Source organism: Paraburkholderia sp. SEWSISQ10-3 4 (assembly GCF_030464785.1).
GTDB lineage: Bacteria > Pseudomonadota > Gammaproteobacteria > Burkholderiales > Burkholderiaceae > Paraburkholderia > Paraburkholderia aspalathi.
The window spans coordinates 1-56,022 of the sequence record NZ_JALPRI010000011.1; the positions used below are offsets into that span (position 1 = coordinate 1).

Genomic DNA, 56,022 nt, shown 5'->3' on the forward strand with positions numbered 1-56,022 from the left:
GGGGCAACGCTAATAGACCACTAACAAATCAAGGAAAGGCACCAAAGCCAGAACAAGGAAAGACCAAAGCCCTAAGAACACGGCCAATGCCGCCGCAAAGGCAAAAACAAAATCACTTCCGTAAGGAATCCAGATCAACAACAAACCGATACTTAACATCACTCTTAAGCATCCGTTCAAAAGCGTCATTAATCCCCTGCATAGGAATCACCTCAATATCCGAAGTAATCCCATGCTCGCCGCAAAAATCCAGCATTTCCTGCGTCTCAGCAATCCCGCCAATCAACGACCCAGCCAGCCGGCGGCGCTTAAAGATCAGATTGAATACCTGCGGCGACGGATGGTCATGCTCCGGCGCTCCAACCAGCGTCATCGTCCCATCGCGCTTGAGCAGATTCAAAAACGGATTCAAATCATGCTGCGCAGCCACCGTATTCAGAATGAAATCGAAGCTATTGGCATGTGCGCCCATCTCCTCAGCATTCTTTGAAATGACAACCTCATGCGCACCAAGCCGCTTGGCATCTTCAATCTTCGACGGGGACGTCGTGAACAACACGACATGTGCGCCCATCGCACGGGCCAGCTTCACGCCCATGTGACCCAGGCCGCCAAGGCCGACAATCCCGACCTTCTTGCCAGGACCGGCGCCCCACGTGCGCAGCGGCGAATACGTCGTGATACCCGCGCATAGCAACGGCGCCACACCCGCCGGGTCGAGGTTCTCCGGCACGCGCAGCGTGAATGCTTCATCTACTACCAGTTGCGTCGAATAACCGCCGTAAGTGATTTGACCGTCAACCCGGTCCACGCCGTTGTACGTGCCGACAAAACCGTTTTCGCAATACTGCTCGAGACCTTCCTCGCAACTCGCACACGTGCGGCACGAATCGACCAGGCATCCCACGCCCACCAGATCGCCTGCCTTGTACTTCGTCACGTCCGGACCAACTGCCGTTACACGGCCGACAATTTCGTGGCCCGGCACCACCGGGAAAACCGTGTTCTTCCATTCGTTGCGTGCCTGATGCAAGTCGGAATGGCACACACCGCAAAACAGGACTTCCATCTGCACGTCATGGGCGCGCAGTTCGCGGCGCTGGATTTCGAACGGAGCGAGCGGCGCGGTCGCGTCGGTCGCTGCATAGGCGTAAGTCGTGCTCATGGGTAACTCCAGCAAAGAGGATGACGTCGCAAGGCGCCGGCGATGGGCGACGCGCGTCGCCGATGCGGCCAAACCTTGTCATGGACCGGGATCAGGGCGCAGGCGGTGGTCGACGCTTTCACCGAAACGGTGAATGGATAACCGAGCCCGGCGCAGCGTGGAAATAGATGATCCGGTAGGGTTCCCATAGTAGGGGCCGGGAGCAAACCGGGGAATACCTGAATATCTTGAAGATTTGCCTAAAACTCCTGGCGATGAGCGCAGTAGGTCGTTTGGTGCTAAATTTCAAGCATTATTCTCTTGCGCGTCACTATACCGTCATGTCAACCCGTTCCGTTGAACCCGCCTCGGTCACTCATGATCCGGCCGAGCGCGGCCAGTCCGCTGGCGGCCCGGCCGATTCCGCCCAGCAGCGTCTGGTCGACCTGTTCGATTTGCTCGCGCCCAAACCGGGCGTGACGCGTTCGAGCTTCGAAGGCGTCAACCTGTTGCGCGCCAATAGTCCGATGCCGCGTATGCCCGTGATGTACGAGCCGAGTATCGTGATCGTCTGTCAGGGCCGCAAGCGCGGTTTTCTCGGCGATCAGGTGTTCCAGTACGACGCACAGCAATACCTGGTGCTGTCGGTGCCGCTGCCGTTCGAATGCGAAACCGAGGCGAGTCCGGAAGAGCCGTTCCTCGCGATCTCGGTGCGCGTCGATCTGACCATGGTGGCTGAGTTGCTGATGGCGCTGAACGAAACGCAAGGCGCGACGCAGAACGAGCCGCTCGGCATTTATTCGACACCGCTCGACCCGGCCCTCTCCAATGCCGTGCAGCGTTTGATGGACGCGTTGGCCTCACCGCTCGATGCGCGGATTCTGGCGCCAGGCGTAGTCCGCGAAATCTGTTATCGCGTGTTGACGGGCGAGCAGGGCGATGCGATTCGCGCGGCGCTCACGCATCAGAATCATTTCGGCCGCATCGCCAAGGCGCTAAGGCGTATCCACGCCGACTATCAGGGGCAACTCGACGTCGATACGCTCGCCTCTGAAGCGGGCATGAGCCTCGCCGTCTTTCATGCGCAATTCAAGGCCGTGACGGCGACCTCGCCGATGCAATACGTGAAGACCACGCGTTTGCATCACGCGCGTTTGCTAATGGCGCATGATGGCCTGAATGCAGGTGCGGCCGCGGCACGCGTCGGTTACGAAAGTGCGTCGCAATTCAGCCGCGAGTTCAAGCGTCTGTTCGGCCTGAGCCCGGTTGATGAAGTCAAGCGTATGCGCACCGTGTACGACGCACCGCCGCCGCCGCGCGTAGTCAAGCCGGTCCCGCGTTATGTGACCGCCGTATAAGCGCGCGTCCTCACGAAGCGTTATAGCCCGCTGAACCAGTTGTACCCCTGGTCTTCCCAATAGCCGCCAGGGTTCGTGTTGGTCACGAAAATCGCCGCGATGTGCTTCGGATTTTTGAAGCCCAGTTTGGTCGGTACGCGCAGCTTCAGCGGGTAGCCGTATTTGGCCGGCAGCGGCGCGTCGCGGAAATCGAGCGTGAGCTGGGTTTGCGGATGCAAGGCCGTCGCCATGTCGAGACTCGAGTAATAGCGGTCCGCACATTTGAAGCCGACATAGCGAGCGCTCAGATCGGCGCCGATACGTTCGAGGAACGTGCGAAACGGCACACCACGCCATTGCCCGATCGCGCTCCATCCTTCGATGCAGATGTGCCGCGTAATCTGCGAAGCCTGGGGCAAGGCGCGCAGTTGATCGAGATTCCACGTGCGCTTGTCCGACACCAGACCCGACACTTCCAGTTGATACGTCGAACCGTCGATATCCGGCGCGTCGAACTCAGGATAGAACGCGTTGAACGGGAACGGGTCGGTGATCTCTTTCTCCGAGTAGGTCGGCGCGAGCTTGTTGCGATCGAACAGCCACCCCTGCACGCGATCGTTCCAGCGTGACATGGCCCACAGCACCTTGTCGACCGAATCGCCGTCCTGCATGTTGCAACCCGAGAGCATCGCCAGCGCACCGATCGAAAGCGACGAGCGCAGGAACAGGCGCCGTTGCAATCGTTCGATTTGTGGTTTGTGGTCGGCGAGGACAATGCGCGTGCCGCGCGAGTCTTTGCGTTCTGCGTCGCTCATGCTTCGCTCCTTTCGTGCGTGGACAGTCGGGCGCGGCCGGTCAACATCGGCAGCAACGTGCGCGGCACCAATAGCACCAGCGCCAGATGCACGACGACGAAACCCACCACGCCCGCCATCGCGACAAAATGCACGCGACGCGCGAAATCGAAACCACCGAATAGTGCGGTAAGCCACGAGAATTGCACCGGCTTCCAGATCGAAAGCCCCGACGCCACCAGCAGCACGCCAAGGAACAATACGAAGAGATAGAGCGCACGCTGCACCGCGTTATATTTGCCGGTATCGTGCGGCAGCTTGAACTGCATCGCCAATGCGGCATCGTGTACGACGTCGCGCGGATAAACAGGCAATAGCTTGCGACGAAAATGCCCGCGCCCGATGCCATACGCCAGATACAGCAGGCCGTTCGCGCACAGCAGCCACATGGCCGCGAAGTGCCATGCAATCGAGCCGCCCAGCCAGCCGCCTACGGTCGCCCACACCGGAAACTTGAACGGAAAGAAGGGCGACGCGTTATAGATCGCCCAGCCGCTCATCACCATGCAGACCATGGCAAACGCGTTGATCCAGTGCGTAATTCGTACGACGAGTGGGTGAACGATGAAGCGCGCTTGCGGTTCGGGCATGGTCAGAGATGATGAAACAGGGAAAAATATGAAAGCCGCGTCATTGAGGCACGCGGCTGTTCGAATGGCTAAAAAGCGAACGGTCGAAGAAACGCCGTATTACATCGGCGGCGTTACACCGTGCTCGCCCGCGGAGATGAAATTAGCCGCCATCGAGCCATCAGCTTCCTTGTGGGCGAACAGCACGACCTTCGCACCTGGCACCAGCAGCGCGCGATCACCCGGTTCGAGCGCGACGATAGGCACGTCTTGCGGAATCACGATTTTCTTTTCGCCGTCCTTGTACTTGACCGTGATCGTGCGGCCGTTGCTAACCACGAGCGAGCCCACCGTGCCGTTGGTCATCGTGCTGTTCGTGCCGAGGTCCCACGGGCGATGACCTTCGCCGGAGCCACGCATGCTGGCGGGGAATACGTGCACTTCGAGCGCCTTCAACGAGCCGTCGGGCTGCGGGATCGCGGCGGTGCCAACATAGCTGTCCGGCTTGATGTCGTTCACGTCGGCAATCGTCACGCCGCGAATCGGCGTGTCTTTGGCGAGCTTCACGTCGACGTCCTTGCCGTCGCGCGTGTGGACCTTGAGCACATCGCCCGAGAGCGATGTCACGGTGCCACGCACGCCGGTGGGCGCCGCGGTCTGAGCTTGTGCGGCGGATCCTGCTGCGAACAATGAGGCGGCGACGAGCGCGGGGGCAACGAAGGCGCGCATCGCATTAGCGGAGACAATCTTCATGAGTCTGCTCTGGGTGGGTGAAAGATAGCGTCAGGTTAGGCGTGCGATCGGCTCCGCCAAGTGACAGATGGATGACAAAAACGTCATGAACGGCGCGCCGCAGCCACGTAGAATGGCCGCCATATCCACGTCCACATTCATGACCCACGCCCACGGCGGCGCTCGGGGTCGGAAACCAGGCAATGAGCATCCTCGTCATCGAAGACGACCCGAAAACCGGCGACTACCTGAAGAAAGGCCTGCGCGAAAGCGGCTATGCGGTCGACCTTGCGCGCACCGGCACCGATGGGCTGCACATGGCGCTCGAGCACGCGTACGACCTCGTGGTGCTGGACGTGATGCTGCCCGGCATCGACGGTTGGGAAATCATGCGTGCGCTACGGGCGCGGCGCGATCTACCGGTCATTTTTCTGACCGCGCGCGATCATGTCAGCGACCGCATTCGCGGCCTCGAACTCGGCGCCGACGATTACCTCGTCAAGCCTTTCTCGTTCACCGAGCTGGTGTTGCGCATCCGCACGCTGTTGCGCCGCGGCGTGATCCGCGAGAGCGATGTGTTCGAGATCGCCGACCTCAAGCTCGACGTGCTGCGCCGCAAAGTGACGCGTGAAGGCGTCGAGATTCCGCTGACCAATAAGGAATTCATGCTGTTGCATCTGCTGGTGCGCCGGCAGGGCGAGGCGTTGTCGCGTACGCAGATCGCCTCGGAGGTGTGGGATATGAACTTCGACAGCGACACTAATGTGGTCGACGTGGCGATCAAACGGTTGCGCGCGAAGATCGATCATCCGTTTGAAAAGAAGCTGATTCATACGGTGCGCAGCATCGGCTACACCTTCGGCGACGGCGCATGAAACTGTGGACCGAACGTTCCTTGACGGCTCGCACCACGGTGCTGTTCGCCTCGATTGCGTGCGTGGTGATCGGCACGTTGGGCATGTATTTCTACCACTCAGCCGAGTTGTCACTGCAGCGCCGCGCGGACGTGGTGCTCACCGGCCGTGTCGAACATTTCAGCCGCATCGTGCACGACCTCTATTCCGTCAGCGAATTGAAGAACCGACCGTTGCTGTTCGAGAGCATGCTCGGTGCGGAGCAGGACGTGCTGCTGTTTCGCCGTCCGGGCGAAGCGCCGTTTATCGACGTGAACCCCGGCAATGTCGCGGTGCCTGCGCTGCAGGCCGGCACCGCGGACCACTTGCCGACGCTCTCGGACATTCGCCAGACCATGCTGCCGGACGGCGTGCCGGTTCATTGGGCGATCGCTACCGTCAAAGCGCGTGAGGATGGCAGCGAAGTCGAAGTGATCGCCGCGCATCCGATGACCCAGGAAATGCGGATGCTGGCCGCCTACCGCAACCGGATTGTGCTGGCCACGCTGACCGGCATGCTGGCTGCCACGCTGCTTGCCTATTACGTGCTGCGCCGCGCGTTGCGGCCGGTGCGCGAGATCGCCACGCGGGCGGCGCAGATCAGTCCGGCGAGTTTGTCGGTGCGGCTCGACAGCGAGGCCGCGCCAGTCGAATTACGCCAGCTCACGCATGCCTTCAACGCTATGCTCGACCGTCTTGCCGATGGCTACCAGCGCCTCTCGCAGTTCTCCGCCGATCTGGCGCATGAAATTCGTACACCAGTGGGCGCCTTGATCGGCCAGACCCAGGTCACGCTCGCCAAACCGCGCGACGTCGATGAATATCAGCAACTGCTCGAATCGAATCTCGAGGAGCTGAGCCGCCTGAGCCATATCGCGGAGAACATTCTGTTTCTCGCGCACGCGGACCATGCGGCGCTTTCCATCGACCGTGAGCCGGTCGATCTGCGCGATGAACTCGTCAGGATCGCAGACTATTTCGAAGGCCCCGCCGATGAACGCGGCATGCGCTTTACCGTCGAGGCCCAGGGCGTGGTGTCGGCCAATCCGATGCTATGCCGGCGAGCGATCAACAATCTTGTCGTGAATGCGGTGCGATACGGCGCGGACGATACGGTAGTGCGGTTGAGGGGCATACAGGACGAGCAGGGCGCGACCGTGGTGGTGGAAAACGACGGTGCGCCAATTCCCGGTGAGCAACTGGACCGCCTGTTTGACCGTTTCTACCGCGGAGATGCAGCACGCAGCGAGTTCACCGAATCGAGCGGGCTGGGGCTCGCGATCGTCAAGGCAATCATGCATCTGCACGGCGGCACGGCGCGCGTGGTGTGTCCGGTGCCGGGCGTGGTGCGCTTCGAATTGCGCTTTCCGGGCGCTTAGCTTAGCGGGTTGTTTGCGTGGCTGACGTTGGGTCCGGCTGCATGGCAGCACACGCAGAGCTTGTTGCCATCGGGATCGCGAAAGTAGGCGCCGTAATAGTCCGCGTGATACTGCGGTCGCAAACCCGGCGGACCTTCGCAGGCGCCGCCGTGAGCAAGCGCCGCAGCATGCGCGCGATCGACCGTGGCGCGGTCCGTGGCCAGCAGGGCCAACATCTGGCCGTTGCCGACGGTGGCAGGACGACCGTCATGGGGCCTGCTGATCACGAACAGCGGCCGCGGCGCGTCTGCTGGCATCCAGCCGGCCCAGCACGCATCCTCATCACGGAACTTGAGCCGCAGTCCTAGTGTTTCCATCAGCACGCCATAGAAGCCGAACGCGCGCTCGAAATCCGTAATGCCGACGAATACGTGGGAAAGCATCAGTGTCGCTCCTCGTTTGTTTTGCAGGCCGACCCAGGCCGGGCCGGATACCGTTACAGCGCAAACCGGTAATGCCGATACCGGGATGATCGCGCAACTGGTTGCGGCAGCGCGCGGCGGATACGATGAAACATCTCATCCTAATCGTCGGGAAAACCGCTATGAAACGCTTCCACATTGCTTTGGCCGTTACCAGCCTCGAGGCTTCCATCGACGATTACAGCGCCCGTCTTGGCCAGCCGCCCACGGCCGTGGTGCCGGGCCGTTACGCGATGTGGCGAACCGAACTGCTCAATTTTTCGATCAACGAGATGCCGGACAAAGGTGGGCAGCTTCGGCACGTCGGCTTCGAGGACGACTCTGTAGACGGTTACTCGAGCAGCAAGGACGTAAACGGCCTCGAATGGGAGCTGTTTTCTGCGGAAGAGCAGGATCGGCGAATCGTCAGCACTTACGGCGAGGCCGTGCGAACCGACAAAGGCTGACATGCTTTTCTGCGCGGATGCAACCTGAATGCCTGTGCCTGATGGTGCCTCGCGCGACCCGATGTGCCCCCATGCTCTTCGGCACAGCTTCACGACCGCCGCCCTATACTTGCTGAAGTGCTTGACGAGCCGATGCCTTTCACAGCGCTTTGCCGCCTGGCAAAGCGGATCCATTGTCCTCACTTCACCCAGGGAGTCGCGCCATGGTCAAACTCGCTCTGTACGTTCGTCTTGAAGCCAAACCCGGCAAGGAACAGGATGTCGAGGCCTTTCTGCTGAGCGGCTTGCCGCTCGTCGAGGAGGAGCCTGCTACCAGCGCCTGGTTCGGTCTCAAGCTTGGACCGACCACCTATGCCATTTTCGACGCTTTCCCCGACGAAGCTGGCCGCGAGGCGCATCTGAACGGCAAGGTGGCCGCTGCGCTAATGGCGAAGGCCGGCGAGCTATTCGCCACGCCGCCCAGCATCCACAAACTCGATGTGCTGGCATCCAAATTGCCAGGCTGATTGAGCTGCCAATCCGCTGACACGGCGTGGCCTTTTCAACAATCGAATTACACCGTACCAACGTGCGAGGCCGTCGGGCGTTAGTCGCTCGACGCGTCCGCAGACGGACGGTTCGCATAGTGCGCGTGCTTTTCCTCATACATCAGCAGATCGGCGCGTTGCACACCGGCTTCGAGACGGTCGCCGCGCTGGCATGTCGCCGCACCCATCGAAAGACTCAGCAGCGAGCCCGGATAAAACTGGTTGTTCAGATCGACCAACTGGCGGATTGCATCGACCATCGCGGCGCCGCCACGCTCGTCGGTGTCCGGCATCAGGATCGCAAACTCGTCGCCGCCGATGCGCGCGGCGTGAAACGGCGCGTCCGTCGCTTTGGCGAGGACTTCGCCGGCTCGCCGTAACAGCGCGTCACCGGCCGCGTGGCCGAGCTGGTCGTTCACGCGTTTGAGGCCATTCAGATCGGCCATGATGATCGTCACCGGCCACGGACCCTTGCGCTCCAGCCGGTTCAGTTCATCCACGTAAAAGGAACGGTTGCGCAGCTTGGTCAGCACGTCATGCTTGCCAAGGAACTCCAGATAAGCTTCGGCCTTCTTGCGCGCCGTGATGTCGGTGAGGGCCACCAGCACCAGGTCCCAATTCTTTTCATGACCCGGTAGTACGGAGAACTGCAGGTGCACATGCACCTCGTTGCCGTCGAGCGAATAGTTGAGCACTTCGCGCTGCTGGAACAGCTTGCCGTCCCATAGATCGATCAACTGCTCGCGGAAATGCGGCCGCATATCGTCGCGGAAAACGTCCGGCAGGCGCGCCAGCAGCGTTTTCTTGTCTTTTGCCACGAACATGTCGAGCGTGTGCTGGTTCACGTCGAGTACGTGGATTTCCTGCATGCAGCGCTCGACAAACTCGGGATGCACGTCGGTAAACACGCGGAAATCGCTGATGCCGGCGGAGCGCGCGTCGTCGAGCAGACGCTTGACCGCGCTGAAATCTTCCACCCACAACGAGACCGGCGAATATTCGAACAGACCGCGCACATATTGTTCGGCGAGCGTCACGCGATGCCGCGCGCCTTCGAGTTCGGTAATGTCTTCGACCGATACGAGCACGCGGTCCCAGCGGTCTTCATGACCGGGTAGCACGGCGCCCTTGAGCAGCACGTCGAGGCGGCGTCCGCCGAGCGTGTAGTTGACCGTCTGGCTCGTGAAATGCGCCTGGCCAGCCCACAGTTGACATAGCTCCTCGAGGTGAGTCTTGAGCATGTCGTCGCGGAACACGGAGGCGAGATTGCTGGTGAGCGCGTCGAAATCGGCGGCCTCGAATTGCGTCAGCGTTTTCTGGTTGACCTTGATGACGCCGATGCTATGCGCGCATTCTGCGACAAGAGCCGGATATTGGGCGAAATGGGCACGCAGATCGGTCACGCCTTCTGCCCGCCATTTGTCGAATAGCGCACGCACGCCGCTGAAGTCTTCGAGCCAGAGCGAGACAGGCGCGAGTTCGAACATTTCGGAATCGTCGTTGGCTGGCGCTGAGCCGCTTCGGAGGGTGTCCTGCATGAGATTCCCGTGGTCGGAGTTCCGGCTATTCTAAAGCGGCTTGGATTCGGCTCAAAAGAAAGACGCATGGCGCATATTTTTCGCGCCGATCCATTCACGAAGATAACGGCGTGGTTCGCAGGGACTTTAAGCTGCGCGGCGGCAAGTTCGCAACCGGGTTTTTTACTTGCGAGCTCAACTGATCGCCCGCCAGCAGGGCCACGGGAGGCTTGTTACACTCACTCGTCGCATCCCCCGTCTCTCGTCGCCTTAAGAAAAAACACCCGTCATGAAGCCATCCCTGCTGGTTCTGATCCCCTTGAAAGACGCAAGCCGCGCCAGTGTCGAGACTGCTTTCGACGTCGTCTATGCCCCCGATGCCGGCCAACGAACCGCCGCGATCGCCGCGCACGGCGAGGCGATTCGCGCCGTGCTGACTAGCGGCACAGCGGGGCTAGCGGCTGCGGAAATCGACCGGATGCCGCAACTCGAGTTTGTCAGCGCACTCGGCGCCGGCTACGAAAACCTCGCCGTCGATCACGCTCGCTCGCGCGGCATCGTACTCGTCAACGGCGCGGGCACCAACGATCACTGCGTGGCCGATCACGCGTTCGCCTTGCTGCTTGCGGTGGTGCGCGACGTGCCGCAACTCGATCAGGCCACCCGCAAGGGCGCCTGGCGCGACACGTTGCCGATGCACCCCAACGTGTCCGGCAAGCGGCTCGGCATAGTCGGGCTCGGCAATATCGGCGAGAAGATCGCGCGGCGTGGCGCCGGGTTCGATATGGAAATCGGTTATCACAATCGCAAACCCCGCGAAGGCTCGCCGCTGCGCTATTTCGACAGCGTGCAGGGTTTGGCGCAATGGTGTGACTTTCTGGTGGTCGCGACGCCCGGCGGCGCCGGTACGCGTCATCTGATTGACAAGTCGGTGCTGGACGCACTCGGGCCGGACGGTTTCGTGGTCAACGTCTCGCGCGGCAGCGTGGTGGATACCGCTGCTTTAGCGGATGCGCTTGCCACCGGCGCGATCGCCGGCGCGGGTCTCGACGTCTATGAGAGCGAGCCGCATCCGCCTGAGGCCTTGCTGACGCTGCGCAACGTAGTTCTGACGCCGCATGTGGGCGGCCGCTCGCCGGAGGCGATCACGGCTTCGGTCGACAATTTCCTCGCCAACGCCAGACGGCACTTTGCCGGCGAGGCGGTATTGACGCCGATCTGACATTTGAAGGCAAACTGAAACCATCAGCCCAGCGGATAGTTTCTCTCACAAATCGCGATTTCCCTTGTAGGCTCGTGGCGAATAGGATGGTCGGTATCAAACCCACCTCGCTTCGACACAGCCGGAGCCGCGACGGAGATCCCGCATGGAACACCACGCCCGCACGCAGGACGAACGGCTCGAGATCAAGACGACCACCTGCTACATGTGCGCCTGCCGCTGCGGCATCCGCGTGCATCTGCGTGAAGGGGAAGTTCGCTATATCGACGGCAACCCCGAGCATCCGCTGAATCAGGGTGTGATCTGTGCGAAGGGCGCCTCGGGCATCATGAAGCAGTACTCGCCCGCGCGCCTGACCCAGCCGTTGATGCGCAAGGCCGGCGCGGAGCGGGGCAGTGCGCAGTTCGAGCCGGTGTCGTGGGAGGTCGCGTTCGACGTGCTCGAAAAGCGCCTCTCCGCGATTCGCGCCACCGATCCGAAGAAATTCGCGCTGTTCACCGGCCGCGACCAGATGCAGGCGCTGACCGGCCTCTTCGCCAAACAGTTCGGCACGCCTAATTACGCGGCGCATGGCGGTTTCTGCTCGGCCAATATGGCGGCCGGGATGATCTATACGATCGGCGGCTCGTTCTGGGAGTTCGGCGGGCCCGATCTCGACAGCGCCAAACTCTTCTTCATGATCGGCACGGCGGAAGATCATCATTCGAATCCGCTCAAGATCGCCATTTCGAAGTTCAAGCGCGCGGGTGGGCGCTTTATCGCAATCAATCCGATCCGTACCGGCTATGCGGCGATTGCCGACGAATGGGTGCCGATCAAACCCGGCACCGACGGTGCGCTGTTCATGGCGTTTCTGCACGAACTGATCGCGGCCGACGCCTGGGATCACGAGTTCGTGCAGCGTTATACGAACGCGGCGGAGCTGGTCGATCTCGATGAAGCCAGCGAAAACTTCGGCCTGTTCGTGCGCGATCCGGATAGGCCGGTTGGCAATCCGCTGTTTCCGCAGAACCATCTCTGGTGGGATGCCGCAGCCGCGCGTGCCGTGCCGCACCATGCACCCGGTGTGACGCCCGCGCTCGACGGCCGCTATACGCTCGCGGACGGCACGCCGGTCACGCCGTCGTTCGCCTTGTTGCGCGAACGCGTGGCCGATTGCACGCCCGAGTGGGCCGCGGAGATTACGGGCATTGCCGCGGACACGATCCGGCGCCTCGCTGGCGAAATGATTCAGACGAGCCGCGATCACCGGATCACGCTGCCGATCCAATGGACCGACGCGTGGGGCGAGACGCACGAGACCGTCACCGGCAATCCGGTCGCTTTTCACGCGATGCGCGGGCTAGCCGCGCATTCCAACGGCTTCCAGTCGATCCGCGCGCTGGCGGTGCTGATGTCGCTGCTGGGCACGATCGACCGCCCTGGCGGCTTTCGTCACAAGTCGCCGTTCCCTCGCGCGGTGCCGCCATCGGCGAAACCGCCGAACAGTCCGGATGCCGTCAAGCCGAACACGCCGCTTGCCACCGGCCCGCTCGGCTGGCCCGCCGCGCCCGAGGACCTGTTCATCGACGAACAGGGCGGTCCGGTTCGCATCGACAAGGCCTTCTCCTGGGAATATCCGCTTGCCGTGCACGGCGTGATGCATAGCGTGATCACCAATGCCTGGCGTGGTGACCCCTATCCCATCGACACGCTGCTGATTTTCATGGCCAACATGGCCTGGAATTCGTCGATGAACACGATGAAGGTGCGCGAGATGCTCGCCGACAAGCATGCGAACGGCGAGTACAAGATTCCGTTTCTCGTGGTGTGCGACGCGTTCCAGTCGGAGATGACGGCATTCGCCGATCTGATCCTGCCGGACACGACCTATCTTGAACGGCACGATGCGATGTCGATGCTCGACCGGCCGATCTCCGAATTCGACGGTCCGGTGGATTCCGTGCGCGTGCCGGTCGTGCCGCCGGCGGGTCAATGCAAGCCGTTTCAGGAAGTGCTGATCGAACTCGCTTCGCGCCTCAAGTTTCCGGCCTTCACGACGGCCGAGGGCACGCGCCGCTTCCAGGACTATCCCGACTTCATCATCAATCACACGACGACGCCTGATTCCGGCGTGGGTTTTCTGATCGGCTGGCGCGGCAAAGACGGCGACAAGGCGCTGGTCGGCGAGCCGAATCCGCAGCAGTGGGAACAATATGCAAAGAACAACTGCGTGTTCCATTACCGCTTGCCGGAGACGCTCCAATACATGCGCAACTGCAACGGGCCGTATCTCGACTGGGCAGTAAAAAACGGCTTCCGTAAATTCAACGAGCCGATCCTGATCCAGTTGTACTCCGACGTCATGCAGAAGTTCAGGCTTGCAGCGCAAGGCCGCAGGAGCGGCAGGCAGCCGCCTGAACACCTGCGGGCGCGGGTCGAAAAGTATTTCGATCCGCTGCCGTTCTGGTATGCGCCGCTCGAAAGCGATTCGACCGATCTCACGCGCTTTCCGCTGGCCGCGGTGACGCAGCGGCCCATGGCGATGTATCACTCGTGGGATTCGCAGAATGCGTGGCTGCGGCAGATTCATGGCGAGAACTATCTCTACATGAATCCGTTGATGGCAGCCGAAAACGGCATTGCCGACGGCAGCTGGATCTATGCCGAATCGCAATGGGGCCGCGTGCGCTGCATGGCGCGTTTTAGTGAGACCGTCGAGCCGGGGACGGTGTGGACCTGGAATGCGATCGGCAAGGCGTCGGGCGCATGGAACCTCGGCGCGGGGGCGAACGAATCGCAGCGCGGCTTCCTGCTCAATCACCTCATCACCGACGAGTTGCCCGGTCGCGACGAAGCCGCCGCGCGTCTCTCGAATTCGGACCCGGTGACAGGCCAGGCCGCGTGGTACGACGTGCGCGTGTGCATCTATCCGGCGGAAGCGGATGCGCGCCATACGCTGCCGCAGTTCGGTGCGATGCCCGCGTTGCCGGGATCGAACGGAGTGATATCGCGGGTCGTGCAGACCTATTTCGCGGGGCGCGGCGAATTCGCGGCACGGCTGCGCGGTGCGGTGGGGCGCAAGTGATGCAGGAATCGCAGGAGACGCAGGATTCGCACGCGAGCAAGGCGAAATCCAGGCACCGCAGAACCGCGGGCAGCGCGCGAATAACGCAGTAAAGCAGCAAGGAGCCTTCAATGACTCAGATGGCGTTAGTGATCGACCTGAACGTGTGCGTGGGATGCCAGGCTTGCGTGACGAGTTGCAAGGAGTGGAATACGTCGGGTGAGTCGGGCAGTCTCGCCGATCTTAATCCGTACGACGCCGATCCCTCCGGCACCTTCTTCAATCGCGTGCAGAGCTTCGAGGCCGGCAGCTACCCGAACGCCGACACGATCCACTTCCCGAAGTCGTGCCTGCACTGCGAGGACCCGCCGTGCGTGCCGGTGTGTCCGACCGGCGCCAGCTACAAGCGCAAGGAAGACGGTCTCGTGCTGGTCGATTTCGACAAGTGTATCGGCTGTAAATACTGCGCGTGGGCGTGTCCGTACGGTGCGCGCGAACTCGACGAAGCGCGCAAGGAGATGACCAAGTGCACGCTATGCGTCGATCGCATTCACGATGAAAACCTCTCCGAACGCGACCGGCAACCCGCGTGCGTGCTCGCGTGTCCGACTTCAGCGCGACTGTTCGGCGATATTCACGATCCGGAGTCGGTGGTGTCGAAGGCAATTGAGGAACGGGGTGGGTATCAGTTGATGCCTGAGTGGAACACCAAGCCGGCGAATCACTATTTGCCACGCATTACGACGTCGGCATCGGGTTGCGGCAGCGATGCATGCTCGTGCAAGGGCGCGGGCACGGCGCTTGAGACGCCCGAATCGCTCGACTCACTTGATGCACAACTCGAACACGGTCAACTGCATCTTGCGTCAATGGCGACGCGTATCTAAAGGACCTCGCGATGAATCCGGCTTTTTCAGTGGTTTTTCTCACTACATTGAGCGGCGCGGCGCAGGGCCTGCTGATCGCGCTCGTCGGCGTGGAGACGGCCGCGCATCTGGGACTCGTCACGGCGCCCGCAGATGCGTTCTATGTCACTGGCGCGGGCTTGTCGGTCGTGTTGGGTGGCCTTGGGCTGATCGCCTCGTTCTTCCATCTCGGGCATCCGGAGCGCGCATGGCGCGCGGTCGCAATGTGGCGGACGTCGTGGTTGTCGCGTGAATGTCTGTGCCTGCCGGCGTTTCTCGCCTGCGCGTTTTTCTACGGCGTTGCGCACGGGTTCGGCTCGCCGTGGTCGCTGGCGATAGGCTGGCTCGGCGTGCTGGCGAGCGCGGCGCTGTTCGTCTGCTCGGCGATGATCTACGCATGCCTGCGCTTCCTGCAGGAATGGGCCACGCCGCTTACGCTGGTCAACTTCGTGCTGCTCGGCTGCGCGTCCGGCTTCACACTGGCGACGGCGCTGACCGCGTGGTTCGCGCCCGCGCTGACAGTGGGGCTCGCGGTCTGTGCCTGCGTGTTGACGCTCGCGGGCTGCGCGAGCCGCTCGGCATCGCTCGTGCGCAACGCACGCTTACGGCCGAAGTCCACCGTGCAAAGCGCGACGGGCATCCAGAATCCGAAGCTCGTGCAGATCTCGCGCGGCTTCACCGCCGGCGCGTTCAATCTGCGTGAGTTCTTTCACGGCAAATCGGCGGGGACGCTGCGTGGCGTCAAGTGGGGGTTCCTCGCGGCCGCGTTTGCCGTGCCGGTTGCGCTGATGGCGCTGGGCGCGGGCTTGCATCCGATCGGGGTCTCACTCGGCTTGCTGGCCGCCGCATGCTTGGTGCAATACGCCGGCCTCGTGGCGGAACGCTGGTTCTTCTTCGCCGAAGCGAAGCATCCGCAGAATCTGTATTACGCGCGAGTCGGTTGACGCGTGGGTTGGCGCGGCCGTCCGATATCGGCGGCCGCGTCTGCGTAGCGGCGAGCTGTCATTCACCCGCACGCGCCGACTTCACCACACGCGGTACAGAAGTCGCAGCCATCCTTGCGAATCACCGCATTCGCTCCACACGAACCGCATTTTCGACCGAGCATGGTATGCAAGCCTTGCATACCGCCGGGTTGCAGCAAGGCGGCTTCGTTAGCCTCGCCTGGCGGCGGACGGATGCCGAAATCCGCCGGTAACGCAGTCTCGGCCTTCATCTGCCCGCGCGGCAAACGCGCCAGCATGCGCGACGGCACCTGATTGCCTTCGGCATCGAGAAAGCCGCGACGATGCAGAATCTGCTGGATTGCAAAGGCGAGCGCCGCCACTTCGGAGTCATGCCAGCGCGGCGTGCGGTGACCGTCGAGACGTTGCACCTCGCCGAGCCGCACCTGCCCACGATCCCATGACACCTTGCGCATATCCTGCAGGTTGCGCGCGACAAAACCCCCGCGTGCCGCGAGCGACAGCGAACGCATCGTCGCCGTGATCCATTGCTGCGATTCGTCGCGCTGCCCGGTCGGAATGAAGAATTCGATGGGGCGTTCGATCGTGACTTCTTCACCGCCCAGCCGTCCCGTCACTTCGATGAACGACACCGCCACGTAAAGCGACTTCTTGCCGGCTTGTGTCAGGTACTCGACCTTTTCGATGATCGCCGGCAATTCACCCTTGGGCCGGTGATCGATAGCGATCCGCAGCGGATCCTGATCGGTCTCGGCCAGCGTATCGTCTGCCTGCGGCGGAGGGCTGACGCTCAGCACCGCGCCGAGCGTTTCATTCGGGCGGTAGGTGGCGAGGCCTTTGAGGCCGTTTTTCCACGCGTCGAAGTAGAGGCTTTCGAACGCTTCGAACGGATAATCCGCCGGCACGTTCACCGTCTTTGAGATTGACGTGTCCACGTACGGCTGCACCGCGGCCATCATGTCGAGGTGGTCGCGCGCCGACATTTCGAGTGCGCTGACGAAGTAGTCCGGCAGGCTTTTCACGTCGCCGCCGAGCTCGCGATAAAGGCGATATGCGTAGTCTTCGACATCGAACGACTCGCGGCCCCCGTCGGCCATCACCTTCATGCGCGTGTAGGTCCACGAGAAGGCCGGCTCGATGCCGTTCGAGGCGTTGTCCGCGAATGCGAGACTGACGGTGCCCGTCGGCGCGATCGATAGCAAATGGCTGTTACGGATGCCGTCCTGGCGTATCGCGTCCTTGATGTCATCGGGTAGGCGCGAGGCGAAGGTGCCTGCTTCCAGATAGCGTGCGGCGTCGAACAACTCGAACGCGCCACGTTCGCGCGCCAGTTCCACCGACGCCCGATAGGCCTCGTCGCGCATCAACTGGGCGATGCGCACCGCGAAGTCGCGGCCTTCCTGCGAGTTGTAGCGCAGGCCGAGCATCACCAGCGTATCGCCCAAGCCGGTGAAGCCCACGCCGATGCGCCGCTTGGCGCGCGACTCGTCATATTGCTGTTGCAGCGGCCATAGCGTGACGTCGAGCACGTCGTCGAGAAAGCGCACCTGGATGCGAGTGCGTTTGGCGAGACCGTCCCAGTCGAACGAAGGCTTGCGGCCTTTCATTTGCGCGAACGGATCGACCACGAAACGCGTGAGGTTCAACGGTCCGAGGTTGCAGCAACCGTAGGCCGGCAGCGGTTGTTCACCGCACGGATTGGTGGCGCGGATGGTTTCGACGGTCCGTAGATTGTTGTCCTCGTTCATGCGCGAGATGAATACGATGCCGGGCTCGGCGACGTCGTACGTGGAGCGCATGACGCGGTCCCAGATCTCGCGTGCCGGCCGTTCGCTATAGACCCACAGGCCGTCCTCGCGTTGCCGCACATCGCCTGCCGCGCGCAGCGCAGGCGAAGGCTCGGCACGGTGCACGAGGGGCCAGGGCTGATCTTCTTCGACAGCGCGCATGAATTCGTCGGTGACGCCCACCGACACGTTGAAGTTGTTCCAGCGGCCTTTCGAATGCTTCGCCTCGATGAACTCGATCAGATCGGGGTGATTGCAGTCGAGCACGGCCATTTGCGCACCGCGCCGCGAGCCGGCGCTTTCCACGGTCCGGCACGAGGCGTCGAACACGTCCATATAACTGCACGGTCCGGACGCCGACGAACTGGTGGTATGAACGCGGGCGCCCTTGGGCCGGATCGCGGAGAAGTTGTAGCCAACCCCGCCGCCGCGGCGCATCGTCTCGGCGGCTTGCAGCAGCGCCACGTAGATGCCGGGCAGGCCCTGTTCGTCGACCCCCTGAATCGCGTCGCCGACCGGTTGCACGAAGCAGTTGATGAGCGTGGCGGCGATGCCCGTGCCCGCTGCGCTCATGATGCGCCCGGCGCCGAGCGCGCCGTGCCGCAGATTGTCGGCAAAGAGCGCTTCCACCGACTCGCGCAGGGCTTCCGGTTCCGCCTGAGCGACGCCGCGGGCGACGCGTTTGAATACGTCGTCAGCCGATTGCTCGTCGCCTTTGGCGTATTTCTCGAGCAGGACGTCCAGAGAGAATTGTTGCGGTGCAACTAGCGGGGCGGGAGAAACCGCTGCGGCGCGGGGTTCGTGCGTGTCTTCTGCCATGGTGTCGCCTCTCGTTTGCCGCGAGACGGCTGCGGCGCGTTCGAATGGGATGCGGGGCATTCATTTAACGCTGCGCGTCTGACAGGCGTGGTGGCCTGGCGCATCGAGGGTCACCTTAACGCACGTGGCCCGGGGCCGCAATCGGGCTTTTGGGGGCGGGACTGCAGAGTGGCTGCCGGCCAATGCCAGCGGCCTTTCGCAGCAGCCGTTATGACATACAGGCAGTGAGTTGACGAGCGGCACCGGGCGTGTTGGAGAGCGGCTGAAAAAGCAGATAGCGCGACGGTGAGCCTGCGCCAATAAATTTCGAAGGGGGCCTACGACGGCAGCGCCCGTAAGCTCACGTCAGCCACATGTCGTCGAGGCAAAGGCAGAAAAACTTCAGGCTTCAACCAGTTCGCCCAACACTTCAGCACAAATCATTGCAGAAGCATTCGAAGGCGCCGGCCGTTCAGCCGGTTTGAACACCGCGTCGCCGCGGCGAATCTTGCGGCGTGTCACCGCGCACGTTCCCGACGTATGCGCCGAGCGCCGCCGCCAACGCTGCTCGCCGTAATGACAGCGCCCCGGTTCGACCCAGCGGATCACCAGCGTGGTGTCGGAGCGCTCGAGAATTTCGATGCGTACGCCATTGGTTCCGTCAAGGGGGATGGACTCTAAGGTCATCATCGTCGGCTCCGTATTGTGGTGTGCCGAATGTAGTCCCGCGCGCGGCGGATAGCCATTGTGCCGCGGTTGAAACACTGTTCCCCAAATAGCAACAATGAAACTTGACATTCGCGCTTACCCGAAACGGCGGGGCTTTGCGGGCGATATGCGCGGTGAATTTGCGATAGCGTGGATTTTTGCAACGCAGTGTTGTACGCAGTGCGACGAGCATGCGGCCTGCGAAGGGCGCCGGTGCTTCCTTTAAGATGTGGTTATCGATGAGCAACCGTGCGACGCAAGTGTAGCGGGTTTGGATTTTTCTGGTCGGCACGCGCGCATATCCACAAGAACTCAAGAGCCCACATGATTTCACGCCCCCCCGTAGCGCCACCCGAATCGCCGACACCGCCTGATTGCCTGAAAAAGCAGAAAGCGGCTTCACTCGTCCTGTATATCGCACTCGTGTTGCTGGCGCTGTGGGTCGTGCGCGATTTCATTGCGGTGGCGGCCTGGGCCGGCGTCATTGCGATCGCGCTGTGGCCGCTTTTGCAAAAGGCGGAAGGCTGCCGCTGGCTTGCCGGCCGTACGACGCTGATCGCCGCGGCGCTAACCCTTGCGATCGCATTGCTGGTGGTCCTGCCAGTGGGTATCGGCATTGCCCAGGCGCTGCGCGAAGCCCATGACATGAATGAGTGGTTCAAGGCCGCGCAGGAAAACGGTATTCCGATGCCGGACGTCATCCAACGCTTGCCGTACGGCGTGCAACAGATCTCAGCCTGGTGGCAGGCCAATCTCGCCCAGCCGCTGCGCGATTCGGCGGCAATGAAGGGGCTGCACAGCACCACGGTGATGACGCTAGGCCGCCACTTCGGCGCGCGCGCGGCGCACGGCGTGATGGTGTTCGCGTTCATGCTGGTCACGCTGTTCGTGATCTTTCAGGCGGGGCCGCGTCTGTCCGGCTCGCTGATGAAGGGCGTGCGGCGCGGCTTCGGCGAGGACGGCGCGCAGTTGCTCGCGCGCATGGCCGCGGCAGTACGCGGCACGGTGTCGGGGCTGGTGGTGGTCGGGCTCGGCGAGGGCGTGCTGATGGGCGTCGCCTATTTCGTGACCGGCTTACCGCACGTCGCGCTGCTCGCGCTCGTCACGGCGATTGCCGCGATGCTACCGTTTTGCGCGCCGCTCACGTTCGGCCTCGCGGCCCTGTGGCTGTTCTCGCAAGGCTCGGTGGCCGGGGCCATCGGGCTTGCGGTGTTCGGCTCGGTTGTAGTGTTCGTCGCCGAACATTTCGTGCGGCCGGTGCTGATCGGCAACTCGACGCGATTGCCTTTCCTGCTCGTGCTATTCGGCATTCTCGGCGGGGCGGAGACGTTCGGTTTGCTCGGCCTTTTCATCGGGCCCGCGCTTATGACCGTTCTGGTGGTGCTGTGGACCGACCTCGTGCAATAGTTGCACGCACTTGTTGCACGCACATTGCCGGCGCAATCAGGATTGCTGATTTGCCGGCTTATTTTTCCTGATTACTTGTCCTGATCGCGCGCCGATTGTTTGACGCAGGCCAGCGTGTATTTCAGCGCGGCAGGCAGCAGCGCGCTCCAGACATCCCAGGTGTGGCCGCCGTCGATGATGCGCAGCGCCGCCGGATTCCCCGCCAGCCGAAGATGCGTGTAAAGCGATGACGCATCGGCCTGGATCGCCAGGTCGTCGTCGCCGGCGGCGATGAACATCGGCAGGCGATACGGTTGGCTCATGTAGCGTTCCCATTGCGCCGGATAGTTGAGCGCATGCCAGACGTGCGGATCGAACTGCCGGTCGCCGAACACGCCAACGCGGCGCGCCGCCGAAGCAAGCGGCGGCTCGTTTGCGTAGATCGCGGGGCTTAGCAGGAGCGCACCGCAAAAGTGCTCGGGTTGGGTCATGGCGTAGCGCAACGCGCCGAAACCGCCCATTGAAACGCCGCCGATCATCCGCCCGCTTCGCTGCGTCGCGACCGCGTAGCGCGTTTCGATCTCAGGCAGCAGATCGCTGAAGAACGCCGTCTCCATCTTCTCCTTGCGATCGACATACCAGTCCGTGCCGCCCTGCGGCATGACGATCGCGACCGGTGGCATCTCCTTGTGCTCGATCAGTGCGTCGGCGGTGGTTTGCAAATGGCCTTGCGTGAGCCAGTCGTTGGCGTCGCCATTGTTGCCGTGCAGGAGGTAGAGCACGGGAATGCGTGCGGCGTCGTGACGATAGCCGGCGGGCAGATAGATGGTGTATGTCCAGTCGCGGCCGAGCGCTTCGGAATGGAAGCTTCGGCTGATGACGGTGCTGGCGCTCGCCGACGCGCCGACAGTGGTGCATAGCGCCAGGAGCGCGGAATGTAGGAATAGACGCATGTCAGAGTAAGAGGCCGCCGCGCAGGTCGCGCGCGGCCGTCATGCTATCAGGATCGGCAGTGAAAAATTGGCAAGCGTCGCGGCGGCAGTTCGTCAGGCACGCAAGCGGGAAGCAGCAGGCGGCAATACAGCAAAAGCTCGTGCGTGCATGCGCACGCCGCCCGCTCAGGGCGACGTTCTGAGACGCAAGCTCCAGAGGTGCGTCGCGAAGCGCTTGAGCGGCTCAGATGCTCTCGCAACGGCGAACAGCGCACCGACTGCACATGCATCCGCTATCAGCCCGAGGGGATAGTTCAGATAGCCGTCAGTCGCCGCATACAGCACCGAATCGACGACCAGCGAAATCACGGCGCCTGCGATAAAGCACAGCAACCCTTTACGCCCGATCATGCCGACCCACGGCATCCATTGAGCGAGCTTCCTTGCCCAGCCGAGCTGGATCAGGTTGGCGACGAGCCAGGCAATCGCCAGAAAATTGATCGCGCGCAGATAGGAGAGATTTTGCTTGAAGCTGGCGTCAAGCGGCTCGCGTTCGATAAAGAGTTTGTAGTAGGCCGCGGCGGCGACCACGGCGAACGCCAGCACGCTGACCAGCCAGCCGAGCCGGTGTGCGCTGATCCGCTGATAAACCGGCTGGCAACGTGCCAACACGCCGAGCACGAACAGAAACTGCCAGGCAAACGGGTTGAAGTCCCAGTGCATGTCCGGCGCGGCGGGCAGGTAGGCGTCGATCGCCGGTGCGCCTGCCCACAGCGCAACGCTGCCGGCCAGCAGCAGCCACGGCTTGCTGCGCGCGAGCGGCAGGATCATCGGCACCAGCAGCGCGAAGAACGCGTACATCGGCAGCACGGAAGCGAGGTACGGCTGACGGCGGAACAGCAGGATGTCGCGCAGGGCGGCCACGGGGGTATCCATCAGATCGTCGAGATCCGTGGTGGCGAGATTTGGGCCGTCGATGCTGAACGCGGTCAGCACCGCGCTGACCAGCAGCATCAGGCCGGCCGTGATGAGGAAGGCGCGATAGATTTCGAGCGAGCGGCGCAGGAAGCGGCTGCGCGCGGTCGCCTCGTTACGCCGTTCGGCGAGCGCTGCGTAGGCCGTCGCGGTGGCGAAGCCGCCGAGGAACACGAAGACTTCAGCGGCATCGCACAGTGCGTAGGCGTGCAGCGTGACGCGCGACAGAATGCTGCCGCCGATGTGATCGACGACGATGATCAGGAGGACCAGCCCGCGGAAAAAATCGAGCTCGATCAAGCGGGATTGCGACTTTTGCATTGTGTAGTGCCAAAAGCAGCCCCGTGCGACGGCGCGCTAGTTCAGCGCAGCAGGCGTCTCACAAAGCTTTTGAAATTGGATTAGGTGTTGCGGCGGGCGGCGGACTGATGGATGCGCGACCCGCGGGGCGGTCATCCGTGTCGCCGCTTGAACCGGCCATGCCAGGCGCGGCTGCAGAGGCCAGTAAAAATGACCCATTTGAGGGCGCAGAGTTCCGCTGCAGCGCCGCAAAAGCTTTCGATTATATTTCCTTCCATGACAAAACTGCTGCGAAACCCGCAAGGCCGACGCGCCTAATGCGACACCCAGCTTAAGTCCCGACGGCGCGGCGCCGTTTACCTGAATAAGCGTTGCGAAAAAAGGGGCTGCCCCACGCAGTGGAGATTTCGCAACGTTTTGAGATATGCGCGCGACACCTGATGGACGGCGACGTAACGGCGTGTGAGGATTTCTTCAAAGCGCGTCGGGGTCGCTAAACGCCTCGAGAAGCGTCAATAAGAAAGCGGTCGGATCGAGTTGTCCCATTACTCGAGCTCAGGGAGATCTTCATGAACAAGCAAGTGTTCGCGCTGGCTGTCTCCACTGCTTTGTCCGCCACTTCGTTAGCGATTTTCTCCCTGCCTGCTTTTGCCCAGACGAGCGTGACGCTGTACGGCGTGCTCGATGAAGGCATCAACTACACCAACAATGTCGGCCGCGGCCATGTCTATGAACTCGCGAGCGGCTATGCGCAAGGCAGCCGCTGGGGTTTGAAGGGCGCCGAGGAACTGGGCGGCGGCCTGAAGGCGATCTTCCAGCTTGAAAACGGCTTCGACGTCAGCTCCGGCCGGCTCAACCAGGGCGGCCGGATGTTCGGCCGCCAGGCGTTCGTCGGCCTGAGCTCGGAGCCATACGGCACCTTGACGTTCGGCCGCCAGTACGACTCGGTGGTGGACTATCTGGCACAGACCACGGCCAACGGCAACTGGGCCGGTTCCCTGTTCTCGCACCCGTACGATAACGACAACACCGATAACTCGTTCCGTCTCGACAACAGCGTCAAGTACACCAGCCCGTCGATCTCGGGCTTCCAGTTCGGCGGCGTCTACAGCTTCAGCAACGACACCGGCTTCGCCAACAATCGCGCCTACAGTTTCGGCGGCCAGTACACCTATGGCGGACTGCTGGTTGCCGCGGCCTATCTGCAGGCCGACAATCCCGGCAACGGCTCAAACGGCGCGATCACCGCGAACGACGCCAGTTTCATCGCCGCCCGCATGCGCGTGTTCGGCGGCGGGATCACTTATACCTTCGGCCCGGCCACGGCGGGCTTCGTGTACACCAACTCGAACTATCTGGATCCGACCGGCAACGGCTATCTCGGCGTGACGCCGCTCGTGCCGCCGGGTGTGCTGTTGAACTCGCTGAAGTATCAGAACTTCGAGGTGAACGGCAAGTATCAGATTTCGCCAGTGCTGTTCGTCGGCGCGCAGTACGTCTACACGATGGAAACCTACGACGCCACGAGCGGCGGCGTGAAGCCGAAGATTCATTCGTTCGGCCTGATGGCGGACTACAACCTGTCTAAACGCACCGATGTGTACATTCAGGGCGAATACCAGCAGGTGACCGGCGACCCCACCTATTCGATTCTGGACGACGCCTTCACGCCCGGCACGCAGTCGCCGTCATCGACGTCGAAGCAGGTCGTGGTGCGCGCGGCGATACGGCATAAGTTCTAGGAGATGGCAGGGCTCGCCGGTGGTGGGCTGAATGATGACTGCTGAGCCCTGGCGCGATGGATATCGCTTCCCGTACGACGGGAGATCAATTCATCACGTAGTTCTGAATCAGAATCCCGACTGCCACGCCGGCGGGAATGCCGAACGTTCTACCGCGAATAGTCGCGGTTAGATCTTCATCGAGTACGAAACTGCAGCGGCGTTCACGCCAGACGGTCTTATAAGCCAATGGTTTTGCATCGACGATAACGAGCGAAATGAGCACGGTGAGGATGACCTGTTCCAAAGCATGCAGTTTCGCGATAAACGGCGAAAAATCACCAGCATTGCACAGCAATACCATTACGACTGCAGCGATCAGGGCGCCGAAAAAGAAGCCACCCATGAATCTGTTCGCTGAATTAAGAGAATCCACTTAAACCTCAAATCATTCGCCGGCTTTATGAAGCTGACGAAGTAAAAAATATACTGACGGAAATGGTTTGCCCGTTCAAAGACCTGCCTCGCAATGACCGGGAGGCAGGTAGGCTTTAAAAGGACCCATAAGGATATTTTTTTGACGTTCGTCGACATATCGTCCCTTTCCCAAAGTCGCGTGGGATTAGTCTGAAATGCCGCGGCTTGTGGCGAGGCAACGCTTACGCGCAGAACAGATTCAACTTTGCGTACTGCAACAACATGATTGTCTTCCCGTCGACGATCTCGCCGCGCTCGACCATCGCCAGCGCTTCGTTCACCGGTAGCTCCAGCACCTCGATATCTTCGCCCTCGTCGGCAATGCCGCCGCCCGCGCCGACTTTCGCCACCGCATCATATTCAGCGACGAAAAAGTGCAGCTTTTCTGTCACCGAACCCGGGCTCATGAAGGCTTCGAACACCTTGCGCACTTCATGCACGCGGTAGCCGGTTTCCTCTTCGACTTCGGCGCGAATCCGTTCTTCGGGCGAGGCTGCTTCCAGCAGACCCGCCGGCGCCTCGATCAGCATGCCGTGATGACCGTTGACGAACGCCGGCAGGCGGAATTGCCGCGTCAGCACCACCGTGCGGCGGCGCGGATCGTATAGCAACAGCGTCGCGCCGTTGCCGCGATCGTAGGTTTCGCGGCTCTGGCGCTGCCAACGGCCGTCCGCGCGTTGGTAGTCGAAGGTGGTTTTTTTCAGCACGTACCAGTCGTCCGATAGCACTTTCACGTCGACGATCCGCACCCGCCCGGCGATTTCGTTCATGGCTCGCATCCTGTTCCATTGGGAAACGCGGTCTGCACCGCATGCAATTTATGGTATCGTGCAATATCGTGCAAAAACAAGAAATTTCGTGCAGTTAGTCAAAATGCTTCCGGGATGACCACCGTGCTCACATCGCAAAGAAAACAGTTGATCCTTGACGCGCTCAAGCGTGACGGGCAGGTGATCGCCAGGACCTTGAGCGTCGAGTTCGACGTCTCGGAGGACACCATCCGCCGCGATCTGCGCGAGCTCGCCGCCGAGGGGCAGCTTCAGCGCGTGCATGGCGGCGCCTTGCCGGCGTCGCCGGCAGCGGTGGATTTTGCCGGGCGCGAGCGCATCGAATCGGCGTCGAAAGCGGCGATCGGCCGGGCGGCGGCGGGCATGATCGCGCGTGGGCAGATTGCGTTCATCGACGGCGGCACGACGGCCGTGCAACTGGCGCGTCACTTGCCGCGCGACTTGCGGGCGACGATCGTCACGCACAGCCCGAGCATCGCCGTCGAACTGGCTGAGCACGCCGAGCTTGAGGTGATCATGATCGGCGGGCGTCTGTTCCGGCATTCAATGGTCAACGTGGGCGCGGCAGCTATCGAATCGCTCAGCCACATTCGCGCTGACTTCTACTTCATGGGCGTCACGGGCGTGCATCCGCAAGCGGGCCTGAGCACCGGCGATATGGAGGAGGCCTACGTGAAGCGCGCGCTCGCGGAACATGCGGCGGAAACCGTGGTGCTGGCGTCGGCGGAAAAACTCAATGCGGCGTCGGCGTACAAGATCGCGGACGTGTCGGCGGCCAGCACGATCGTCGTCGAGCGGAACACACCGGAGGTGCTGACCACGCCGTTCGAAGCATTGGGGATCGCGATTCTGCGTGCTTAGTAGGTACGTTTTAGTAAGTACGCTCGCGACAAAATAGCGGCCATCGTTGATCAGCGACAGATAACAGAAAGTGCAATAAACCCACTGTTATAACGATTCATACCCAATCCGTTATTTGCGAGATAGCTGACAAAAAATGACGCACCGTGCGTCTAAACAGCGAGATAATCCCGGCCCTTGGCCCTCTGTAGGGCAGGGAAAAGGCAACTCACGGTAGTTCAAGGTCAATCAGATCGACTGCGGCAGCCGAAGTGATGGCTACTGCACGTCGCCGGTACGCCCGGGCTCAAGCAAGCGCCCGCGGTTCGAACACCTCCCTCGTGGTTATCGCCGTCCAGCGCAGGTTCGCCACGCGCGAGCAAGCGTGCGGTCTCGCGCGAGACCTGACGTTTTCCACGATCGTCCTGCTCACGAGTTGCCGCTGTGTTCACTAAAGGAGAAGTCCATGGGGAAACTCGACCTTTCGCGTCGTAGTTTTCTGAAGGCCAGCGTGTTGGCGGGTGTGTCGGTGTATATCGCGCCGATGGGCAGCCGCGCATTTGCTGCGTTGTTCGAAGACAAAATTCTGACGCCGGTTCAGTGGGACGCCGCCAATGGGCAGGCGAAATTCCGCATCGACGGTATCGCCAAAGTGACGGGCTCGAAAGTGTTCGCGCGCGACATCCGCGCCGCCGACATGCCGCACTGGCCGCAGCAGCAATCGCATGCCTTCATCCTGCGTACGACGCAAGCCGACCGCAGCTATGAAGGCTTTGACCTGTCGCTGCTCGGCGACGATCTGAAACCCGACCGCGTGGTGACGGCGGCCGATCTGGTGCGCGACGGCCTGATCTTCCCGGCCTTCTACGGCGACGACATGTTGCTGCCGCCGGGCAAGACGCCCGCGTATCTCGGCCAGGCGGTCGCGATCCTGATCTATCACGACTTCGCGCGCTTCCGCTTCGCAAAAGACAAGCTCAAGTTCCAGGATCAGATCATCCGTTACGGTGCGCAAACCGGGCCGCTCGAGCGCGATCCGTGGGGCACGTTCCGTTTCGTGCGCGTCGGCGGCAAGACGCCGTATGACGACGATATCTTCTCCAGTCTGAAAGACGCGCCGGTGTTCCCGAGCATGATGCGCAAGCACCAGCCGGTGTGGCCGGACGGCGTCGAACACGGCAAGCTCGACGAGCAGGGCATGTTCCACGCCGGTCAAATCCAGCAGGAACTGGATCATCCGTCGGCGGACTGGCTCGTCATGGAGCGCGAGTACAACACGCAGTCGATCGACACGGCCGCGCTCGAACCCGACAACGCGAACTGCTGGTACGACGCGGCGACGCAATCGCTGCACATGGTCGTGCCGACCCAGGCGCCGTCCGAAGTTGCCGACAGCGCGGCCGGCATGGTCGCGAAGTGCGCGTTTCCGGTGAAGAACCTGTTCATTCACCCGTGCTACACGGTGGGCTACGGTTCGAAGGATCACTTCAACGTGCCGTTTTACGGCCTCGTCTGCGCGATGTATGCGGACGGCCGCCCGGTGCGTCTTGCGAACGATCGCTACGAGCAGTTCCAGACGTCGTTGAAACGCCATGCGTTCAAGATGAACTACCGGATCGCCGTCGATAAGAACACCGGTCTGATGCAGTCGTTCAAGGCCGCGATGGAAGCGGACGGCGGCGGGCGGTGCAACTTCTCGCCGTCGGTGGCGATGGTCGGCGCGACGGCTGCGCAATCGATCTATTACTTCCCGAAGAACGATCTCTCGGCGGTGGCGATTGCTTCGCGCGCGATCGACGCTGGTTCGGCGCGCGGTTACGGCACGCTGCAAAGCATGGCCGCGACCGAGATGATGGTCGACGAAATCGCCGCGCAACTGAAACTCGATCCGATCGACTTTCGCCTGAAAAACGCACTGCGTTCGGGCATGAAGAACACCCAGGGCGCGGTGCCCGCGGGCGCGATTCGCGTCGACGACGTGTTGCAGAAGGCGAAGGTTCATCCGCTGTGGGTGAATCGCGCAAAGCGTAAGGCCGAGTTCGAAGCCGCGCATCCGGGCAAGCGGTATGGCGTCGGTTTTGCGTGTGTGCAAAAGGACTTCGGCACGGGCGCGGAAACCTCGTTCGCCAAGGTCGAGTTCAGCGCCGACGGCAAGATCGGTTTACAACACACGGCAGCCGAAATCGGCACCGGCATGTCGACCTCGCAGGCGATCGCGGTCGCGAAGTGGCTCGGCAAGCCGGCCACCGACGTGCATGTCGCGATCACCGATTGGCCCGATCTGCCGGTCGTCACGAGCGGCGATCCGTACATGATGTCGCAAGCGGACCAGGACAAGCTGGCCGCGAATCCGCGCTGGTCGCCCGGTTATGCGTCGCCGTCGAGTGCGACGAATTCGGCGTTCTATTTCACGCACAGCACGCGCGAAGCGGCACGCGTCGTCTTCGCGCACGGTCTGTGGCCGGCGGCGATGGCGATCTGGAGCCAGGGTGGCGGCGGTGGTCAAGCCGCGCCGCTGGTGGTGCGCATGGAGGACGCGCGTTGGGTCGACGGCAAGCTGTCCGCGGCGGGGCTCGAAGCGTTGCCGTTCGAACAGCTCGCGAAGAAGGCGCACGAGTTGGGTCTGGTCACCGGCGCGACCGTGCATGTCTTCAATCGCTGGCAATGGACCGAGTCGGACTTCGAGATCGACGGCAATGTCGAGCGCCTGCCGCTCGATGGGCTTGCGCTGAGATATGGCGACAACGCTTCGGCCGATAAAAAGAAACTGCAAACCACGCCGAACCATTACCGCGTGCTCGATCGTCAGCGCGTGTTCATTCCGCCGGTTCAGCGCAACAACGCGGCCGTGACGTATTACAGCGCGGTCGGCACGCTGGTCGAGTTGTCGGTGCATGAAGCGAGCGGCAAGGTGGACCTGCTCGCCCATCACTCGATCATGGAATGCGGCAATCAGCTCTCGCCGCAACTTGTGTCTGGCCAACTGCAAGGCGGTCTTGCGATGGGCATCGGTCACGCATTGCATGAGTATCTGCCGCTCTATGAAGACGGTCCTGGCAACGGCACGTGGAACTTCAATCGCTACCACTTGCCGCGCGCGACTGATGTCGCCGTCTGGACCCAGACCGGCGAAGTGCTGCCGCCGCTCACCGAGACCGACCCGCCGAAGGGCATCGCCGAAGTGGTGATGATCCCGGTGGTCGGCGCCATCGTGAACGGTATCGCGCACGCGATCGGGCATCGATTTACCGACCTGCCGGTCACCCCGCAACGTATTCAGGAGGTGCTCGCATGACGGCCCCCACTCAAACTTCCGCTAATGCTGCGAGCGCCGTTGTTGCCTCGGGCACCGTTTCTGGCGCTTCCGCTTCCGCCGCAGCTACTGCGGCCTCCAGTCCCGCGGGCGCTGCTTCTGGTGCTTCTGGTGCCACGGGTGTTGCCGCCGGCGCGCCGGCCACAACGGTAGTCGAGCGTCCGTTGACGCATTTCCGCACGCTGCCGGTGTCGGTCAAGGTGAACGGCGAGATCGTCGGCCCGACCGACGTGCCTGCCGGTCTGATGATGATCGACTTCCTGCACGAGTATCTGCACCTGACCGGCTCGCGACTCGGCTGCGGCCAGGGCATCTGCCACGCGTGCGTCGTGATCGTCGACAAGCCGGACGGCACCAGCGAAGAAGTGCGCACCTGCATCACGGGCGCGAATTTCTTTCATGGCAAAACCATCCGCACGATCGAAGGCCACGCGAAGCGCAACGAGGCAGGCGAGGTCGTCGAACTGTCGCCGATCCAGCAGAAGTTTCTCGAACACTTCAGTTTTCAGTGCGGTTACTGTACGCCCGGTTTCGTCAATGCGGCGACCGTGCTGATCGAACGTCTGAAGCGTCAGCCGATTGCCAAAGACAAGGTCGAGCAAACCATCACCGAGGCGCTGAACGACCATATCTGCCGCTGCACGGGCTACGTGCGCTACTACGAAGCCGTGAAGGAGGTTGTGATGACCACGCCTGGCCTCGTAAAGGACGCGGCATGATGACTCCCTCGATGAATGTGCGTCGCGCGTTGCTGCTGCTCGGCACGGCCGCTTTGCTAAGCGCTTGCGGCAAACAGGACGACTCCGCCGCAGCGATGCAGGCCGCTGCCGCAATGGGTCCGCAATCCACCGCCGCCGATCCGCTCGCGCGCGGCCGTTACCTCGTAAAAGCCGCCGATTGCGCGGCCTGCCACACCACGTCGGATGGTGCGCCGTTCGCCGGCGGCGTGAAGCTGGCCTCGCCGTTCGGCACCTTCTACGGCACCAACATCACGCCGGACAAGGACCACGGCATCGGCAACTGGAGCGCGGACGATCTCTACAAGGCGCTGCACGACGGCGTCACACCGACGAAGCAGTTGTATCCGGCCATGCCGTACACGTCCTACCGCCAGTTGTCGCGCGCGGATAGCGATGCGATCTACGCATACCTGATGGCGCAGAAGCCGGCGGCCGTGGCGAACCACGAGCCCGAGTTGTCGTTCCCGTTCAACATGCGCTTTGGCGTGCGCTTCTGGAACTGGGTGTTCCTGAAGGACACGTTGCCGGATGCGTCGAAAGGGCAGTCCGCAGATTGGAATCGCGGACGCTATCTGGCGAGCGCACTCGGCCATTGCGCCGAATGTCATACGCCGCGCGGCAAGTTCGGCCAACTCGACGGCGCCAAATCGCTAACGGGCGCGGCGCTCGGCAGGATCGCCGCACCGGACATCACGCCGCATGGTTTGGCAGCACGTGGCTGGACCGCCGCGGACCTGCAGACATTCTTCGCCACGGGCATTGCGCCGCAAGGCTCGGCTTTCGGCGAGATGTATCCGGTGGTGCATCTGAGCAGTCAGTACATGACGCATGACGATCTGCGCGCGATGTCGACGTATCTGCTCGGCGATCAGGGGCCGGCGCCGCAACCATTGCAATCGGTTTCCGCCGATGCCGCGCAACTCGAGGCGGGGCGCAATGTGTATCTCGCGGTGTGTGCGGGCTGTCACGGACTGAGCGGCGAGGGCAAGCCGCACGTCGCGGTGCCGATGCACGGCAACTCGACAGTGCGTCAAAGCGATGCGCACAACCTGATCGTGGCGATGCTCGACGGCATCGGAGCGCAGGATTTCCCGGGCCTCGAGCGGATGCAGGAGATGCCGGGCTTCGCCACGCAACTCAGCGACACGGAACTCGCGCAGCTTGCTAACTATCTGCGTGCGACGTACGGCGGCCAACCCGCCGACGTGACGGCCGATGCGGTGAAGGCGTTGCGTTAAAGCATGCCATGCGTTGGGCGCTGGAAATGAAGCGCTAATCGTTGTGTAAGAAAGAGCCGGTTCCGATATGGGCACCGGCTTTTTTATGTGCTCGCCACGGGGCAACCAAACCGCCAGGCCAACGATTGACGTCTTTTCACGCCGATCCTCGTGTCTCCCGCGAATGGCGCGCAATGAACTCGCGCCTAATGGTCTGCTCAAACGGTATCGCGCCGTTGCTGTCTGGCGGCGCGCCGTACGTTTCGCCGTAGACCGATTCGATGTCCTTCACGGAGACTTCATGAGCAATCTCGCAACGCAGGTTCTTCCTCATCATAGTGACCCTCATTCGGTGGGTGCGCCGCTGGCTTGCGTACAAGGTACGATCAGCAAGGTTTTCCTCAGCCCGGAATTTCACCACACCGCCGAACATCAGCAATTCGTCATCAAGATCGACAGTGTCGTGAAGTTCGACGGCGGCACGCAGAACCTCGTCGGTACCGAAGTATTCGTTGCCGTGCGGTACGGCGACAGCGAAGGGCTCGCGCAGGAAATTCCTGGTTTGCAGGTCGGCCAGCCAATCGAGGCGCAAGGCGAATACATCGCCCAAGCCAGCGCCTATCCCACCGCCGATAACAACAACCCCGTTCTGCCGGTGCTGCATTTCACGCATCATCCGGTTGGCTTCGTGCTGTATCAAGGTCATACCTACAGCTAGGTCAGGCCAGTCGCTGCGGCCGGGCGGACGCACGTCTGTCCGTCCGTTCGCCTGCGCATTTCACCATCTTCGCTCCGCGTTTCGCGTACCAGTCATTCAAGTTTTCGCGGTGTTCTGCCGATAAGCAAACGTAATCGTCCGGTCGTCGGGCGGCGCGGCCGTCTGCGGTCTTCGCGGTCATGCGCGTTGAGACGCGACGCCGACACCGCGGGTGAGGACTGGTTGCGGATGCAACCGTCTGTGCATCACCGTAAGTAAGGTTTGTATCTGTTTGTGTGGACCGGGACGTTTTTTGCAAAACGCACTTTACAATTCCGCGTGAATTTTAATCGGCAATCTGGCCCTTTTCGCGGAAGATCGGCTGTTTTCGAGCATTCAGCATCTGGGCATCCAGTAAGGCGAAAGGGATTGGGTTGGACGGCAGGGCACGGGTGGGCGCCGCACGAGGCGGCCTCGCTGTGTCGCGGCAGAAAGCAGCGCTTCGTCAGAATGCGCGCATCGCACGCGACAGGGCAGCATCCGGCTCGCCAATAAAAAGCAGGAGTCGAACATGTTGGGAAAGCGTTTCGACAGAACAATGATGGCCAGTCTGGCTGGCGTGTGGGTCGCGCTGGCGGTCAGCAGTTGTGCGAATGTGGGACAGCAGGACGCGCAAACTGGCGCGGCATCGGGCGCATCGGCTGCGTCCGGTGTGCCGGCAGCGGCTGCCGCGCCGGCTTCCGGTGCGCTTGCAGGTTCGTCGGTCCAGTCGGCCGCCGACGACGGCACGCCGCTTAAGAAGTCGCCGCCGTTGGTGTATCGCGTCAAGCGTGGCGACACGTTGGCGCGCATCGCGCAGCATCATCATTGCAGTGTCAGGCAGTTACAGGCGTGGAACGGGCTCAAGCCGTCCTCGCGATTGAAGCTTGGTCAGGTGCTACACGTCGCATCGCCGGAAACGGTGCGGGCAGCCAATGCGGCAGCCGCCGCTGCGAAGGCTGCGGCGGTGTCCGCGCCAGCTGCTCCGCTTGCCGCGCAGCAGGCGCCGGCGGCAACTACGTCGCAGACAACGGCGCAGTCCGCTACGCCATCAGCCGCGCCTAGCGCCGCCGAGGCACGCGAAGTCGCGCAGCAAACTTCGCGGCACGCGAACGGCGTGTCGCTGGCATGGCCTGCAGGTGGCCGTGTAGTCGAAGCATTCCAGCCGGGCGAAACACGCGGCATCGAAATCGGCGGCAAGCCCGGCGATCCGGTGCGGGCCGCGGCCGACGGCAAGGTGATGTACGCCGGCACCGGTTTGAACAGTTACGGCAGTCTGATCATCGTTCAGCACAACAAGGACTTTTTGACCGCGTACTCGCATAACCGCAAGCTACTGGTCAAAATCGGCGACATCGTGCGGCAAGGCCAGCAGATTGCCGAGATGGGCGATGAGAACAACTCGCGCGTCTCGGTCGGCTTCGAGTTGCGCCGCGACGGCAAGCCGGTTGATCCGATGCCGTATTTGCCGCAAGGGCGCGGTTAGGCGCGCCTAAGAATCAGCCGGCGATTTTTCGCCAACACCAAACAAGCAGCGATCCCGGCCAGTCATTTGCCGGGATCGCTGCTTCGTCACATCCTCGCATTCGGGTCCTCCGGGTCCTCCGGGTCCACTACCGGGCAGATCAGACCGGCTACCCATAACGCGCCTTCCTTCAATCGAACCAGCGCAGCGCCGCTGCAACGATCGCTTCGGGCGCATCTTCCTGCACCAGATGACCGGCCTTGGGCACCGCCTGAAAGCGTGCCTCGGGTATGACTGCCGCCAGTTGCCGGCCGCGTTCGAGCGGAATCCATTGGTCGTCTTCGCCCCACAGGATTTGCGTCGGGCAACGCATCTGCGAATAACGTGTTTCGACCGCATCGGTATAGCGCTGATCCATCTGGGCGATCTGGCGGTAGAACGCGGCTTGTCCCGTTGCGCCGAGCCACGGCGTCACATAAGGCGCGAGTTCTTCGTCCGGAATATCGCGAGCAATCGCGCCGCGCACGTACGCTTTCACGACCGCTTCGTGGATATACGGCGGTAGCCCGGCGAACGCCGCGCCGTGTTCGCGCACGTGCTGCACGAACGGCGAACCCCATGGCGCGACTGCCACCGGATCGATCAGCGTGAGGCTGCGATAGTCGCACCCATCAATGAGATGCGCGCGCAAGGAAGTCGCGCCGCCGAAATCGTGCGCGATGATGTCCGGATTCGTCAGGTCCCAATGCGCGAGCAATTCCGCCAGCAGCACGTTCTGCACGCCGAGCGAGACGTCCTGAGCGTCGCGTTGCTCGGATTGGCCGTAGCCAAGCAGATCGTAGTAATACACCGTGCGCACTTGCGCGAGATGCGGGGCGATGCGATGCCACACATACGAAGAAAACGGTGTGCCATGAACCAGCACCAGCGGCGGGCCGTTGCCGGTCACGCGAAAACGCACGGTTTGATCACGGAACGTATAGCTTTCAGGAAGCGGCCAGTTTTGCATGATGATGAGCGTCGCGAGAAAGTCTGCTTACCTTAGCAGGGTGCTCCGAAGCGCGCTGACCGGCTTTTCGTAGCATGCTCCGAGTGCCTCCCGCAAAAGCTCACCTTTGTTTTATTCAGCAAAGCCAGGCAAATTGAAAAGATTGTGAAGCACGGCGTCGCTGCATTGAATGGTGGGTGGCGCGGATATAACGCACTGTTACGAAACGCGCATAAATCACCTTGAAACAAGGTATTTTTGTGCTGGCAGGATTCGGGAAGCCTGGTAATCGTCGAGGACGCGGCGATTCGGTATTCAACGAAGCGATGCGCCCAAGGCCAGAATGTGCGCGCGGCAATGGTGAGCGAATTCGGGAGCCGAAGGTTCAATCAATGCGGAATGCCACGCCCCCGCGTTCCACCAAAGCGACGACCTCCGGCCAACGCCAACGAAGCCCAACGAGCCCCAGGCGAAGGAACACGCCGCCGGCTACTTCGCTTCAACGCCGCGCAGCAATTGCGAAACCTGGCCGTGGTGATGCAGGATCGCCGGGTCGACTTGCAGGAGCGGCAAGTAGCGTGGCAGGAATGCGTTGTTGGGCTGGTCGGGAGAAAAGAGGCCGGAGACGGCTTCGGCTGCGGCGAGCCGATCGGCGGCGTCCGCTTCTTTGTCGTCGAGAATCTCGTCGACGTTGGCAATGACCGTGGAGAGCGGCGTAAGCCAGCGGAACGCCGAGCCGTTAATGAGCACCTGCAGGAAGGCCGCCGGGGTCACAGGGCCGAATTCCTTTTCGTACGCCGCGCGCTCGTGATCGAGAATCGATTTATGCAACGCCAGTAGCGGTTTGCGAATTTCCGAGAGGAATTGAATGCATTGTTGGTCGTTCATCTTGCCGCTCCTTCGGATAGTCAAACCAATGCCGCAATGGTAACGCATTGATTTGAATCTCGTTTCACTTCCGGCAAGCGCCGCCGCGAAGTCCTTTTCGCCGTGTGAATGCGCACGCGGACATGTCACGTTGTCGGCGAACTTCTTTATCCACGGCTACAATTTCCGGGTCCCTTCCAGCGCACGCGCGCTGCACATCATTTACTGTACTCGTTGACCTGCAATTGAACAGTAGCCGCATGACGTATTAGCACGGCGTGTCGAATAAACACGGCAAGTCTTTGCGTTTTGGTTCGACGTCTCTGTCTAAACAGCCTGACAAACAATAAACCCCACCCGGAGCCGCCCATGACAACGTTCAACATTAACGGCCAGACTCATACCGTCGACGCACCCCCCGACATGCCCCTCCTGTGGGTCTTGCGCGACCTCGTCGGCTTGACCGGCACCAAGTTCGGTTGTGGTATCGCTCAATGCGGCGCGTGCACCGTGCATCTCGATGGCGTCGCGGTGCGCTCGTGCGTGCTGCCGGCGGCGGCCGTCGGCGATAAGAAAATCACCACCATCGAAGCGGTCGGCAGCACGCCGGCCGGGCAGAAGGTGCAGCAGGCGTGGCGTCAACTGGACGTCGTGCAATGCGGCTACTGTCAGTCCGGGCAGGTGATGTCGGCGGCCTCGCTGATCGCGAGCAACCCCAATCCAAGCGATGCGGATATCGACGCCGCCATGGCCGGCAACATCTGCCGCTGTGGGACGTACAACCGCATCCGCGCGGCGATCAAGCAAGCCGCGAAGGGAGCCTGACATGTCCCAGGGATTGCTCGATTCACAAAACGGCGCGCAGCCGCCGAAGGGCGGCATCTCGCGCCGCACCTTCCTCAAATTCGGCATCACGGTGGGCGCGGCAACCGGCGGTGGCTTGCTGCTCGGCTTCAGCATGCCGGCCGCCAGTCAAGACCAGAAGGCCGGCAAATCCGTGATCGGCGGCGATGGGGATGAAGCGCCACAAAGCGGCGTGTTCGCGCCGAACGCTTTCATCCAGATCGACACCGCGGGCAAGGTCACGCTGGTGATCCCGAAGGTCGAAATGGGGCAAGGCGTCTACACATCGATCCCGATGCTGATCGCCGAAGAGCTCGAAGTGCCGCTCGATTCGGTCACGCTCGACCACGCGCCGCCGAACGAAAAGCTCTTCATGGATCCGCTGCTCGGCGGCCAGCTCACCGGCGGCTCGACGTCGATCCGCTATGCATGGGAGCCGATGCGCCGGGCTGGCGCGACTGCACGCACCGTCTTGATCAGCGCTGCCGCGCAGCAATGGCAAGTCGATCCGGCGAGCTGTCACGCGCAAGCCGGGCAGGTGATTCATGCGGCGAGCAATCGCAGCATCGGCTACGGCCAGCTGGTGACGGCCGCAGCCAAACTGCCCGTGCCGCAGAACGTCAAGTTGAAAGATCCGAAAGACTTCAAGGTGATCGGCACCGCGGTGAAGCGCCTCGATTCACCCGAGAAGGTCGACGGCACGGCGATGTTCGGACTGGACGTGCGCGTGCCGGACATGGTCTACGCGGCCATCGCGAACTGCCCGGTGTTCGGCGGCACGCTCGCGAGCGTCGACGATACCAACGCGAAGAAGATTCCCGGCGTGCGCCAGGTCGTCAAAGTGGATAACGCGGTCGCCGTGATCGGCGATCACACGTGGGCCGCCAAACGCGGTTTGCAGGCGCTCGATATCAAATGGAACGAAGGCGCGGGCGCGCAGATCGGGATGAAGCAGATCGTCGACGATCTCGCCAAGGCCGCGCAGCAAAACGGTGCGGTGGCGCGTAAAGACGGCGACGTAAACAACGCGTTTTCAAACGCGAAGACACGCGTCGACGCCGTGTATCAGCAGCCGTTCCTCGCGCACGCCACGATGGAGCCGATCAACTGCACGGTGCACGTGCGGCCCGACGGCTGCGATGTCTGGCTCGGCTCGCAGGTGCCGACGCGGGTGGTGGACGCCGCGGTTGCCGTCACCGGGCTGCCGGCGGACAAAGTCGTCGTGCACAACCATCTGATTGGCGGCGGCTTCGGCCGGCGGCTCGAGTTCGACATGGTCACGCAGGCGGTCAAGATCGGCAAGCAGGTGTCGACGCCGGTGAAGGTTGTCTGGACGCGCGAAGAAGACATCCAGCACGACATGTACCGGCCGTATTACTACGACAAGATCTCCGCCGGCCTCGACGCGAACGGCAAGCCGATCGCGTGGCAGCATCGGATTGTCGGCTCGTCGATCCTGGCGCGTTTCGCGCCGCCCGCGTTCAAGAATGGTATCGACCCGGATGCGGTGGAAGTCGCCTCGGATCTGCCGTACGACTTGCCGAATCAGCTGATCGACTATGTGCGCCAGGAACCGCATGCAGTACCGACGGCGTTCTGGCGCGGCGTGGGGCCGACGCGCGGCACCTTCGTGGTCGAGAGTTTCATCGACGAGCTCGCCACGCAGGCGAAGATCGATCCGGTGAAATATCGCCAGGATCTGCTGGGCAAAACGCCACGCGCGCTCAACGTGCTCAATACGGCCACGCAGGCGGCGAACTGGGGCAGCGCGGTGCCGAAGGGTCAAGGGCGCGGCGTCTCGGTGATGCATGCGTTCGGCAGCTTCTTTTCGATGGTGGTCGACGTTGCGGTCGATCAGGGCGAGGTGGCCGTCAAGCGGGTCGTGTGCGCGGTCGATTGCGGGATGGTGGTGAATCCGAACACGATCGAAGCGCAGGTACAGGGCGGCATCATCTTCGGCATCACGGCGGCGCTCTACAGCGAGATCACGATCAAGGACGGTCGCGTGGAGCAGAACAACTTCACCGACTACCGGATGCTGCGCATCGATCAGGCACCGCCGATCGAGGTGCATATCGTGAAGAGCAGCGAGGCGCCTGGCGGCATCGGCGAACCGGGTACGGCGGCGCTCGCGCCGGCTTTGACGAACGCGATTTTTGCGGCGACCGGCAAGCGGCTGCGGCAATTGCCGGTCGGCAGCCAACTACAAACCGCCTGACTGGAGCCCAACATGAAAAACACACTCAAGGGTTTCGGTGCAGCGCTGTGTGTGGCGTTGCCGTTCCTCACCCAAGCTCCGGTACAAGCGGCGGATCAGGCACTGGTGCAACGCGGCGCCTATCTTGCGAAGGTGGGCGATTGTGTCGCTTGCCATACGGCGCCGAAAGGCAAACCGTTCGCGGGCGGCCTGCCGATGACCACGCCGATGGGCCAGATCTACACCACCAACATCACGCCGGATCAGCAAACCGGCATCGGCAGTTACACGGAAGAGGACTTTGCGAAAGCGATGCGCGAAGGCGTCGCGAAAGACGGGCACAACCTGTATCCGGCGATGCCGTACCCGTCATATGCGAAGGTCAACGACGACGACATGAAAGCGCTGTATGCGTACTTCATGAGCGGCGTCGCGCCGGTGTTGCAGGCGAATCGCGAGCCGGACATCAAATGGCCCTTGAACATGCGTTGGCCGTTGAAGTTCTGGAACATGGTGTTCCTCGAGAAGGGTGCCTATCAGGACAAGCCGGGCAAGGATGTCGCGTGGAATCGTGGCGCGTATCTGATTCAGGGCCTGGGGCATTGCGGCTCGTGTCATACGCCGCGCGGCATCGCGTTCCAGGAGAAGGCGCTGGACGAAAGCGGCAGCGCGTTCCTGACGGGCGGCGTGCTCGACGGCTGGTTCGCCGCGAACCTGACGGGCGAGCACAACGTCGGCCTCGGTCGCTGGAACGATCAGGATCTGCAGGCGTTCCTGAAGACCGGCGCCAATCGCCATGCGTCGGCATTCGGTTCGATGACCAGTGTGATCAACAACAGCACGCAGGGCATGAACGACACCGACATCGCCGCGATGTCCACCTACCTGAAATCGCTACCGCCGGCGGGCGGCAGTGGCTCGCCGCCTTATACGTACGATCCACAAGCGACGAAGGTATCGCTGAACCGTCCCGCGAACGATGCCGGTGCGCGTGTTTATACGGCGTATTGCATGCACTGCCATGGTGTCGACGGACGCGGCTTTGCGCCAATGCTCGCGCCGTTGGCTGGGAATCCGAACGTGCTGGAGAAGGATTCGTCCTCGCTGATCAATGTGACGCTGAACGGTACGGAGGATCTGGTGATCGGCGGCATTCCCGCGCCGTATCCGATGCCGAAGTACGCACCGGTGCTCAACGACCAGCAGATCGCCGATGTGCTGACCTTCGTGCGAGCCGGGTGGAATAACGGTGGGTCGCCTGTCACGGCGGGTGACGTAGCGAAGTTGCGAAAGTCGACTCAAGCGGCTCGATAGAAGTGTCGGGCTGACAACAAAAAAACGGCAACCGTTTTACACGGTTGCCGTTTTTTATAAACCCGTAGAAAAGATAGCGTTAGCGGTGCTGCCCCACCTTCTGTCGCTTCTCCAGCACCCGCGCGTACCAGGTCAACGGGAAACACATCGCGAAGTAAATCATCGCGACCATGCCGTAGATCGGGAACGGGCGGAATGCTGCGTTGGTGATCATCGTGCCGGTCTTGGTCAATTCCGTGAAGCCGATGATCGACGCGAGCGCCGTGCTCTTCACCACTTGCACGAGGAAGCCGACCGTCGGCGCCACGGCGATCTTCAGCGCCTGCGGCCAGATGATGTAGCGCAGTTGCTGGCTGAACGTCATGCCCAGACTCGCGCCCGCGGCCCATTGACCACGCGGCACGGCTTCCACGCAGCCGCGCCAGATATCGACCAGATACGCGCTGGTATAAAGCGTCAGCGTGACGGTTGCCGCGACCCAGGGCGAGACATCGACACCCAACAGAGGCAGGCCGAAGAACGCCAGAAACAGCTGCATCAGCAGCGGCGTGCCTTGGAACACTTCCACATACACCACCACGATTCGCCGCAGCCACGGCAACGGCGACACGCGCATCGCGAGCAGGATCAGCCCGACAATGCCACCACCGACAAACGCGATCAGCGACAACAACACCGTCCAGCGGGCGGCGAGCAACAGATTGCGGGCGATGTCCCACAGCGTGAATTCGACCATGATCAGCGCTCCGTCGGCAAAGTGCGGGCGGCGGTGCGCCACATCAGGCGGGTGCGCCAGTTACGCGGCGCGCTGTCGCTGCTGCCGCCGCGAGCGACGCGGCCCGCGAAGAGGCCACGGCCGAGCCGGTTCATGAGTTGCCGCAATACGATCGACAACACCAGATACGTCGCGGTGATGATCACGTAGCTCTCGAACGAGCGGAAATTGCGCGACTGGATGAAGTTGGCCGCATAGGTCAGATCGGGCACCGAAATCTGCGAGACCACCGCCGAACCGAGCATCACGATCAACACCTGGCTCAGCAGCGCGGGAAACACGTTGGCGACCGCCTGCGGCAGCACGACGTAGCGAAATACTTGCCGTCCATGCAGGCCGAGCGCTTGCGCCGCCTGCACCTGACCGCGCGGAATCGAGTCAATACCGGCGCGCACGATTTCGATCGCGTACGCGCCGAGATTGACGGTCATCGCCAGAATCGCGGCCTGCACCTCGTCGATATGAATGCCGAGGCTCGGCAAGCCAAAAAAGATGAAGAACAACTGCACGATGAAGGGCGTATTGCGGATCAACTCGACGTAAGTCGCGACCACCCAGCGCGCCCACTTCGGCCCGGCGACCGCAATGCTCGCGCCGCCAATGCCAACGAGACCGCCGAGAACGGTGGACACGGCGGTCAGCCCCAGCGTGACGGCGACGCCGCGCGCGAGCAGCCCCGCATAGAGGCCGAAGCCGCTGAAATCGAACGCATAAGTCATAGCGTGGCGCTCATCGTGTGGTCAAACTCCGGCGCGGGCCGGCCTTGCCGGTCCGCGCAATAAAGGTTCAGAGGTCGGCCGGCAGCGGCGCACGCAGCCATTTCTGCGAAATCGCGTTCATGGTGCCGTCCTTGCGGGCCTTGGCAATCGTTTCGTCGACTTTCTGCTTCAGACGCGGCTCATTCTTGTTCAAACCGACGTGATCCGGCGAGCTGAATAGCGAGAACTTCTGTTCGGGATCGTTCGCCGGATGACGCGCGAGAATGGTTGCGCCGACGTCGTTGCCGACTACCATCAACTGTACCTGACCAGAAAGAAACGCCGAAATTGCGCCGTTAGGATCGTCGAATCTTTTGATGTTCGCGCTGGGGGGCGCGATTTTGGTCACGCTCAGGTCTTCCAGCGTGCCGCGCGCAACCGAAATCGACTTGCCGGCGAGGTCGGCGGCGTTCTTCACGGGCAGCGTTTTCGGGCCGAAGACGGCGAGGTAGTAGGGCGCGTAGGGCTGCGAGAAGTCGATCACCTTTTCGCGTTCCGGCGTCTGGCCGACTGAAAGCAGCATGTCAGCCTTGTGGTCGGCGAGGTAGGCCATGCGGTTGTCGCCCGTCACCTGCACAAGTTCGACCTTTGCATTGAGCGACTTGCCGATCAGGTTGGCGACGTCGATGTCGTAGCCCATCGGTTTCATGTCCGGGCCGATCGAACCGAACGGCGGGTAGTCCTCGAATACGCCGATGCGAACCGTGCCGGACTTGGCGATGTTGTCGAGCGCGTCCGCGTGCGCGGCCGACGAAAATGCGCACAGTGCGCCGAGGCCAGTGAAGGCGAGTGTCGCGGCGAGGGTCGCGAAGACACGGCGTGCGTTCGATTGAGCAACTTGGGGCTGATTCATGGTCTTTCCTCTGTCGAAAACTCGGTATTGGAATGGGTTTCAGTGAACGCTTCAGCGACGCGTTTCGATGCCTTGCGTCAGCGACACGTTTCAGTGCGCCGCACGGGCGGCGATCAGTTTGCACGCATGCGGTGGCAATTCCGCGAACACCGGCATGCCGAGCGTGAGGCCCGGCGTTTCGCGCGGTGTGGTCGCGGCAGTCAGCGTGAATCCTGCGCAATCGATCGTGGCTTCCAGCGACGCCCCCACGTCACGGATAAAAGTCACCGTGCCGGCGAGCCGATTCTGCCCGGCGTCACCGGACGCTGTTTTGACGCACACGTCTTCCGGCCGGATCAGCAGACGGATATCGCTGCTGGACTCCGGCATCCGCGCCGGTTGCGCAACCGCGATGCGCGTTCCGCCCGGCAGACTGACGCTGCCCGCGCCGTCGTAGCTGACCGGCAGGATGTTGCCGAGGCCGATGAAGTCAGCGACGAATTCGCTGACCGGATCGCGATAAATATCGAGCGGCTTGCCGACCTGCGCGATCCGGCCTTTTTCCATCACCACGATCTCGTCGGCCATCGTCATCGCTTCACGCTGGTCGTGCGTGACCATGATCGTCGTGATGCCGAGACGCTGTTGCAGCAGGCGAATCTCGACCTGCATCGCTTCGCGCAGCTTGGCGTCGAGCGCGGAGAGCGGTTCGTCGAGCAGCAGCAGTTTCGGTTGCGAAGCGATCGCACGCGCAATCGCCACACGTTGCCGCTGGCCGCCGGAGAGTTGCGTGACTGGCCGGTTCGCCATGTGCGGCAACTGGATCAGCTCCAGCAATTCTGTAACACGGCGCGCTTGCGCATCTTTCGCGGTCTTGCGCAGCTTCAGCGGATACGCGACGTTCTGCGCCACCGTCATATGCGGAAACAGCGCAAGCGACTGGAACACCATGCCGAAGTCGCGCTGGTTCGCAGGCAGATGCGTGATGTCGCGGCCTGCAAAATTGATGCTGCCCGAGCTCGGCGTTTCCAGCCCCGCGATCATCCGCAGGAGCGTGGTCTTGCCGCAGCCGGACGGCCCGAGAAAGCACACCAGCTTGCCGTCGGGCACGCTCAGATCGACGCTGTCGACGGCATAGGCCGCGTTGAAGCGCTTGGTCACGGCCTGCAAGGTCAGATGGGTCATCGAATGCTCCAGCAAAAAGGCGTCAGCGCAGCGCGAATCGAAAGGGCGGTCAAAGCGCCACCCCTTCGTCGCCGATCAGCTTTTCGAGCAGCCAGATCAGCGCGAAGTCGATCGCGACGATGAATACGGCAAAACAGAATACGGTCGGATCGAGCGACGACACCGTGCGGCTGTAGAGCCACACCGGCAGCGTCATCGTGTCGATGCCGTACAGGAAGAAGGTCACCGTGAATTCGTTGAACGAGACGATGAACGCGAACAGCATGCCGGCGAGAATGCCGGGGCGCATCAGCGGCAGGATCACGTCGATCAGCGCGCGGCTCGGGCTCGCACCCATCACGCAGGCCGCTTCCTCGAACTCCGGGCCGATCGAGGCCACCGATGCCGCGCAATTTTTGACGGTGAACGGCAGCGCCAGAATCACGTGCGCGATGATCAGGCGGAATACGCCGAGTTCGATCGGCAGCACGTTGAACACCAGCAACAGCGACAAGCCGAGCATCACCAGCGGATAGACGAGCGGCAACGCCACCAGTTGTTCGACCGCGGGTTTGCCGCGAAAACGGTAGCGGCTCAGTGCGTAGGCGGCGGGCACGGAGACGAGCGTGGCGATGACCATCGTCGAGAGCGCGACGATCAGGCTCGTGCTGAGCGCGGCGCCCATCGAGAGGGAGTCGCTTGCATCCGGCGAGACGAAGCTGTGCCACGCCGCGCGGTACCAGTGCAGGCCGTAGGCGTGCGGCGGGAATTCGAGCGTGTCGGCCGCGCTGAACGACATGGTGATCATCGTCAGGATCGGCAGTGCGGCGAGGAACAGCACGATGGCGGCGAGCAGCGCGGTGGCTTTGCCGAGCTGGCCGGGCATGGTGGTCGGCAAACGCGGCAGGCGCAGGGATTGAAGTGGCGTGCTCATGCGTGAGGCTCCTCGGCGAGACGTTGTGTGCGGCGCACGAGGCGCTGCGACAGTGCCATCACGGTAAGTGTCGCGACCATCAATACGACGCCCGATGCCGAAGCGGCGGGCCAGTTCAGCAAGGGCGCGACCTGGTCGTGGACCAGCACGGCGAGCATCGGCACGCGGCGTCCACCGAGCAGCAGGGGCACGGCGAAAGCGCTGGCGTTGTACGCGAACACGAGCAGAGCGCCGGACACGAGCCCCGGCATGGCGAGCGGCAGCAACACATGACGCAGCGTTTGCCAACGCGTTGCGCCGAGCGTGGCCGCGGCTTCTTCATACGAGCTCGAAACCGCACGCATCGCGCTCGACAGCGGCAGCACGGCCAGCGGAAACGCCGTCTGAATCAGGCCCAGCAACACGCCGTGTTCGCGATACAGCCACATCACCGGGCGGTCCACGAGGCCGCTGCCGAGCAGCGCGTGATTGAGCAGACCGGCCGGGCCGAGAATGATCAACCAGCCATAACCTTGCAGCAGCAGATTGACGAGCAAGGGCAGCAACACACCCGCGAGCAACAGCCGCCGCGCGAGCCGCGACTTGGTGCGCGCCATCGCGAGAGCGACGGGAATCGCCAGCAGCACGGCGCAGACCATGCTTTGAAAGGCGAGCCGCAACGTGAGCCACAGCGACTTCAGGAAATAACCGTCGATGAGATCGGCATAGTTCTGCAGCGTGAAGCCGCGCCATTCGTTGCCTTGCGTACCAAAGCTCATGCGCAGCACGACGAGCGCTGCCGCGCCGAGAATGGCGAGAAACAGCAGGATCGGCGCGAGCAGAATCCAGGGGCGCGCTTTCGCGAGCGCCGAGGACGCCTGCTCGTCCGGTGCGCGGGAAGCGGCGCCGGGCGAGCCGGAAGCCGCGCCCGGCGCATCACCCGACGCAGCATCCGACGCCGATGAGGCACGCCGCGAAAAACGCGCGAGCATCGCGGTCATGCCGAGAAAATTTCGGTGTAGCGTTTGATCCACGCAGGCTGCACGACGGCGAGCGCCTTGTCGTCATGCAGGATTGCTTTCTCGGCGATCTGCTTCGGGCTCGGCACGAATGCGCGGCTCTCAGCCGGAATCACCGCTTTCGAGTTGACCGGTCCGTTCAGCACGTCGGCAGCCATGCGGCCTTGCACGCCGGCATCGAGCGAATGGTTGATGAAGGCGTGGATCAGATCGCTGTCGGCGGGGTGCGACTTCGGGATCACCGTGAACATCAGTTGCGTGGCGAAGCCTTCCTTCATGCCGTAGGTCACGCCCATCTTGTACTCGGGCTTGCGGATCTGGTCAGGGAAGAAGGCCGGCGAATAGATGCCGCCGATATCGAGCGAGCCGGTGCGGAACAGATCGGCTACCTGATTCGGGTTCTCGCCGAGCGTCATCACGTGATCTTTCAGTTCCATCAGCTTCTTGAAGCCCGGCTCGATGTTCTGTTGCGAGCCGCCGTTCATTTTCGCGGCGATGATCGCGAGGTCCACCGCTTCGGCCCACTCGGGTGGCGGCAGGAAGAGGCGTCCGGCGTACTTCGGGTCCCACAGTGCTTCGTACGAAGACGGCGCCGTCTTGACCGTCGACGTGTTGTAGATCAAGCCATCCGACCACAGCAGATAACCCACGCCGAAGCCATTCGCGCCCGTGCGGTATTGCGGCGCGACCTCCTTCAGGTTCGGCAGCTTGTCGAGATCGGGCTTCATCAGCAGACCCGCGTCGCCGAGACCCGCCGCGCCGACGCCGGCCAGCGTGATGACGTCGTAAGTGGGACGATCGCCCGCGGCCTTGACCTTGGCGACCATGCCGGAGGTGCCGTCGGCGCGGTCGGCGATGACCTTGGCGCCGGTCTTCGCCGTGAACGTGGCGGCGATGTTGCGCAAGGCGGCGGCGCCGGTGTCGTCCGACCAGGTCAGCAAGCGCAGTGTCTTGCCGGCGAAGTTGTGCTCCTGTGCCCGCAGATTGACGAACGGCATCGGCAAACTGGACGCCGCGAGTGCTGCGCCGATTGCCTTGATGGCCTGCCTTCTACCCCGTTTGATCTCTTGCATGGCGGTCTCCTGTGTTGAACGCCTGTTGCCTGGTGATATTCGCTCTGACCGCTGCCGCTGCATCGCCCATTTGCGCTGCCTGCCTTACTCGACCCCACGTACCCAACCTCACGCGCTACCGGCTGCGTTGCGTGTTGATGCACTCTAGGTTTGTCAAAATCCCTCAACAAACGAAATATGCGCATGGAGCGCATGACGGAATCTCATGGGCTGGCGCTTGTGCGACGCTAGCCGCGGCTTGGCTGCGATCCGTGGGAACGCCAATCCAGTGGCGTATCGGGGTTAACGTCCATGATTTTTTCGCGCGGGCGGCCCGCTGGGAGGTATGAGGAAAGCTCGGTTCTGGTGCGGTGTCTGGCGGCATCTGCCCTGAGTCGGTGCAAGCGGGCGCGCTCAGGCCGGAATTGACAGCCCTGTCATGAGCGAAATGCATGCATATTTGCTCGCGCGCAACGCGTGAAAAATATTCTTATCGCGTATTCTGTTGGTTCAAGGGGCGTGACGGCAGCCAACACCGCCCGCCCACGCAATGACTTTTCCTGATCCCTGACCGGACTCATCCAGATGCGACGTCTCCCGCCGCTCAATGCGCTGCAGATTTTCGAAACCGTGGCGCGGCATCGCAGCTTCACACGCGCCGCTGACCACCTATGCCTGACACAGGGCGCGGTAAGCCGGCAGATCATCGCGCTCGAGGACTACTACAAGTTTCCGCTCTTCAAGCGCCATGCGAAAGGCCTGACGCTGACCGCCGAAGGCGAATTGTTGCTGCCCGCGGTCAAGGAGAGCTTCGCGCGTATCGAAGAGATATCGCTGCGGCTCACGCGTCAGCGTACCGATCTCGCGCTGAAGGTGCCGACCTGCGTGATGCGCTGGATGTTGCCGAAGATCATGCGCTTCCAGGCCGAGTATCCCGAGCTGCATGTTCAGATCACCACCACCTGGCAGCACGACGTCGACTTCCAGCTCGAGCCGTTCGACGCGGCGATCATCTATGGCTCGTCACCGGGCGCGGACGTGCAGGCGGTGCCCTTATTCGAGGAGCGTCTGACGCCGGTGTGCGCGCCGGATCTGTTGAAAGACAAACCGTTGAACGAGGTGGCGGATCTGGCGCGCCACACGCTGCTGCATCCAACGCGCGACCATCGCGACTGGAAGATGTGGCTTGCCAGGGTGATCGAGGTGGATGCTGCGAATGCGCCGGCGATCGACGCTGAACACGGCCCGAGCTTCGACACGCTCGACATGGCGACCAACGCCGCCTTGCAAGGCTTCGGTGTCGCCATCAGCGATCTTGCCCTGATCGACGAAGACGTCGCGGCCAAGCGTCTCGTGCGGCCGTTCGATACGGTGCTCAAGACCGGCTGGCGGTACTACTTCGTGTATCCGGATTCAGTCGCGCATCAGCAGAAGCTGAATCTGTTCCGCGACTGGATTGCGGAACATTGGGAGGAGTAAGGAGAGGGGCCGCTCGTTTGCGAAGAGCGTGGCCCCGAGCCTTATCGTCAGGGCGCGAAGGACAGAAACAGATACGCCGCGAACAGCGACAGATGCACGGCGCCTTGCAGAATCGTCGTGCGTCCGGAACTGAGCGTCAGGGTGCCGACGATCAACGTGAGCATCAGCAGCACGGTTTCCTTGCCGTCGATGCCGAGAATGAGCGGCTGAGCAGTCCACAAGAACACGGCAGCGACCGTCGGAATAGTCAGCCCGATACTGGCCAGCGCGGAACCGAGCGCGAGATTCAGGCTGTTCTGCAAGCGATCGGCGCGCGCCGCGCGCACGGCGGCAAGCCCTTCCGGCAAGAGCACCAGCGCGGCAATGATGATGCCGACCACCGCCGGCGGCGCGCCCGCGTTCTTGACCGCTGTTTCAACCACCGGCGAGAGCACTTTCGCGAGCAATACGACGGCGACGAGGCACACCACCAGCAAGCCGCCCGCTGCCAGCGCGACACCGATGCTCGGCGGGGCGGCGTGGACGTCCTCGTCGGGAACGTCGGCAAGAAAGTAGTCGCGATGCCGCACGGTCTGAACGAACACGAACACCCCATACAACACCAGCGACGACACCCCCGCGAACGCCAGTTGCGACGATGACAGAACCGGGCCGGCGCTAGTCGTCGTGTAGTTCGGCATCACCAGAGTCAATACGGACAAGGACGCGAGTACCGCCAGCGCGGCCGCCGCGCCACGACTTTGAAAATCCTGCTCGCGATGCCGGATGCCGCCCACCAGCAGGCAGATGCCCACGATCCCATTACAGACGATCATCACCGCGGCGAACACCGTGTCGCGCGCAAGCCCGGCCTTTTCCGGGCCGGAGGTCAGCATCACCGAAACGATCAGCGCGACCTCGATCACCGTGACGGCCACCGCCAGCACCAGGGTACCGAACGGCTCGCCGACGCGATGCGCGACCACTTCCGCGTGGTGCACCGCTGTGAACACGGCGGCGCACAGCGCGACGCCGATCAGCGCGAGCAGCAGCCCGTTGCCCGGCACGGCATACGCGATGCCCAGCACGATCCAGGCAACGAAGGGCGCGGCGATGGTCCAGCGGGGCAAAACGGTCGCGGGTGTGGTCATTCAGGACTTCCTTTAGATGCGTGTTCTTGTTGCTTGTACGGGACTGATGCGGCGTGCACGCACGGTGTTGACGAGACCTGGGAGCGAGCGAAGATGCTAAACCAGCTTGTCAACAACGTGCTCTAACGCATTAAATTATAAAGGATAATTCTAGGCGGTCCGGATTTTGTCATCCGGCACTACAGACGATTGTGCCGACGCACTGGCGAAGGTGACAAGGCAATCGGCGGCTGTTCCGCATCTGAAGGATTGAGTGACGCAGGATTGCGCGGACAATGCGGCGCGGTTTTGATGAGTGAAACACCATCGGCAGACTAAAACTGCCGGGTTGGCAGCGTCAGGCGTCAGGGAAAGAAACAGGCTGCTTCGGTTCGGACGCACCGCCTCGTGATGAAGCGATGCGTCCGGATAAAGCGTTACAGCTGACCGACGCGGTTTACTGGCCGACCGGACGGATCGAGAGGGCGTTCTTGACCGACGTCACGCCCGGCACGGCTTGCGCGGCCTGGGTTGCCAGGTCGACTTGCGGCTGCTCAGGCACTGTGCCGGCCAGCGTCACTGCGCCGCCACGTGCGCGCACGGTGATGTTGGTCACGCTCAGGCCCTTGGTCTTCGACAGCGCGCTGCGCACTTTACGACCCAGTGCGCGGTTGGCCGCCTTGTCCGCCTTGGCGCTAGGGGCGGACGAAGCCGCGGGAGCCGCCGGAGCTGCAGCGTCGCTGCTTTGCGCGTACGCATTGATGGACGCCAGAACGATCAGCGCACCGCCGACCATCTTGATTGCCTGGAATGCTTTCATTCAACTCTCTCCTATTGTCATGAATACGACGGCCCCGGGATGGGCCGGTGTACTGCACCAGCGGGTACTTCGGGATCAAATCTGAATGGAACGTTGCTGCGGTCGTGCGACTTCTTGCAATCTGTAAGCGGATCAGGCGCGCCTAAGCACACGCATGCCGGCAAAGGCTGTCCTGCAAGCCGGAAACACACGATACTCCAATTAGTGCCATGGTGAATGCGTCGGTGCCTGGAAATGAGGTTTTGGTACAACGAATGGTCCGATGAAGGCAGGCCGATGGCGCTTCGCCGCTTGATGCGGCGCGGGTTGCACGCCCGTTGGCGTGTCCGCTGCACGGGTAGGCCGCGCATTTATCGAACCCAGCGCTTTGCGCTTAACGACTCGTCCGCATTGCATGCCGAATCAGCCTCTACCCATCCTCCCATTGCTTCGTGACGATTTACCGCTCGATACCGTCGCGCTGTCGCGTTTCATGATCGGCAAATATCTGGTGCACGACCTCCCCGAAGGCCGTATCAGCGGTCGGATTGTCGAAACCGAGGCGTACCCGCTCGGCGATTCGACCAGCCACGCATTTGCAGGCCGGCGTCCGTATAACGGTTCGATGTTTCTCGCCCCCGGCCACGCTTATATTCGGCTCACGTATGGGCTTTCGTACATGCTGAACATGTCCGCGGAAGCGGAAGAGGTTGGCGCGGGTATTCTGATTCGCGCGATCGAGCCGCTGGAAGGTTTGCCGCTGATGGAGGCGCGGCGGCCTGGCGTGCCGCTGCGCGATCTCGCGCGCGGGCCCGGCCGGCTCACCGTGGCCTTGGGAATCGATCAGTCGTTTGACGGCCGCGATCTTTGCAGCGGACATGGCCTGTGGATCGGTGTGATCGAGACGGGCGATGTGCCGATCGGCGTGACGACGCGCATCGGCTTGTCGCGCGAAATGCATCGGCCGTTGCGGTTTTTCGAACCCGGCAGCGCGTTCGTTAGCGGACCGCGAAAATTGCTGCTGCCACCGCATGCCGAGGCGTTGACGAGTCCGTCAATCTGACCATTAGCGTCAGGCAGCAATGCGGCAAAACACGTTCTGTGGGGACGCATTTTCGAACCATCAGACAGAAAGGTTACGATCCCGACAATTATTACGGTAAAACGAAGCCTTCAATCGTCTTTGGCGGTAAGTTTCGCCACACTCTTGCGTTTTGAACAATTATCTATCTCACAATTAAGGGTTTTCCCGCGATGATTGGGTGACTAGACTGAAATCACTCGCTTCTCACATGGTGTGGCAAGCGAAGCTAAAAAACAGATCTGGAGGTAAGTCATGAAATCGCTCATCAAGGCAATCGCCGTTGCAGCCGTTCTCGCCGTCCCAGTAGCTTCGTTCGCTCAATCGGGCGATCAGCCCGCGACCCGCGCAGAAGTCCGCAGTCAGTTGATTCAGCTTGAACAAGCGGGCTATAACCCGGCCGCCAGCAACGACACGAACTATCCGAGCGACGCTCAAGCCGCCGAAAGCCGTGTGCAGGCGCAAAATCCGGCAGTCGCGCAAACGCAGGAACCCGTCGCGGATACCAGCGGTTATGGTGGCGCGGTGAGCGGTTCGTCACAAGCGGGTGGCGTCTTGCAACCGACGTCCGGCCCGAAGTCGGTTTATTTTGGTAACTAAGTTTGGTAACTGAGTTTGGCAACCAAGTTTGGAGGCCGGCTGGTCCGGCCGGCAGTTGATGTGACCGAAGCGGGGCGTGCGTAAATTAGCTGAGCGCACGTTCCGCCGTTCCGCGAGCAGTCAGCAGTGATGCGGCGAGCCACATGCGCGCTTTATGCGGCGCGCATTCTCGCGGTCCACAATTCAGGAACCTCCGCTGCCGAAAGGTAGCTTCGCCCAACCTTTTTCAAGGATTGGGCTTTTTTTGCGCCCCATTCGGCAGTGCGCGAAGCCCGCCGTGTGGCGCGACCTGCGATATGCCGCGAACCTCAGGGGCGTTCGCCGTGGATATAGAACTCGAGTTGCTGAATGGTGAATTGCTGTTCGGCGATGATGTTCTTCACCAGATCGCCGATCGACACCATGCCGACCAGGCGGTCGTTTTCGATGACCGGCAAGTGGCGCATGCGCCGTTCGGTCATCAGAGCCATGCAATCATCGGTGGTCTGGTCAGGGCGGACAAAGCGCACGGCTTTGCTCATGATGTCGCGCACCGGCGTAGCCTTCGACGAACGATCCATCAGGACGACCTTCCGCGCATAGTCCCGCTCCGTAACGATCCCGGCGATGCTGTCGCCGTCCGTCACGACCAGTGCGCCGATGCCTTTTTCAGCCATCAGCTTGATCGCGTCGTAGACGGAATCGTCGGCCCCGACGGTAAAGACGGTGGTGTTGTTCGGTTTAGTTTTAAGAAGCTGTGCAACGCTTGTCATGGAGCAACTCCGTTTCGCAGTGCAGCACGCCGATGCGGCGCGCTGTCGTGAGGGACAGGCTATTCCAGTATAGGCGCGGCGCGCGGCGGAAGGACCTCGGGAATACCTGTGGCGCGCAATGCGTTTAACTCAGATAGCCATGTGATGCGCGTTGGTTTGGCGCGCGGCACGCGGGCATCCGGGCGCGGTGTGCCGATTAGCGGTAAACTGCCGGTCCATACCGCATCCCAATTTTGCGGGTTCATGTCAGCACCATTGTCCAACGCCATGCTCACGTCTCACGATCCGTCGCAAGCAACAGACGGCGCACCCAGCGGCGAGTGCGTCGTCCTCGACGCTACCGCCACGCTCCCCACGCGCTACGGCACGTTTACCTCCTACGTGTTTCGCGTGGCCGATAGCGGCGCCGAACATCTCGCGCTCGTGATGGGCGACGTCGCAAACCAGTCGTCCGTGTTGACGCGCCTGCACTCCGAGTGCCTGACGGGCGACGTGCTCGGCTCGTACCGCTGCGATTGCGGCGAACAACTCGATCTGGCGCTGCGCTACATCGCGGCTGAAGGCTGTGGGGTGCTGCTGTATCTACGCGGCCACGAAGGGCGCGGCATTGGCCTGTCGAACAAGATCCGCGCGTATGCGTTGCAGGAGCAGGGCCGCGACACTGTCGAGGCCAATCTCGATCTCGGCTTGCCCGACGACTCGCGTGAATACGATTCCGCGGCAGGCATTCTGCGCACGCTCAAGGTCACTTCGGTGCGCCTGATGAGCAACAATCCGGAGAAATTCGACACGCTGTCGAAGCATGGCATTCCGGTATGCGAGCGGGTGGCGCTGGCGATTCCGATGCGCGAGGAAAACGAGCGCTATATCCGCACCAAACAATTGAAGTTTGGGCACTACTTCGACGAAAACGAATAATCGGCGCATGCATGCCGGCCACCGTTTGTTTGCAAACGGTGGCCGGCGTTGTGGCGTCGGTTTCGTCAATGTAGTGCGGCCTTGACGCGGTGATGACATCTCTGCGGCGTGTCTACGGCGTATCGAGCCGCGAGCCGCCGCGAATCAGAACAAGCCAAAATCGTCGTTGCTATCCGGGATTGCGTTCAGCACGTCCCGAAGCGCTCGCCAGCCTGTCAGTCCCGCAAGACTTGCCCGGATCGCCATCCAGTGGCGGACGCTCATGGTCGCGCGCGTTCGCGAGATTCGACGCTCCACGATCTTCCGCGATTCCATCGATGCGCGCAGCAAAGGGCAGGTATGCATGTCATTCCTCCTGATACGAGTGCCGTTTAGCGCGCAGTGGCGTTTGCATTTGCAGCTGAAGTTTCAGCGACACGCGCCAGGATCGACGCAAACACGCCCTCTAGCGCAGTCGCGCCGAAGCGCCGCTCGCTGATCTCCGTTTCGACGTCGATGCGGCCCGCGTTATGTGCGTCGTACAGATCCGTGATGAGACGCGCGTGGTTCTCGCCGAGTCCCGCGCCATGAAGCATGGCGGCCCATTCGCTGCGTGGCACTTCGTAGGCCGTGATCTGACGGTGCGCCAATGCACCGAGTGTGCGTGCGACATCTAACGCGCTGATGCGCGTTTCACCTTCGATACTCACCACTCGTGGTGACACCTTCGCCGGCCTGTCGTCGAGCAATAGTTCGGCGGCCAGCAGTCCGACATCCTCTGCAGCAACCGTCGGAAACATCTTGCTCAACGGATGATGCAGACTCGGCAGCACGCCTCTGGCGAGTGCGACCGGCAGCACGCGCGCCCAGTTGTGCATGTGTTCGGCTGCGCGCAGAAACGTCAACTGCGAGTCAATGGGCGCAAGTTGCGTTTCGAGGGCGTGGAAGAGCGTCGTGATGCCGGTGCCGCTCGCGTGTTCCGCGCCGTAGTCGGACAGCGCGAGCACGCGTTGCGGCGGGTTGGCGCGCAAAGCGCCCGCGCTCACGTCGATCATGCGCCGCATCGTGGTTGCGGGATCGGCGTCCGCGTGCGGCACTGGACACAGTATCTGTACCGCGTATGCGCCCTCGATAGCGCGCGCGACCGAAGCCGGATCGAGCAGATCGGCGATGGCGATTTCACAGCCGATTTCCGCTAACGCCTTGCCTTGCCTCGCGTGGCGCACGACCGCGCGCACTTCGCGGCCCGCCCGGCGCAACGCCGCCGCACTCACTCTGCCTACATTGCCTGCTGCTCCAAAGATCACGTACACGTTGAGCTCCTTCCTGGGTCGGTATGCGGCCATCTTAGGGAGACGCGGACGGAGAAACGCGCGGGCACGGATCGTCATGCGCAGATTCGGATGATTGTTTTTCCTTGTGGCGGCGCAGCACGCGTGTTGAGGCGGTGCGCGCCAAGCGAAAGAGCAAAAAACGCAGCACAATGCACACACATTGGCCGCCATCCACGAGGGAAAGCAATGAACGCCGTGACACCGATACCGCAGCCGCACAGTGGCTCCCGCATCGCGCTGCTCTCGAGCAAGACGCTCGGCTGGCAGGGCTTCGGCGCGGAACTGGTCAACGTGTCGGCCGGGCTGCACCGGATTCCGGCGCTCAAGCATCATCGCGTGGGTGTGCATGTCGGTGCGCCGGTCAAGGCGCGTTGCGTGTGCAATGAGCGCCGCTATTCGCGGATTCAGGCGCATGGCGATGCGGATGTGATTCCCGCGGGCGTCGACGGGCAGTGGACCGATGAAGCCGACTGCACGATTTTCAGTGTGTGGATCGGCGAAGACTTCGCGCAGCGGACCGTGGAACAGCTGGAATTGAAGACGAGCGAAGCGCGGCTTCGTCCGCAGTTCCAGATGCGTGACCCGCGTTTTCAGCATCTGGCCTGGGCGTTACGCGCGGAACTCGAAGCGGACGATGCGTCTGATCCGCTCTACGCCGAAAGCCTGTGTACAGCAATGGTGGTGCGGCTGATCGGCAACGCGCCGGCGCTCGACAAACTCGAAAACAAACGTCGCACGCTTGCGCCGAAAACTGCAGCTCGCGTGATCGAGTTTATCGAAGCGAACCTCGATCAGCGCCTCACGCTTGGCGAACTGGCAGTGCATGCTGAGTTGAGTGTCCCGCATTTCAAGGCGCTGTTTCGCGAAACGCTCGGTATGCCGGTGCATCAGTATGTCGTCCAGCGGCGCGTGGAGCGGGCGAGAGCGCTATTGCTTCAAGGCAGGTTGAGCGCGAGTCAGATCGCGCTGGAAACGGGCTTTGCGCATCAGAGTCATATGGCGCATTGGATGGGGCGGTTGTTGGGCGTTACGCCGCGCGAGTTGGTCAAGTCAAGCGCGAATCCAGGCA

Annotated in this window: 51 protein-coding genes (1 of these 51 only partly in view); 25 read left to right on the forward strand and 26 right to left on the reverse strand. The window is 62.1% G+C overall.

The window, feature by feature from the left end:
* Positions 1 to 112: 112 nt before the first annotated feature.
* A complete protein-coding gene (locus M0D68_RS20535) occupies positions 113 to 1,165 on the reverse strand; it encodes an NAD(P)-dependent alcohol dehydrogenase (protein WP_093638487.1) in 1,053 nt (350 codons plus the stop codon).
* Positions 1,166 to 1,485: 320 nt separating this feature from the next.
* On the opposite strand from M0D68_RS20535, the gene M0D68_RS20540 reads away from it, so the two are divergent.
* Positions 1,486 to 2,502 carry an AraC family transcriptional regulator gene (locus M0D68_RS20540; protein ID WP_200619198.1) on the forward strand — a complete coding sequence of 339 codons (1,017 nt, stop codon included), beginning with the start codon at positions 1,486 to 1,488 and terminating at the stop codon, positions 2,500 to 2,502.
* A gap of 20 nt (positions 2,503 to 2,522) precedes the next feature.
* Here the strand turns inward: M0D68_RS20540 and M0D68_RS20545 are convergent, their stop codons facing one another.
* The 3 genes from M0D68_RS20545 to M0D68_RS20555 form a co-directional block, all read right to left on the reverse strand.
* Complete coding sequence (locus M0D68_RS20545) at positions 2,523 to 3,296, reverse strand: molybdopterin-dependent oxidoreductase (RefSeq protein WP_200619199.1); 774 nt, start codon at positions 3,294 to 3,296, stop codon at positions 2,523 to 2,525.
* Positions 3,293 to 3,925: a cytochrome b/b6 domain-containing protein gene (locus M0D68_RS20550; RefSeq protein ID WP_211703753.1), complete on the reverse strand. Its 633-nt coding sequence runs from the start codon at positions 3,923 to 3,925 to the stop codon at positions 3,293 to 3,295. Before M0D68_RS20550 ends, M0D68_RS20545 begins: the two co-directional genes overlap by 4 nt.
* Before the next feature lie 99 nt (positions 3,926 to 4,024).
* Positions 4,025 to 4,657, reverse strand: a complete 633-nt coding sequence (locus M0D68_RS20555) for a hypothetical protein (protein ID WP_054036450.1) — start codon at positions 4,655 to 4,657, stop codon at positions 4,025 to 4,027.
* Positions 4,658 to 4,839: 182 nt separating this feature from the next.
* Between M0D68_RS20555 and M0D68_RS20560 the strand changes: the two genes are divergently transcribed.
* A complete protein-coding gene (locus tag M0D68_RS20560) occupies positions 4,840 to 5,511 on the forward strand; it encodes a heavy metal response regulator transcription factor (RefSeq protein ID WP_093638501.1) in 672 nt (223 codons plus the stop codon).
* Positions 5,508 to 6,908 (forward strand): heavy metal sensor histidine kinase, encoded by a 1,401-nt coding sequence (locus tag M0D68_RS20565; RefSeq protein ID WP_266225171.1) that lies wholly within the window; start codon positions 5,508 to 5,510, stop codon positions 6,906 to 6,908. Before M0D68_RS20560 ends, M0D68_RS20565 begins: the two co-directional genes overlap by 4 nt.
* Here M0D68_RS20565 and M0D68_RS20570 read toward each other — a convergent pair.
* The gene (locus M0D68_RS20570) at positions 6,905 to 7,330 is read right to left on the reverse strand and encodes a VOC family protein (RefSeq protein ID WP_266225173.1); all 426 of its coding nucleotides are present in this window, start codon (positions 7,328 to 7,330) and stop codon (positions 6,905 to 6,907) included. The two genes, M0D68_RS20565 and M0D68_RS20570, sit on opposite strands and share 4 nt — an antisense overlap.
* A gap of 161 nt (positions 7,331 to 7,491) precedes the next feature.
* Here M0D68_RS20570 and M0D68_RS20575 point away from each other — a divergent pair, with 161 nt between their 5' ends.
* Complete coding sequence (locus M0D68_RS20575; RefSeq protein WP_093638833.1) at positions 7,492 to 7,815, forward strand: hypothetical protein; 324 nt, start codon at positions 7,492 to 7,494, stop codon at positions 7,813 to 7,815.
* Positions 7,816 to 8,018: 203 nt separating this feature from the next.
* Positions 8,019 to 8,321, forward strand: a complete 303-nt coding sequence (locus M0D68_RS20580; RefSeq protein ID WP_093638511.1) for a putative quinol monooxygenase — start codon at positions 8,019 to 8,021, stop codon at positions 8,319 to 8,321.
* Positions 8,322 to 8,401: 80 nt separating this feature from the next.
* On the opposite strand, the gene M0D68_RS20585 is transcribed toward M0D68_RS20580, so the two are convergent.
* Positions 8,402 to 9,880 (reverse strand): diguanylate cyclase, encoded by a 1,479-nt coding sequence (locus tag M0D68_RS20585; RefSeq protein WP_093638515.1) that lies wholly within the window; start codon positions 9,878 to 9,880, stop codon positions 8,402 to 8,404.
* Between the two features lie 268 nt (positions 9,881 to 10,148).
* Between M0D68_RS20585 and M0D68_RS20590 the strand changes: the two genes are divergently transcribed.
* The 4 genes from M0D68_RS20590 to M0D68_RS20605 all read left to right on the forward strand — a co-directional run bounded on the left by M0D68_RS20590 (position 10,149) and on the right by M0D68_RS20605 (position 15,976).
* Entirely contained in the window at positions 10,149 to 11,081 is a 933-nt protein-coding gene (locus M0D68_RS20590; protein WP_200619204.1) for a 2-hydroxyacid dehydrogenase, read from the forward strand.
* 145 nt (positions 11,082 to 11,226) lie between these two features.
* Positions 11,227 to 14,148 (forward strand): molybdopterin-dependent oxidoreductase, encoded by a 2,922-nt coding sequence (locus M0D68_RS20595; RefSeq protein WP_266225176.1) that lies wholly within the window; start codon positions 11,227 to 11,229, stop codon positions 14,146 to 14,148.
* 110 nt (positions 14,149 to 14,258) lie between these two features.
* On the forward strand, positions 14,259 to 15,014 hold the full coding sequence (locus tag M0D68_RS20600; RefSeq protein WP_093638525.1) for a 4Fe-4S dicluster domain-containing protein: 756 nt from the start codon (positions 14,259 to 14,261) through the stop codon (positions 15,012 to 15,014).
* An 11-nt stretch (positions 15,015 to 15,025) separates the two neighbouring features.
* The gene (locus M0D68_RS20605; protein WP_266225178.1) at positions 15,026 to 15,976 is read left to right on the forward strand and encodes a DmsC/YnfH family molybdoenzyme membrane anchor subunit; all 951 of its coding nucleotides are present in this window, start codon (positions 15,026 to 15,028) and stop codon (positions 15,974 to 15,976) included.
* 62 nt (positions 15,977 to 16,038) lie between these two features.
* On the opposite strand, the gene M0D68_RS20610 is transcribed toward M0D68_RS20605, so the two are convergent.
* On the reverse strand, positions 16,039 to 18,603 hold the full coding sequence (locus M0D68_RS20610) for an adenosylcobalamin-dependent ribonucleoside-diphosphate reductase (protein WP_266225179.1): 2,565 nt from the start codon (positions 18,601 to 18,603) through the stop codon (positions 16,039 to 16,041).
* A 381-nt stretch (positions 18,604 to 18,984) separates the two neighbouring features.
* Entirely contained in the window at positions 18,985 to 19,269 is a 285-nt protein-coding gene (locus M0D68_RS20615; RefSeq protein ID WP_028197253.1) for a DUF3331 domain-containing protein, read from the reverse strand.
* Positions 19,270 to 19,614: 345 nt separating this feature from the next.
* Between M0D68_RS20615 and M0D68_RS20620 the strand changes: the two genes are divergently transcribed.
* On the forward strand, positions 19,615 to 20,697 hold the full coding sequence (locus tag M0D68_RS20620; protein WP_093638538.1) for an AI-2E family transporter: 1,083 nt from the start codon (positions 19,615 to 19,617) through the stop codon (positions 20,695 to 20,697).
* A 71-nt stretch (positions 20,698 to 20,768) separates the two neighbouring features.
* On the opposite strand, the gene M0D68_RS20625 is transcribed toward M0D68_RS20620, so the two are convergent.
* Both M0D68_RS20625 and M0D68_RS20630 read right to left on the reverse strand, forming a co-directional pair.
* On the reverse strand, positions 20,769 to 21,629 hold the full coding sequence (locus tag M0D68_RS20625; protein ID WP_266225180.1) for an esterase family protein: 861 nt from the start codon (positions 21,627 to 21,629) through the stop codon (positions 20,769 to 20,771).
* A gap of 165 nt (positions 21,630 to 21,794) precedes the next feature.
* Positions 21,795 to 22,904, reverse strand: coding sequence for an OpgC domain-containing protein (locus M0D68_RS20630; RefSeq protein ID WP_211703760.1), 1,110 nt, complete (start codon positions 22,902 to 22,904; stop codon positions 21,795 to 21,797).
* A 548-nt stretch (positions 22,905 to 23,452) separates the two neighbouring features.
* Here M0D68_RS20630 and M0D68_RS20635 point away from each other — a divergent pair.
* Positions 23,453 to 24,625, forward strand: coding sequence for a porin (locus M0D68_RS20635; protein ID WP_200619212.1), 1,173 nt, complete (start codon positions 23,453 to 23,455; stop codon positions 24,623 to 24,625).
* A gap of 85 nt (positions 24,626 to 24,710) precedes the next feature.
* Here M0D68_RS20635 and M0D68_RS20640 read toward each other — a convergent pair whose 3' ends face one another.
* Both M0D68_RS20640 and M0D68_RS20645 read right to left on the reverse strand, forming a co-directional pair.
* Positions 24,711 to 25,010, reverse strand: a complete 300-nt coding sequence (locus M0D68_RS20640; protein ID WP_234486661.1) for a hypothetical protein — start codon at positions 25,008 to 25,010, stop codon at positions 24,711 to 24,713.
* 253 nt (positions 25,011 to 25,263) lie between these two features.
* A complete protein-coding gene (locus tag M0D68_RS20645; RefSeq protein WP_266225181.1) occupies positions 25,264 to 25,851 on the reverse strand; it encodes an NUDIX domain-containing protein in 588 nt (195 codons plus the stop codon).
* 123 nt (positions 25,852 to 25,974) lie between these two features.
* On the opposite strand from M0D68_RS20645, the gene M0D68_RS20650 reads away from it, so the two are divergent.
* The 6 genes from M0D68_RS20650 to M0D68_RS20675 all read left to right on the forward strand — a co-directional run bounded on the left by M0D68_RS20650 (position 25,975) and on the right by M0D68_RS20675 (position 34,201).
* The gene (locus M0D68_RS20650) at positions 25,975 to 26,730 is read left to right on the forward strand and encodes a DeoR/GlpR family DNA-binding transcription regulator (RefSeq protein ID WP_266225340.1); all 756 of its coding nucleotides are present in this window, start codon (positions 25,975 to 25,977) and stop codon (positions 26,728 to 26,730) included.
* 445 nt (positions 26,731 to 27,175) lie between these two features.
* Entirely contained in the window at positions 27,176 to 30,004 is a 2,829-nt protein-coding gene (locus tag M0D68_RS20655; RefSeq protein WP_266225182.1) for a xanthine dehydrogenase family protein molybdopterin-binding subunit, read from the forward strand.
* The gene (locus M0D68_RS20660) at positions 30,001 to 30,741 is read left to right on the forward strand and encodes a (2Fe-2S)-binding protein (RefSeq protein WP_266225184.1); all 741 of its coding nucleotides are present in this window, start codon (positions 30,001 to 30,003) and stop codon (positions 30,739 to 30,741) included. The genes M0D68_RS20655 and M0D68_RS20660 overlap by 4 nt, the downstream gene beginning before the upstream one ends.
* Positions 30,738 to 32,000 carry a cytochrome c gene (locus M0D68_RS20665; RefSeq protein WP_256457922.1) on the forward strand — a complete coding sequence of 421 codons (1,263 nt, stop codon included), beginning with the start codon at positions 30,738 to 30,740 and terminating at the stop codon, positions 31,998 to 32,000. The genes M0D68_RS20660 and M0D68_RS20665 overlap by 4 nt, the downstream gene beginning before the upstream one ends.
* A 280-nt stretch (positions 32,001 to 32,280) precedes the next feature.
* Entirely contained in the window at positions 32,281 to 32,697 is a 417-nt protein-coding gene (locus tag M0D68_RS20670) for a hypothetical protein (RefSeq protein WP_266225186.1), read from the forward strand.
* A gap of 550 nt (positions 32,698 to 33,247) precedes the next feature.
* Entirely contained in the window at positions 33,248 to 34,201 is a 954-nt protein-coding gene (locus tag M0D68_RS20675) for a peptidoglycan DD-metalloendopeptidase family protein (protein WP_266225188.1), read from the forward strand.
* Positions 34,202 to 34,370: 169 nt separating this feature from the next.
* Here the strand turns inward: M0D68_RS20675 and M0D68_RS20680 are convergent, their stop codons facing one another.
* Together M0D68_RS20680 and M0D68_RS20685 are read right to left on the reverse strand one after the other, a co-directional pair.
* Positions 34,371 to 35,189, reverse strand: a complete 819-nt coding sequence (locus M0D68_RS20680; protein ID WP_093638581.1) for an alpha/beta fold hydrolase — start codon at positions 35,187 to 35,189, stop codon at positions 34,371 to 34,373.
* Between the two features lie 468 nt (positions 35,190 to 35,657).
* Entirely contained in the window at positions 35,658 to 36,056 is a 399-nt protein-coding gene (locus tag M0D68_RS20685) for a hypothetical protein (protein WP_093638585.1), read from the reverse strand.
* A 348-nt stretch (positions 36,057 to 36,404) separates the two neighbouring features.
* Between M0D68_RS20685 and M0D68_RS20690 the strand changes: the two genes are divergently transcribed.
* Genes M0D68_RS20690 through M0D68_RS20700 form a run of 3 tightly spaced genes read left to right on the forward strand, consistent with a single transcriptional unit; the run spans position 36,405 to position 40,389 of the window.
* Positions 36,405 to 36,860 (forward strand): (2Fe-2S)-binding protein, encoded by a 456-nt coding sequence (locus M0D68_RS20690; RefSeq protein WP_093638590.1) that lies wholly within the window; start codon positions 36,405 to 36,407, stop codon positions 36,858 to 36,860.
* 1 nt (position 36,861) lies between these two features.
* The gene (locus M0D68_RS20695; RefSeq protein ID WP_266225190.1) at positions 36,862 to 39,096 is read left to right on the forward strand and encodes a xanthine dehydrogenase family protein molybdopterin-binding subunit; all 2,235 of its coding nucleotides are present in this window, start codon (positions 36,862 to 36,864) and stop codon (positions 39,094 to 39,096) included.
* Between the two features lie 12 nt (positions 39,097 to 39,108).
* Positions 39,109 to 40,389, forward strand: a complete 1,281-nt coding sequence (locus M0D68_RS20700) for a cytochrome c (RefSeq protein WP_093638596.1) — start codon at positions 39,109 to 39,111, stop codon at positions 40,387 to 40,389.
* Between the two features lie 79 nt (positions 40,390 to 40,468).
* Here the strand turns inward: M0D68_RS20700 and M0D68_RS20705 are convergent, their stop codons facing one another.
* From M0D68_RS20705 to M0D68_RS20735, 7 genes are all read right to left on the reverse strand, one after another.
* Complete coding sequence (locus M0D68_RS20705; RefSeq protein WP_093638600.1) at positions 40,469 to 41,125, reverse strand: amino acid ABC transporter permease; 657 nt, start codon at positions 41,123 to 41,125, stop codon at positions 40,469 to 40,471.
* Between the two features lie 2 nt (positions 41,126 to 41,127).
* On the reverse strand, positions 41,128 to 41,883 hold the full coding sequence (locus M0D68_RS20710; RefSeq protein WP_093638605.1) for an amino acid ABC transporter permease: 756 nt from the start codon (positions 41,881 to 41,883) through the stop codon (positions 41,128 to 41,130).
* Between the two features lie 67 nt (positions 41,884 to 41,950).
* On the reverse strand, positions 41,951 to 42,775 hold the full coding sequence (locus M0D68_RS20715; protein ID WP_054036414.1) for a transporter substrate-binding domain-containing protein: 825 nt from the start codon (positions 42,773 to 42,775) through the stop codon (positions 41,951 to 41,953).
* Between the two features lie 90 nt (positions 42,776 to 42,865).
* The gene (locus M0D68_RS20720) at positions 42,866 to 43,939 is read right to left on the reverse strand and encodes an ABC transporter ATP-binding protein (RefSeq protein ID WP_266225191.1); all 1,074 of its coding nucleotides are present in this window, start codon (positions 43,937 to 43,939) and stop codon (positions 42,866 to 42,868) included.
* Between the two features lie 49 nt (positions 43,940 to 43,988).
* Positions 43,989 to 44,852, reverse strand: a complete 864-nt coding sequence (locus M0D68_RS20725) for an ABC transporter permease (RefSeq protein ID WP_266225192.1) — start codon at positions 44,850 to 44,852, stop codon at positions 43,989 to 43,991.
* Positions 44,849 to 45,832, reverse strand: coding sequence for an ABC transporter permease (locus tag M0D68_RS20730; protein WP_266225193.1), 984 nt, complete (start codon positions 45,830 to 45,832; stop codon positions 44,849 to 44,851). The genes M0D68_RS20725 and M0D68_RS20730 overlap by 4 nt, the downstream gene beginning before the upstream one ends.
* Positions 45,829 to 46,923 (reverse strand): PotD/PotF family extracellular solute-binding protein, encoded by a 1,095-nt coding sequence (locus tag M0D68_RS20735; RefSeq protein WP_093638626.1) that lies wholly within the window; start codon positions 46,921 to 46,923, stop codon positions 45,829 to 45,831. Before M0D68_RS20735 ends, M0D68_RS20730 begins: the two co-directional genes overlap by 4 nt.
* A 564-nt stretch (positions 46,924 to 47,487) precedes the next feature.
* On the opposite strand from M0D68_RS20735, the gene M0D68_RS20740 reads away from it, so the two are divergent.
* A complete protein-coding gene (locus tag M0D68_RS20740; protein WP_093638630.1) occupies positions 47,488 to 48,381 on the forward strand; it encodes a LysR substrate-binding domain-containing protein in 894 nt (297 codons plus the stop codon).
* Positions 48,382 to 48,428: 47 nt separating this feature from the next.
* Here M0D68_RS20740 and M0D68_RS20745 read toward each other — a convergent pair whose 3' ends face one another.
* Together M0D68_RS20745 and M0D68_RS20750 are read right to left on the reverse strand one after the other, a co-directional pair.
* The gene (locus M0D68_RS20745) at positions 48,429 to 49,511 is read right to left on the reverse strand and encodes a calcium:proton antiporter (protein WP_093638634.1); all 1,083 of its coding nucleotides are present in this window, start codon (positions 49,509 to 49,511) and stop codon (positions 48,429 to 48,431) included.
* A 436-nt stretch (positions 49,512 to 49,947) separates the two neighbouring features.
* On the reverse strand, positions 49,948 to 50,310 hold the full coding sequence (locus M0D68_RS20750) for a BON domain-containing protein (RefSeq protein WP_093638639.1): 363 nt from the start codon (positions 50,308 to 50,310) through the stop codon (positions 49,948 to 49,950).
* A 394-nt stretch (positions 50,311 to 50,704) separates the two neighbouring features.
* Between M0D68_RS20750 and M0D68_RS20755 the strand changes: the two genes are divergently transcribed.
* Positions 50,705 to 51,352: a DNA-3-methyladenine glycosylase gene (locus M0D68_RS20755; protein ID WP_266225196.1), complete on the forward strand. Its 648-nt coding sequence runs from the start codon at positions 50,705 to 50,707 to the stop codon at positions 51,350 to 51,352.
* 273 nt (positions 51,353 to 51,625) lie between these two features.
* Positions 51,626 to 51,970 (forward strand): DUF4148 domain-containing protein, encoded by a 345-nt coding sequence (locus tag M0D68_RS20760; RefSeq protein ID WP_093638649.1) that lies wholly within the window; start codon positions 51,626 to 51,628, stop codon positions 51,968 to 51,970.
* Between the two features lie 308 nt (positions 51,971 to 52,278).
* Here M0D68_RS20760 and M0D68_RS20765 read toward each other — a convergent pair whose 3' ends face one another.
* Positions 52,279 to 52,722 (reverse strand): CBS domain-containing protein, encoded by a 444-nt coding sequence (locus M0D68_RS20765; protein WP_054036399.1) that lies wholly within the window; start codon positions 52,720 to 52,722, stop codon positions 52,279 to 52,281.
* A 267-nt stretch (positions 52,723 to 52,989) separates the two neighbouring features.
* Here M0D68_RS20765 and ribA point away from each other — a divergent pair, with 267 nt between their 5' ends.
* Positions 52,990 to 53,640: a GTP cyclohydrolase II gene (gene ribA / locus M0D68_RS20770; protein WP_054036395.1), complete on the forward strand. Its 651-nt coding sequence runs from the start codon at positions 52,990 to 52,992 to the stop codon at positions 53,638 to 53,640.
* Between the two features lie 144 nt (positions 53,641 to 53,784).
* Here ribA and M0D68_RS20775 read toward each other — a convergent pair whose 3' ends face one another.
* The gene (locus M0D68_RS20775; protein WP_200619226.1) at positions 53,785 to 53,985 is read right to left on the reverse strand and encodes a hypothetical protein; all 201 of its coding nucleotides are present in this window, start codon (positions 53,983 to 53,985) and stop codon (positions 53,785 to 53,787) included.
* Between the two features lie 26 nt (positions 53,986 to 54,011).
* Complete coding sequence (locus M0D68_RS20780) at positions 54,012 to 54,932, reverse strand: NAD(P)H-binding protein (protein ID WP_266225197.1); 921 nt, start codon at positions 54,930 to 54,932, stop codon at positions 54,012 to 54,014.
* Positions 54,933 to 55,139: 207 nt separating this feature from the next.
* On the opposite strand from M0D68_RS20780, the gene M0D68_RS20785 reads away from it, so the two are divergent.
* Positions 55,140 to 56,022: the 5' portion of an AraC family transcriptional regulator gene (locus M0D68_RS20785; protein ID WP_211703775.1), read on the forward strand. The gene runs 53 nt beyond the window's last position; 883 of the gene's 936 nt are visible here — the first part of the coding sequence; it begins with the start codon at positions 55,140 to 55,142; its stop codon lies beyond the right edge, outside the window.

What these genes read in the sequence shown, in the direction of transcription:
- M0D68_RS20535 (WP_093638487.1), bottom strand. Translation starts at nt 1,165, where the DNA reads ATGAGCACGACTTACGCCTATGCAGCGACCGACGCGACCGCGCCGCTC.
- M0D68_RS20540 (WP_200619198.1), top strand. Translation starts at nt 1,486, where the DNA reads ATGTCAACCCGTTCCGTTGAACCCGCCTCGGTCACTCATGATCCGGCC.
- M0D68_RS20545 (WP_200619199.1), bottom strand. Translation starts at nt 3,296, where the DNA reads ATGAGCGACGCAGAACGCAAAGACTCGCGCGGCACGCGCATTGTCCTC.
- M0D68_RS20550 (WP_211703753.1), bottom strand. Translation starts at nt 3,925, where the DNA reads ATGCCCGAACCGCAAGCGCGCTTCATCGTTCACCCACTCGTCGTACGA.
- M0D68_RS20555 (WP_054036450.1), bottom strand. Translation starts at nt 4,657, where the DNA reads ATGAAGATTGTCTCCGCTAATGCGATGCGCGCCTTCGTTGCCCCCGCG.
- M0D68_RS20560 (WP_093638501.1), top strand. Translation starts at nt 4,840, where the DNA reads ATGAGCATCCTCGTCATCGAAGACGACCCGAAAACCGGCGACTACCTG.
- M0D68_RS20565 (WP_266225171.1), top strand. Translation starts at nt 5,508, where the DNA reads ATGAAACTGTGGACCGAACGTTCCTTGACGGCTCGCACCACGGTGCTG.
- M0D68_RS20570 (WP_266225173.1), bottom strand. Translation starts at nt 7,330, where the DNA reads ATGCTTTCCCACGTATTCGTCGGCATTACGGATTTCGAGCGCGCGTTC.
- M0D68_RS20575 (WP_093638833.1), top strand. Translation starts at nt 7,492, where the DNA reads ATGAAACGCTTCCACATTGCTTTGGCCGTTACCAGCCTCGAGGCTTCC.
- M0D68_RS20580 (WP_093638511.1), top strand. Translation starts at nt 8,019, where the DNA reads ATGGTCAAACTCGCTCTGTACGTTCGTCTTGAAGCCAAACCCGGCAAG.
- M0D68_RS20585 (WP_093638515.1), bottom strand. Translation starts at nt 9,880, where the DNA reads ATGCAGGACACCCTCCGAAGCGGCTCAGCGCCAGCCAACGACGATTCC.
- M0D68_RS20590 (WP_200619204.1), top strand. Translation starts at nt 10,149, where the DNA reads ATGAAGCCATCCCTGCTGGTTCTGATCCCCTTGAAAGACGCAAGCCGC.
- M0D68_RS20595 (WP_266225176.1), top strand. Translation starts at nt 11,227, where the DNA reads ATGGAACACCACGCCCGCACGCAGGACGAACGGCTCGAGATCAAGACG.
- M0D68_RS20600 (WP_093638525.1), top strand. Translation starts at nt 14,259, where the DNA reads ATGACTCAGATGGCGTTAGTGATCGACCTGAACGTGTGCGTGGGATGC.
- M0D68_RS20605 (WP_266225178.1), top strand. Translation starts at nt 15,026, where the DNA reads ATGAATCCGGCTTTTTCAGTGGTTTTTCTCACTACATTGAGCGGCGCG.
- M0D68_RS20610 (WP_266225179.1), bottom strand. Translation starts at nt 18,603, where the DNA reads ATGGCAGAAGACACGCACGAACCCCGCGCCGCAGCGGTTTCTCCCGCC.
- M0D68_RS20615 (WP_028197253.1), bottom strand. Translation starts at nt 19,269, where the DNA reads ATGACCTTAGAGTCCATCCCCCTTGACGGAACCAATGGCGTACGCATC.
- M0D68_RS20620 (WP_093638538.1), top strand. Translation starts at nt 19,615, where the DNA reads ATGATTTCACGCCCCCCCGTAGCGCCACCCGAATCGCCGACACCGCCT.
- M0D68_RS20625 (WP_266225180.1), bottom strand. Translation starts at nt 21,629, where the DNA reads ATGCGTCTATTCCTACATTCCGCGCTCCTGGCGCTATGCACCACTGTC.
- M0D68_RS20630 (WP_211703760.1), bottom strand. Translation starts at nt 22,904, where the DNA reads ATGCAAAAGTCGCAATCCCGCTTGATCGAGCTCGATTTTTTCCGCGGG.
- M0D68_RS20635 (WP_200619212.1), top strand. Translation starts at nt 23,453, where the DNA reads ATGAACAAGCAAGTGTTCGCGCTGGCTGTCTCCACTGCTTTGTCCGCC.
- M0D68_RS20640 (WP_234486661.1), bottom strand. Translation starts at nt 25,010, where the DNA reads ATGGGTGGCTTCTTTTTCGGCGCCCTGATCGCTGCAGTCGTAATGGTA.
- M0D68_RS20645 (WP_266225181.1), bottom strand. Translation starts at nt 25,851, where the DNA reads ATGAACGAAATCGCCGGGCGGGTGCGGATCGTCGACGTGAAAGTGCTA.
- M0D68_RS20655 (WP_266225182.1), top strand. Translation starts at nt 27,176, where the DNA reads ATGGGGAAACTCGACCTTTCGCGTCGTAGTTTTCTGAAGGCCAGCGTG.
- M0D68_RS20660 (WP_266225184.1), top strand. Translation starts at nt 30,001, where the DNA reads ATGACGGCCCCCACTCAAACTTCCGCTAATGCTGCGAGCGCCGTTGTT.
- M0D68_RS20665 (WP_256457922.1), top strand. Translation starts at nt 30,738, where the DNA reads ATGATGACTCCCTCGATGAATGTGCGTCGCGCGTTGCTGCTGCTCGGC.
- M0D68_RS20670 (WP_266225186.1), top strand. Translation starts at nt 32,281, where the DNA reads ATGAGCAATCTCGCAACGCAGGTTCTTCCTCATCATAGTGACCCTCAT.
- M0D68_RS20675 (WP_266225188.1), top strand. Translation starts at nt 33,248, where the DNA reads ATGTTGGGAAAGCGTTTCGACAGAACAATGATGGCCAGTCTGGCTGGC.
- M0D68_RS20680 (WP_093638581.1), bottom strand. Translation starts at nt 35,189, where the DNA reads ATGCAAAACTGGCCGCTTCCTGAAAGCTATACGTTCCGTGATCAAACC.
- M0D68_RS20685 (WP_093638585.1), bottom strand. Translation starts at nt 36,056, where the DNA reads ATGAACGACCAACAATGCATTCAATTCCTCTCGGAAATTCGCAAACCG.
- M0D68_RS20690 (WP_093638590.1), top strand. Translation starts at nt 36,405, where the DNA reads ATGACAACGTTCAACATTAACGGCCAGACTCATACCGTCGACGCACCC.
- M0D68_RS20695 (WP_266225190.1), top strand. Translation starts at nt 36,862, where the DNA reads ATGTCCCAGGGATTGCTCGATTCACAAAACGGCGCGCAGCCGCCGAAG.
- M0D68_RS20700 (WP_093638596.1), top strand. Translation starts at nt 39,109, where the DNA reads ATGAAAAACACACTCAAGGGTTTCGGTGCAGCGCTGTGTGTGGCGTTG.
- M0D68_RS20705 (WP_093638600.1), bottom strand. Translation starts at nt 41,125, where the DNA reads ATGGTCGAATTCACGCTGTGGGACATCGCCCGCAATCTGTTGCTCGCC.
- M0D68_RS20710 (WP_093638605.1), bottom strand. Translation starts at nt 41,883, where the DNA reads ATGACTTATGCGTTCGATTTCAGCGGCTTCGGCCTCTATGCGGGGCTG.
- M0D68_RS20715 (WP_054036414.1), bottom strand. Translation starts at nt 42,775, where the DNA reads ATGAATCAGCCCCAAGTTGCTCAATCGAACGCACGCCGTGTCTTCGCG.
- M0D68_RS20720 (WP_266225191.1), bottom strand. Translation starts at nt 43,939, where the DNA reads ATGACCCATCTGACCTTGCAGGCCGTGACCAAGCGCTTCAACGCGGCC.
- M0D68_RS20725 (WP_266225192.1), bottom strand. Translation starts at nt 44,852, where the DNA reads ATGAGCACGCCACTTCAATCCCTGCGCCTGCCGCGTTTGCCGACCACC.
- M0D68_RS20730 (WP_266225193.1), bottom strand. Translation starts at nt 45,832, where the DNA reads ATGACCGCGATGCTCGCGCGTTTTTCGCGGCGTGCCTCATCGGCGTCG.
- M0D68_RS20735 (WP_093638626.1), bottom strand. Translation starts at nt 46,923, where the DNA reads ATGCAAGAGATCAAACGGGGTAGAAGGCAGGCCATCAAGGCAATCGGC.
- M0D68_RS20740 (WP_093638630.1), top strand. Translation starts at nt 47,488, where the DNA reads ATGCGACGTCTCCCGCCGCTCAATGCGCTGCAGATTTTCGAAACCGTG.
- M0D68_RS20745 (WP_093638634.1), bottom strand. Translation starts at nt 49,511, where the DNA reads ATGACCACACCCGCGACCGTTTTGCCCCGCTGGACCATCGCCGCGCCC.
- M0D68_RS20750 (WP_093638639.1), bottom strand. Translation starts at nt 50,310, where the DNA reads ATGAAAGCATTCCAGGCAATCAAGATGGTCGGCGGTGCGCTGATCGTT.
- M0D68_RS20755 (WP_266225196.1), top strand. Translation starts at nt 50,705, where the DNA reads ATGCCGAATCAGCCTCTACCCATCCTCCCATTGCTTCGTGACGATTTA.
- M0D68_RS20760 (WP_093638649.1), top strand. Translation starts at nt 51,626, where the DNA reads ATGAAATCGCTCATCAAGGCAATCGCCGTTGCAGCCGTTCTCGCCGTC.
- M0D68_RS20765 (WP_054036399.1), bottom strand. Translation starts at nt 52,722, where the DNA reads ATGACAAGCGTTGCACAGCTTCTTAAAACTAAACCGAACAACACCACC.
- ribA (WP_054036395.1), top strand. Translation starts at nt 52,990, where the DNA reads ATGCTCACGTCTCACGATCCGTCGCAAGCAACAGACGGCGCACCCAGC.
- M0D68_RS20775 (WP_200619226.1), bottom strand. Translation starts at nt 53,985, where the DNA reads ATGCATACCTGCCCTTTGCTGCGCGCATCGATGGAATCGCGGAAGATC.